The 52,333-nt window shown below is 73.4% G+C and carries 44 protein-coding genes; 28 read left to right on the top strand and 16 right to left on the bottom strand.

Annotated features, from left to right (window positions below):
- Positions 1-287 precede the first annotated feature (287 nt).
- Positions 288-1,181, top strand: coding sequence for a hypothetical protein (locus G1H19_RS01265; protein WP_152731727.1), 894 nt, complete (start codon positions 288-290; stop codon positions 1,179-1,181).
- Positions 1,182-1,822: 641 nt separating this feature from the next.
- Here the strand turns inward: G1H19_RS01265 and G1H19_RS01260 are convergent.
- Positions 1,823-2,233, bottom strand: coding sequence for a GtrA family protein (locus G1H19_RS01260; RefSeq protein ID WP_152731728.1), 411 nt, complete (start codon positions 2,231-2,233; stop codon positions 1,823-1,825).
- Positions 2,223-2,696 (bottom strand): gamma-glutamylcyclotransferase family protein, encoded by a 474-nt coding sequence (locus G1H19_RS01255; protein ID WP_152731729.1) that lies wholly within the window; start codon positions 2,694-2,696, stop codon positions 2,223-2,225. The genes G1H19_RS01260 and G1H19_RS01255 overlap by 11 nt, the downstream gene beginning before the upstream one ends.
- Before the next feature lie 138 nt (positions 2,697-2,834).
- On the opposite strand from G1H19_RS01255, the gene G1H19_RS01250 reads away from it, so the two are divergent.
- Together G1H19_RS01250 and G1H19_RS01245 are read left to right on the top strand one after the other, a co-directional pair.
- A complete protein-coding gene (locus G1H19_RS01250) occupies positions 2,835-4,241 on the top strand; it encodes an NAD(P)H-quinone dehydrogenase (protein ID WP_152731730.1) in 1,407 nt (468 codons plus the stop codon).
- A gap of 65 nt (positions 4,242-4,306) precedes the next feature.
- Entirely contained in the window at positions 4,307-6,406 is a 2,100-nt protein-coding gene (locus G1H19_RS01245) for a hypothetical protein (RefSeq protein WP_152731731.1), read from the top strand.
- A gap of 119 nt (positions 6,407-6,525) precedes the next feature.
- Here the strand turns inward: G1H19_RS01245 and G1H19_RS01240 are convergent, their stop codons facing one another.
- From G1H19_RS01240 to G1H19_RS01225, 4 genes are all read right to left on the bottom strand, one after another.
- The gene (locus tag G1H19_RS01240; protein ID WP_162393247.1) at positions 6,526-8,295 is read right to left on the bottom strand and encodes an acetyl/propionyl/methylcrotonyl-CoA carboxylase subunit alpha; all 1,770 of its coding nucleotides are present in this window, start codon (positions 8,293-8,295) and stop codon (positions 6,526-6,528) included.
- Positions 8,296-8,365: 70 nt separating this feature from the next.
- Positions 8,366-9,001, bottom strand: coding sequence for a Maf family protein (locus G1H19_RS01235; protein ID WP_235928203.1), 636 nt, complete (start codon positions 8,999-9,001; stop codon positions 8,366-8,368).
- A complete protein-coding gene (locus G1H19_RS01230) occupies positions 8,998-9,186 on the bottom strand; it encodes an acyl-CoA carboxylase epsilon subunit (RefSeq protein ID WP_235928204.1) in 189 nt (62 codons plus the stop codon). Before G1H19_RS01230 ends, G1H19_RS01235 begins: the two co-directional genes overlap by 4 nt.
- A gap of 116 nt (positions 9,187-9,302) precedes the next feature.
- A complete protein-coding gene (locus tag G1H19_RS01225; RefSeq protein ID WP_152731733.1) occupies positions 9,303-10,931 on the bottom strand; it encodes an acyl-CoA carboxylase subunit beta in 1,629 nt (542 codons plus the stop codon).
- A 67-nt stretch (positions 10,932-10,998) separates the two neighbouring features.
- On the opposite strand from G1H19_RS01225, the gene G1H19_RS01220 reads away from it, so the two are divergent.
- From G1H19_RS01220 to G1H19_RS01200, 5 genes are all read left to right on the top strand, one after another.
- Entirely contained in the window at positions 10,999-11,859 is an 861-nt protein-coding gene (locus tag G1H19_RS01220) for a biotin--[acetyl-CoA-carboxylase] ligase (RefSeq protein WP_162393248.1), read from the top strand.
- A gap of 32 nt (positions 11,860-11,891) precedes the next feature.
- Positions 11,892-12,503, top strand: a complete 612-nt coding sequence (locus tag G1H19_RS01215; protein ID WP_162393249.1) for a PH domain-containing protein — start codon at positions 11,892-11,894, stop codon at positions 12,501-12,503.
- A gap of 426 nt (positions 12,504-12,929) precedes the next feature.
- On the top strand, positions 12,930-14,312 hold the full coding sequence (locus tag G1H19_RS01210; protein WP_152731735.1) for an acyltransferase family protein: 1,383 nt from the start codon (positions 12,930-12,932) through the stop codon (positions 14,310-14,312).
- A gap of 119 nt (positions 14,313-14,431) precedes the next feature.
- Complete coding sequence (locus G1H19_RS01205) at positions 14,432-15,595, top strand: exonuclease SbcCD subunit D (RefSeq protein ID WP_152731736.1); 1,164 nt, start codon at positions 14,432-14,434, stop codon at positions 15,593-15,595.
- On the top strand, positions 15,592-18,552 hold the full coding sequence (locus G1H19_RS01200; protein WP_152731737.1) for an AAA family ATPase: 2,961 nt from the start codon (positions 15,592-15,594) through the stop codon (positions 18,550-18,552). The genes G1H19_RS01205 and G1H19_RS01200 overlap by 4 nt, the downstream gene beginning before the upstream one ends.
- Before the next feature lie 32 nt (positions 18,553-18,584).
- On the opposite strand, the gene G1H19_RS01195 is transcribed toward G1H19_RS01200, so the two are convergent.
- Positions 18,585-19,061 carry a GtrA family protein gene (locus G1H19_RS01195; RefSeq protein WP_235928205.1) on the bottom strand — a complete coding sequence of 159 codons (477 nt, stop codon included), beginning with the start codon at positions 19,059-19,061 and terminating at the stop codon, positions 18,585-18,587.
- A 408-nt stretch (positions 19,062-19,469) separates the two neighbouring features.
- Here G1H19_RS01195 and G1H19_RS01190 point away from each other — a divergent pair, with 408 nt between their 5' ends.
- The 4 genes from G1H19_RS01190 to G1H19_RS01175 all read left to right on the top strand — a co-directional run bounded on the left by G1H19_RS01190 (position 19,470) and on the right by G1H19_RS01175 (position 23,042).
- Complete coding sequence (locus G1H19_RS01190; protein WP_162393250.1) at positions 19,470-20,042, top strand: SGNH/GDSL hydrolase family protein; 573 nt, start codon at positions 19,470-19,472, stop codon at positions 20,040-20,042.
- Positions 20,039-21,277 carry a 5-(carboxyamino)imidazole ribonucleotide synthase gene (locus tag G1H19_RS01185; RefSeq protein ID WP_235928206.1) on the top strand — a complete coding sequence of 413 codons (1,239 nt, stop codon included), beginning with the start codon at positions 20,039-20,041 and terminating at the stop codon, positions 21,275-21,277. The genes G1H19_RS01190 and G1H19_RS01185 overlap by 4 nt, the downstream gene beginning before the upstream one ends.
- Before the next feature lie 75 nt (positions 21,278-21,352).
- Positions 21,353-21,865 carry a 5-(carboxyamino)imidazole ribonucleotide mutase gene (gene purE, locus G1H19_RS01180; RefSeq protein WP_152731740.1) on the top strand — a complete coding sequence of 171 codons (513 nt, stop codon included), beginning with the start codon at positions 21,353-21,355 and terminating at the stop codon, positions 21,863-21,865.
- A gap of 19 nt (positions 21,866-21,884) precedes the next feature.
- Complete coding sequence (locus G1H19_RS01175; protein ID WP_162393251.1) at positions 21,885-23,042, top strand: acyl-CoA dehydrogenase family protein; 1,158 nt, start codon at positions 21,885-21,887, stop codon at positions 23,040-23,042.
- 18 nt (positions 23,043-23,060) lie between these two features.
- On the opposite strand, the gene G1H19_RS01170 is transcribed toward G1H19_RS01175, so the two are convergent.
- From G1H19_RS01170 to G1H19_RS01155, 4 genes are all read right to left on the bottom strand, one after another.
- Positions 23,061-23,882: a DUF1028 domain-containing protein gene (locus G1H19_RS01170; protein ID WP_162393252.1), complete on the bottom strand. Its 822-nt coding sequence runs from the start codon at positions 23,880-23,882 to the stop codon at positions 23,061-23,063.
- A gap of 136 nt (positions 23,883-24,018) precedes the next feature.
- Complete coding sequence (locus G1H19_RS01165; protein WP_152731741.1) at positions 24,019-24,687, bottom strand: CoA transferase subunit B; 669 nt, start codon at positions 24,685-24,687, stop codon at positions 24,019-24,021.
- A gap of 2 nt (positions 24,688-24,689) precedes the next feature.
- Positions 24,690-25,460 carry a CoA transferase subunit A gene (locus G1H19_RS01160; protein ID WP_152731742.1) on the bottom strand — a complete coding sequence of 257 codons (771 nt, stop codon included), beginning with the start codon at positions 25,458-25,460 and terminating at the stop codon, positions 24,690-24,692.
- Between the two features lie 38 nt (positions 25,461-25,498).
- Complete coding sequence (locus tag G1H19_RS01155; RefSeq protein WP_235928207.1) at positions 25,499-26,299, bottom strand: TIGR03089 family protein; 801 nt, start codon at positions 26,297-26,299, stop codon at positions 25,499-25,501.
- A gap of 86 nt (positions 26,300-26,385) precedes the next feature.
- On the opposite strand from G1H19_RS01155, the gene G1H19_RS01150 reads away from it, so the two are divergent.
- Genes G1H19_RS01150 through G1H19_RS01135 form a run of 4 tightly spaced genes read left to right on the top strand, consistent with a single transcriptional unit; the run spans position 26,386 to position 30,074 of the window.
- Complete coding sequence (locus tag G1H19_RS01150) at positions 26,386-26,922, top strand: phosphatase PAP2 family protein (RefSeq protein WP_152731744.1); 537 nt, start codon at positions 26,386-26,388, stop codon at positions 26,920-26,922.
- An 11-nt stretch (positions 26,923-26,933) separates the two neighbouring features.
- Complete coding sequence (locus tag G1H19_RS01145) at positions 26,934-27,959, top strand: decaprenyl-phosphate phosphoribosyltransferase (protein ID WP_152731745.1); 1,026 nt, start codon at positions 26,934-26,936, stop codon at positions 27,957-27,959.
- Positions 27,952-29,322, top strand: a complete 1,371-nt coding sequence (locus tag G1H19_RS01140) for an FAD-binding oxidoreductase (RefSeq protein WP_162393253.1) — start codon at positions 27,952-27,954, stop codon at positions 29,320-29,322. The genes G1H19_RS01145 and G1H19_RS01140 overlap by 8 nt, the downstream gene beginning before the upstream one ends.
- Complete coding sequence (locus G1H19_RS01135) at positions 29,319-30,074, top strand: decaprenylphospho-beta-D-erythro-pentofuranosid-2-ulose 2-reductase (protein ID WP_162393254.1); 756 nt, start codon at positions 29,319-29,321, stop codon at positions 30,072-30,074. Before G1H19_RS01140 ends, G1H19_RS01135 begins: the two co-directional genes overlap by 4 nt.
- Before the next feature lie 47 nt (positions 30,075-30,121).
- Here G1H19_RS01135 and G1H19_RS01130 read toward each other — a convergent pair whose 3' ends face one another.
- Positions 30,122-31,531: an LCP family protein gene (locus tag G1H19_RS01130; protein WP_235928208.1), complete on the bottom strand. Its 1,410-nt coding sequence runs from the start codon at positions 31,529-31,531 to the stop codon at positions 30,122-30,124.
- A gap of 534 nt (positions 31,532-32,065) precedes the next feature.
- Between G1H19_RS01130 and G1H19_RS01125 the strand changes: the two genes are divergently transcribed.
- Both G1H19_RS01125 and G1H19_RS01120 read left to right on the top strand, forming a co-directional pair.
- Positions 32,066-34,129: an N-acetylmuramoyl-L-alanine amidase gene (locus G1H19_RS01125; RefSeq protein WP_235928209.1), complete on the top strand. Its 2,064-nt coding sequence runs from the start codon at positions 32,066-32,068 to the stop codon at positions 34,127-34,129.
- A 43-nt stretch (positions 34,130-34,172) separates the two neighbouring features.
- Complete coding sequence (locus G1H19_RS01120) at positions 34,173-36,026, top strand: SpoIID/LytB domain-containing protein (RefSeq protein ID WP_152731748.1); 1,854 nt, start codon at positions 34,173-34,175, stop codon at positions 36,024-36,026.
- 145 nt (positions 36,027-36,171) lie between these two features.
- Here the strand turns inward: G1H19_RS01120 and G1H19_RS01115 are convergent, their stop codons facing one another.
- Positions 36,172-38,196: a DUF6541 family protein gene (locus G1H19_RS01115; protein WP_152731749.1), complete on the bottom strand. Its 2,025-nt coding sequence runs from the start codon at positions 38,194-38,196 to the stop codon at positions 36,172-36,174.
- Positions 38,197-38,428: 232 nt separating this feature from the next.
- On the opposite strand from G1H19_RS01115, the gene wzm reads away from it, so the two are divergent.
- Genes wzm through glfT1 form a run of 3 tightly spaced genes read left to right on the top strand, consistent with a single transcriptional unit; the run spans position 38,429 to position 40,922 of the window.
- A complete protein-coding gene (gene wzm, locus G1H19_RS01110; RefSeq protein WP_162393255.1) occupies positions 38,429-39,268 on the top strand; it encodes a galactan export ABC transporter permease subunit Wzm/RfbD in 840 nt (279 codons plus the stop codon).
- Between the two features lie 2 nt (positions 39,269-39,270).
- Positions 39,271-40,032: a galactan export ABC transporter ATP-binding subunit Wzt/RfbE gene (gene wzt / locus G1H19_RS01105; RefSeq protein ID WP_235928210.1), complete on the top strand. Its 762-nt coding sequence runs from the start codon at positions 39,271-39,273 to the stop codon at positions 40,030-40,032.
- On the top strand, positions 40,029-40,922 hold the full coding sequence (gene glfT1 / locus G1H19_RS01100; RefSeq protein WP_162393256.1) for a galactofuranosyltransferase GlfT1: 894 nt from the start codon (positions 40,029-40,031) through the stop codon (positions 40,920-40,922). Before wzt ends, glfT1 begins: the two co-directional genes overlap by 4 nt.
- Before the next feature lie 78 nt (positions 40,923-41,000).
- Here the strand turns inward: glfT1 and G1H19_RS01095 are convergent, their stop codons facing one another.
- The 3 genes from G1H19_RS01095 to G1H19_RS01085 are packed head-to-tail and all read right to left on the bottom strand — an operon-like array spanning position 41,001 to position 45,794.
- On the bottom strand, positions 41,001-42,974 hold the full coding sequence (locus G1H19_RS01095; RefSeq protein ID WP_152731751.1) for a glycosyltransferase: 1,974 nt from the start codon (positions 42,972-42,974) through the stop codon (positions 41,001-41,003).
- A gap of 8 nt (positions 42,975-42,982) precedes the next feature.
- Positions 42,983-44,170, bottom strand: a complete 1,188-nt coding sequence (gene glf, locus G1H19_RS01090; RefSeq protein WP_162393257.1) for a UDP-galactopyranose mutase — start codon at positions 44,168-44,170, stop codon at positions 42,983-42,985.
- A 58-nt stretch (positions 44,171-44,228) separates the two neighbouring features.
- Positions 44,229-45,794: a hypothetical protein gene (locus tag G1H19_RS01085; RefSeq protein WP_152731752.1), complete on the bottom strand. Its 1,566-nt coding sequence runs from the start codon at positions 45,792-45,794 to the stop codon at positions 44,229-44,231.
- Positions 45,795-45,956: 162 nt separating this feature from the next.
- On the opposite strand from G1H19_RS01085, the gene G1H19_RS01080 reads away from it, so the two are divergent.
- The 7 genes from G1H19_RS01080 to G1H19_RS23740 form a co-directional block, all read left to right on the top strand.
- Complete coding sequence (locus G1H19_RS01080; RefSeq protein WP_322099370.1) at positions 45,957-46,916, top strand: glycosyltransferase family 2 protein; 960 nt, start codon at positions 45,957-45,959, stop codon at positions 46,914-46,916.
- A gap of 2 nt (positions 46,917-46,918) precedes the next feature.
- The gene (locus G1H19_RS01075; protein WP_152731753.1) at positions 46,919-48,019 is read left to right on the top strand and encodes a mannose-1-phosphate guanylyltransferase; all 1,101 of its coding nucleotides are present in this window, start codon (positions 46,919-46,921) and stop codon (positions 48,017-48,019) included.
- Between the two features lie 193 nt (positions 48,020-48,212).
- Complete coding sequence (locus G1H19_RS01070; protein WP_268895176.1) at positions 48,213-50,045, top strand: acyltransferase; 1,833 nt, start codon at positions 48,213-48,215, stop codon at positions 50,043-50,045.
- 95 nt (positions 50,046-50,140) lie between these two features.
- The gene (locus G1H19_RS01065; protein ID WP_202925957.1) at positions 50,141-50,869 is read left to right on the top strand and encodes a glycosyltransferase family 2 protein; all 729 of its coding nucleotides are present in this window, start codon (positions 50,141-50,143) and stop codon (positions 50,867-50,869) included.
- The gene (locus tag G1H19_RS01060) at positions 50,866-51,267 is read left to right on the top strand and encodes a DUF2304 domain-containing protein (protein ID WP_152731756.1); all 402 of its coding nucleotides are present in this window, start codon (positions 50,866-50,868) and stop codon (positions 51,265-51,267) included. The genes G1H19_RS01065 and G1H19_RS01060 overlap by 4 nt, the downstream gene beginning before the upstream one ends.
- A gap of 92 nt (positions 51,268-51,359) precedes the next feature.
- The gene (locus tag G1H19_RS23745; protein ID WP_162393260.1) at positions 51,360-51,851 is read left to right on the top strand and encodes a phosphotransferase; all 492 of its coding nucleotides are present in this window, start codon (positions 51,360-51,362) and stop codon (positions 51,849-51,851) included.
- Positions 51,743-52,333 (top strand): phosphotransferase (locus G1H19_RS23740; RefSeq protein ID WP_163638767.1); only part of this gene is annotated, 591 nt, incomplete at its 3' end. The genes G1H19_RS23745 and G1H19_RS23740, both read left to right, overlap by 109 nt.

Here is a 52,333-nt window from a genome sequence, read left to right as displayed (position 1 = left end):
AGCGGCAGGTGCTGGCCGGCGAGCTCACCCCCGCCCTGGCCGCCCGCCAACTGCTGCAGACCTTCCTCTCCACCCCCACCAGCTGACCCCGCCGCCCCGCCCCGCCGCCCGGGCCCTCCCCCCCCCCCGCTCGGGCCCGCACCGCGGTGATCATGGAGCTGCGTGAGCGACACGCCGGCGCGCCGCTCACGGCGGTCCATGATCCTCGGTCGTCCACAGGTGGGAGGGCTGTCCACAGATCGGGTGGGGCGGGGTGAGGCGGGTCTCGGGCGGGTGAGGGTCGGGGGGTGGACATCGCCCTCTACCGCGTCGTCGTTCGGCAGGGCGGGGTGTTCACGACCGCCCATGCGCGGGAGAGCCACTCGGACGTCGAGATCGCCCGCCTGGTGCGCACCGGCCGCTGGCGCCGGACGCGGTGGCGCGGCGTGCTCGTCGACGCCGAGCTGCCCGACACACCGGCGCTGCTCGTCCGGGCCGCCGCCCTGGTGGTCGGCGCGGACCTGGTGGCGTGCCACTCCACCGCCGCGCTGCTGCACGGCTTCGACGTCCTGGGTGGGCAGGTGCTGCACTTCCTCGGTCCGGCGTGCGTGCCGAACCGGAGCAGGCCCGGCATCCGGGTGCACCCGTCGTCGCTGGGCACCGACGACGCCGTGCTCGTCGACGGCGTCTGGTGCACCCCGCCGGCCCGGACCGCCTGCGACGTCGTCCGGCTGACCGCGCCGATCGACGGGCTCGCCACCCTGGACGCCGCACTGCGCTCGGGCTGGTGCACCCGCGACGACCTCGCTGCCGCCACCGAGGAGCACCGCGGACTGCGCCAGGTGACCCGGCTGCGCACGCTCGTGCCGCACGCCGACCCCGGGGCGGAGTCGCCGATGGAGTCACGCATGCGCTGGCGGTACCTCGAGGGCGGGCTGCCGGCACCGGAGACCCAGCTGCGGGTGGGGGACGGCGGGGAGTGGCGCGAGCTGGACGTCGGCTGGCGCGAGTACCGGGTGGGCTCGGAGTTCGACGGTCTGGAGGCGCACATGACCCGCCAGCAGCTGGCCGACGACCGGCACCGGCACAACTGGCTGACCGCCCGCGGCTGGACCCTGCTGCACGTCACCGCCGTCGACGTCTACCGCCACCCCGACCGCATGCTCGCCGACGCCACCCGGGCCATTGCGCTCTCCCGCTGACGATCACGGACCGCCGTGAGCGACACATCGGCGCGCCGCTCACGTAGCTCCATGATCGCGGGGAAGGGGGTGGGGGAGGGGGGCGGGAAGAGTCGGCGAGGCCGGCGTCCAGTCGGTGATCGCGTCGGACTGCCCGCTGCTCGGTCGCGGTCCAGTGTTGCGGCGTCCACGGGCCGGTACCGGGGGCCCGGCTGCCACCAGCGTTGCGGGTCGCGCGAGACCCCGCACCCGAGAAGCAGGGTGCTCCACTCGTCCCGGCCATACCGGCCGTCGTAGACCCACCGGTCCAGCGGCCCACCGAACTCCAGCAGCCGCCGGCAGGGGACCCCCGACCCGGCCGCGTCCGCCGCTCACGGCGAGGTGACCACCGCCTCGGCCGTCTTCTCCAGCGCCCCGACGAGGGCCAGCCAGGTCGACGACGAGGGCGGCGCGCACCATGTGGTCGTCGTAGGTCAGCCCCCGGTGCCGCCCACCGCGCGTGAGTGCCAGACCTGCCACCTGCGTCGTGACCGCCGCCCCAGCTCCGTCACCTGTCCGCCACCTCCCGCCGACGATCACGGACCTGCGTGAGCGACCCACCGGCGCGTCGCTCACGCAGCTCCATGATCACGCGGAGGGGGAGGCGGAGGGGGAGGCGGAGGTCAGGCGCGGAAGACGACGGTGCGCAGCAGGACGAAGTTGACGACGGTGCCGAAGCCCTGGCTCAGGGCCCAGGCCAGGGTCACCCGCCAGGAGCCGTCCGGCAGCAGCGCCAGGGCGGCGGCGTTGACGCCGAGGATGACGAAGAACGTCGTCCCGTAGAGGACGACGAAGCCCAGCGCCCGGCGCCGGCTGCCCTCCACGCGGAAGGCCCAGCGACGGTTCAGCACGTAGGCGGTGCTGGTGCCGCAGACGAAGCTGAGCGTCCGGGCGGCCGGCGTCCAGGCGCCCAGGTGCAGGGCCAAGGTGTAGACGGTCAGGTCGACGGCTGCGCTGAACAACCCGACCACGCCGAAGCGGAGCAGCTGCCCGAGCAGGGTCGGCCCGGGCCCGCCGGCGGCGTCAGAGGCCAACGGAGCGGCAGTCACGCGAGCGGAGGTCGGCCAGGTAGTCGTCCGGCGCACCGGCCGCCTCGGCGGCGTCGGCGATCGCACCCAGGTGGCGCGCCGAGGGCAGCCCACCCTCGAAGGCGTCCAGCGCGTACACGAACGCCACGACGTCGCCGGACAGCGTGTGCACCTGCAGCCGCAGCTTCCGGTACAGCCCGTGGTCGGCGCCCTCCCAGGCGTCCAGCGCGCGCTCGTCGGCGTCGGTGAGGTCGTAGAGCGCCACGAAGACGCCGGGCGCTGCCGCGGCGGGGGTGTCGCCGTCGACCGGCACCAGGGTGGCGAGCGCGCCGTCCCAGCCGAGCTCCTCGGCCCCGAAGGTGAGCCGCCAGTCCCGGATCCAGCCGGTGCCGGCGGTCGGTGAGGACGGGCAGCGCCGCAGCATCTGTGCCGGGTCCATGTTCGACCCGTAGGCGGCGTAGAGGCCCATCGCAGCGAGACTAACCAGCGCGGGCGCCCGGCGGCGCGGCAGACCGCCCGGACGTGACGCGGGTCGCCCTCGCGCCGATCCTGGCGAGCACGGGGGAGGATGGACCCAGACACCCCACAGTCAGCCCCGGAAGGACCCATGACCCGCATCGTCATCATCGGCGGCGGCCCGGCCGGCTACGAGGCCGCGCTGGTCGCCGCCGAGCTCGGCGCCCAGGTGACCATCGTCGAGCGCGACGGCATGGGCGGTGCCAGCGTGCTGTCCGACTGCGTGCCGTCCAAGGCCTTCATCGCCGCCGCCGGCACCATGACCACCGTCCGCGACTCGGTCCGCCTCGGCCTGCAGGGCACCGAGCTCAGCGCCGTCGGTCTTGACTTCGCGCACGTCAACGGACGGATCCGCGGCCTGGCGGTGGCCCAGTCGGCCGACGTGCACGCCCGGCTGGAGAACGAGGGCGTGGAGATCGTCTCCGGGCGGGCCCGGCTCTCCGACGTCATCCAGGGCCTGATCGAGCACACCGTGGAGGTGCTCGACGCCGACGGCGCGGTCACCCGCACGATCGTGGCCGACGCCGTGCTGATCGCCACCGGCGCCGACCCCCGGGTGCTGCCCGGTGCCGAGCCCGACGGCGAGCGGATCCTCACCTGGCGGGACGTCTACGACCTGGAGGAGCCGCCGGAGCACCTGGTGGTCGTCGGCTCGGGTGTCACCGGTGCCGAGTTCGCCTCCGGCTACCTGGAGGCCGGCGTGCCGGTGACCCTGGTGTCCTCCCGCGACCAGGTGCTGCCCGGCGAGGACTCCGACGCCGCCGAGGTGCTGGAGGAGGTGTTCCAGTCCCGCGGGGGCCGGATCGCCGAGCGCAGCCGGGCCGCCGCCGTCCGCCGCACCGAGAAGGGCGTCGTGGTGGAGCTCACCGACGGGCGCACCGTGGAGGGCTCGCACGCGCTGATGACCGTCGGCACCGTGCCGAACACCGGCGGGCTGAACCTGGAGGCCGTCGGCGTCGCGCTGTCGCCGTCCGGGCACGTGGTGGTCGACCGGGTCTCCCGCACGTCGGTGCCCGGCGTCTACGCCGCCGGCGACGTCACCGGGGTCTTCCAGCTGGCCTCGGTGGCGGCCATGCAGGGCCGGATCGCCATGTGGCACGCCCTCGGGGAGGCGGTCGCCCCGATCAGGCTGAAGACCGTGTCGGCCAACGTCTTCACCCACCCGGAGATCGCCACCGTCGGCGTGCAGCAGAAGACGATGCCCGAGGGCGAGGACGTCGACGTCGTCCGGCTGCCGCTGGCCACCAACGCCCGGGCCAAGATGAGCGACCTGCGGGACGGGTTCGTGAAGATCTTCGCCCGCCGCTCGACCGGCGTCGTCGTCGGCGGGGTGGTGGTGGCGCCGGGTGCCTCCGAGCTGATCCTGCCGATCGCGCTGGCCGTGACCAAGGGCCTCACCGTGGCCGACCTGGCCCAGACGTTCTCGATCTACCCGTCGCTGTCGGGCTCGATCACCGAGGCCGGACGCCGGCTGATGGGCACGGTCGACCGCAGCTGAGCCACCGGCACCACATGGTGCCGGGTTCGCCTGCACATCGACCGCCCGGACGCCGAAGGGAGAGCGTGATCGCGCCCTCGCTGCTGTCCCCCCGCCGCCCGAGGTCGGTCGTCGCGGTCGCCGTGGTCGGGGCCGTGCTCGCGCTCGGCACCGCCGGTGCCCGCGCCGACCTGCCGGCCGGGGCCGGCGCGACCGTCGTGGGCGAGCTGGTGCAGGTGCAGCCCGAGGACGACCCGGGGCACGCCGGGCACACCGACGGCGCCCCGCTCAGCTACGTCGAGACCGCCGACGGCGCGGTACGGGTGCCCACCGGGGACGTCGACGACCTGCCCGCCGGCTCCACCGTCCGGGTCACCCTGGGCGGCGAGGTCGCCGACGAGGCCTCGACCGAGGACGGCGTGGAGCCGGCCCGCGACGTGCTGTCGGCCGCGGTGGTCGCCGCGCCCCCGGCGGAGGTCCCCCTGGCGGCCGCCGCCGGTGGGGTGACCAACGCCGTCACCGTGGTGATGGTCACCCCGGCCGGTGTCGCGCAGGACGGCCGCACGCTGGACTCGATCGTGAACACCGTCAACGGCCCGGTGTCGCAGTTCTGGTCCGGGCAGAGCCGCGGCGCCGTCGTCATCGGCGTCACCGCGTCGGTGGGCTGGACGCCGCTGGCCACCAGCTGCAGCAACCCGCTGGGCATGTGGCAGGAGGCCGCGTCGAAGGTCGGCTGGACCGCAGGGCCCGGCAAGCACCTGCTGCTGTACGTCTCCGCGGCCGCCGAGAGCCAGCCGGGCTGCAGCTACGGCCTGGCCGAGGTCGCCCCCGGCATCGGGGCCGGTGGCCGCGCCTACGTGCGGGACATCGTGCCGACGCTGGTCGCGCACGAGCTGGGGCACAACTTCGGGCTGGGGCACTCCTCGGGACTGCAGTGCGACGCGGCGGTCGACACCGGCGCCTGCCAGGTCGCCGCCTACCGCGACCTGTACGACGTCATGGGCGTCTCCTGGGAGCGCACCGGCTCGCTGAACGCCGCGCAGGCGTCGCTGATCGGGCTGCTGCCGCCGTGGGAGACCGTGGCGCTGAGCGCCGGCAGCCCGGCCACCACCGTGTCCCTCGCCCCGCTGTCGGCGGCCTCGGGCGTCCGCGGGGTCCGGCTGGCCGCCGCCGACGGCCGGGTCTACTGGCTGGAGAACCGGGTGGCCGCCGGGCAGGACGCGTGGATCGGTGCCCCGGGCACGCGCTTCCCGCTGCAGACCGGGGTGCTGGTGCGCCGGCTCGGGGCGGGCTCGGACAGCTCGCTGCTGCTGGACGCCACCCCCTCCGGCCGCGCCGGCTGGGACGGCGACGTCGCCGCCGCGCTCCCGACCGGGGTCCCGGTGACCCTCGGCGGTTTCACCCTGACCGTGACCGCCGCCGGCCCGGGCGGTGCCACCGTCACGATCGCCCCGGCCGGCGGGGCCGCGGCACCCGTCGCCGGCTCCGGTGACATCGGGGGATCGGGCTCCGCCTACTTCCTCAACGACTCGTTCAGCGGCCGGGCCAACGTGGTGCTCAGCTACGGCGCCCCGGACGACATGGCCTACTCCGGCGACTGGGACGGCAACCGCTCCGACAGCCTGATGGTGCGCCGCGGGAACACCTTCTTCCCGCGCAACGTCAACAGCAGCGGCCCGGCGTCGCTGTCGTTCGTCTACGGCGACCCGGGCGACACCGTGCTGGTCGGCGACTGGGACGGCAACGGCACCGACACCCTGGCGGTGCGCCGCGGCAACCAGTACTTCGTGAAGAACAGCGTGACCAGTGGCTTCGCCGACGCGGTGGTCAGCTACGGCGACCCGGGTGACGCGGTGCTGGTGGGCGACTGGGACGGCAACGGCACCGACAGCCTGGCGGTGCGCCGCGGCAACCAGTACTTCGTGCGCAACACCATCACCAGTGGGTTCGCCGACAGCACCTTCACCTACGGCGACGTCGGTGACCGGGTGGTGGTCGGGCGCTGGTCGCCGGCGCAGCGTGGGGACACCCTGGCGGTGCGGCGGGACAACCAGTACTTCCTGCGCTTCAGCCTGACCGCGGGCTTCGCCGACCAGGTCGTGGCCTACGGCGACCCGGGCGACACGGCCTTCGCCGGCGACTGGGACGGCAACGGCCTGGACTCCCTCGGGGTGCGCCGCCCCTGAGCCGCACTGGGTCAGGCGGCCACTTCCGCGGGAAGGGCCGCCCCGGTCAGCCGGCCACTTCCTCGGGAAGTGGCCGCCCGGGGTCGGGCGGCCACTTCCTCGGGAAGGGCCGTCCGGGGTCAGCCGGCCGGGTCGGTGATCGTGCAGAGCAGCGCGCCGCTGGTGACCGCGGCCCCGACCTCGGCCGCGAGGCCGGAGACGGTGCCGGCCTTGTGCGCGGTGATCGGCTGCTCCATCTTCATGGCCTCCAGCACCACCACCAGGTCACCGGCGGCCACCGTGGCGCCGTCGGTGACGGCGACCTTGACGATGGTGCCCTGCATGGGCGAGGTCAAGGAGTCCCCGGACGCGGCCGAGCCGCCCCCGCCGCCGCTGCGCCGGCGCGGCTTGGCCGCCGCACCGGCAGGCGCGCCGGCCCCGCCCCCGCCACCGGCCGCGAGGCCCGCGGGCAGCGACACCTCGAGCCGGCGTCCACCCACCTCGACGACGACGGTCTGCCGCGGCTCGGGCTCCTCGCCGGGAGCGGCCGCGCCGTAGGCCGGGACCTGGTTGTCCCACTCGGTCTCGATCCAGCGGGTGTGCACCGAGAACGGCTCGCTGGTGAAGGCCTCGTCGCGCACCACGGCGCGGTGGAAGGGGATGACCGTCGCCATGCCCTCGACCACCAGCTCGTCCAGGGCGCGGCGGGAGCGGGCCAGCGCCTCCTCCCGGGTGGCGCCGGTGACGATCAGCTTGGCCAGCATCGAGTCGAACGCGCCGGCCACCTCGCCGCCGGCCTCTACGCCGGAGTCCCAGCGCACCCCGGGGCCCTGCGGCACCTGCAGCGCGGTGACCGGGCCGGGGGCGGGCAGGAAGCCGCGGCCGGCGTCCTCGGCGTTGATCCGGAACTCGAAGCTGTGGCCGCGCGGCGTCGGGTCCTCGGTGATCTCCAGCGGCAGACCCTGGGCGATCCGGAACTGCTGGAGCACCAGGTCGATGCCGGAGGTCTCCTCGCTGACCGGGTGCTCGACCTGCAGGCGGGTGTTCACCTCCAGGAAGGAGATCGACCCGTCCACGCCGACCAGGTACTCCACCGTGCCGGCGCCGACGTAGTCCGCGCCCTTGCAGATGGCCTTGGCCGAGCTGTGGATGCGCTCGCGCTGCTCGGCGGTGAGGAACGGCGCCGGGGCCTCCTCGACGAGCTTCTGGTTGCGCCGCTGCAGCGAGCAGTCCCGGGTGCCGACGACGACGACGGTGCCGTGCGTGTCGGCCAGCACCTGGGCCTCGACGTGCCGGGGCTTGTCCAGGAACCGCTCGACGAAGCACTCGCCCCGGCCGAACGCGGACACGGCCTCGCGGACGGCGGAGTCGAACAGCTCCGGGATCTCCTCCAGCGTGCGGGCGACCTTCAGCCCGCGGCCACCCCCGCCGAACGCGGCCTTGATCGCCACCGGCAGGCCGTGCTCCTCGGCGAACGCGACCACCTCGTCGGGACCGGAGACCGGGTCCTTGGTGCCGGGCACCAGCGGGGCGCCGGCGGCCATGGCGATGTGCCGGGCGGCGACCTTGTCCCCGAGGGCGACGATCGCGTCGGGGGAGGGGCCGATCCAGGTGAGCCCGGCGTCGATCACGGCCTGGGCGAAGGCGGCGTTCTCCGACAGGAACCCGTAGCCGGGGTGCACCGCGTCGGCACCGGACTGCCGGGCGGCGTCCAGGATCTTCTCGATGACGAGGTAGGACTCGCCCGGTGTGGTGCCGCCGAGGGCGAAGGCCTCGTCGGCCACCCGCACGTGCAGGGCGTCCCGGTCGGTGTCGGCGTACACGGCGACGCTGGTGAGCCCCGCGTCCTTGCACGCGCGTGCCACCCGGACGGCGATCTCGCCACGGTTGGCGATCAGGACCTTCTGCACCGACGTGCCTCCCTCGAAGTGGAACTGCGGTTGTCCGGCGCCCGGTCGACCGGGCCCCGGGTGGTGTGGGTCAGCGCCGCCACAGGTCGGTGACGGTCAGGCCGACCCGGGCCAGCTGGGTGCGCAGCAGCTGCAGCGACAGCCCCACGACGGCGGCCGGGTCGCCCTCGACGCGGCGGACGAACGACGCGCCCAGCCCGTCCAGGGTGAAGGCGCCGGCGACGGCCAGCGGCTCCCCGCTGGCCACGTAGGCGTCGATCTCCCGTTCGGTGGGCGTGGCGAAGTACACCTCGGTCGTGGAGACACCCACGGTGCGCACGGTGATCGCGCCGTCCTTGACCTCGAACAGGGCCTGGCCGGTGTGCAGCGTGCCGCTGTGCCCGGCCATCCGCTGCCAGCGCAGCCGGGCGTCGGCGGCGTCGGTGGGCTTGCCGTAGGGCCGGCCGCGGAACTCCAGCAGCGAGTCGCAACCGATCACCAGGGCGTCGGTCTCCCGCCGGGCCACCGCCGACGCCTTCGCGGAGGCCAGCAGCGCGACCAGCTCGGCGACCCGGGGTGCGGTGACCGCCTGCTCGTCCACGCCGCTGACGACGACCTCGGGGGCGAGCCCGGCCTGCCGGAGCAGGTTCAGCCGGGCCGGCGAGGCGGACGCGAGCACGAGCCGGCGGTCCCGGGCCCGCCCCGGCGGGACCACGACGTCGGTCACGAGAACCGTCCTGACGCACGCCAGCCGCCGGGGCCCGGGCTCAGGGGGGTGCGCACCAGGTCGGCGCGGGAGGCCCAGGCGCCCACCGGGGTGGGCCGGCGGCGCGGGCCGCCGGACTGCGCCAGGGCGGCGACGACCGCGGTGAGCGCCGCCAGCTCCTCGTCGGTGGGCTGCCCCCGGAGCACCGTCAGGAACGGTCGCGAGGAGTGCGGGCCCGCAGTGTCGCCGCGATCGAGCGACGGGCTCGCTCCTGCTGCTGGGGACGGCACCTGGTCGCGGTGCCGTCCGGAGGACGGCAGTGTCACAGCGGGATGTTCCCGTGCTTCTTCGGGGGCAGCGTCTGGCGCTTGTTGGCCAGCAGCCGCAGCGCCCGCACCACCTGGATGCGGGTGTGCGACGGCGGGATGACCGCGTCGACGTACCCGCGGTCGGCGGCGATGTAGGGGTTGGCGAGGGTGTCCTCGTACTCGGAGACCAGCTCGGCGCGGCGGGCGGCCGGGTCGTCGGCGGCGGCGAGCTCCTTGCGGTACAGGATCCCGACGGCCCCCTGCGCCCCGACGACGGCGATCTGGGCCGTCGGCCAGGCCAGGTTCACGTCGGCGCCCAGGTGCTTGGAGCCCATGACGTCGTACGCGCCGCCGTAGGCCTTGCGGGTGATCACGGTGACCAGCGGGACGGTGGCCTCGGCGTAGGCGTAGATGAGCTTCGCGCCGCGGCGGATGATGCCCTCCCACTCCTGGGAGGTGCCGGGCAGGAAGCCGGGGACGTCGACGAAGGTCAGCACCGGGACGTTGAAGGCGTCGCAGGTGCGCACGAAGCGGGCGGCCTTCTCGCTGGCGTCGATGTCCAGGGTGCCGGCGAACTGGGTGGGCTGGTTGGCCACGACGCCGACCGGGCGGCCCTCGACCCGGCCGTAGCCGATCAGGATGTTGGGCGCCCACAGCGCCTGCACCTCGAGGAACTCGCCGTCGTCGAGCACGTGCTCGATGACGGTGTGCATGTCGTAGGGCGTGTTGGTCGAGTCCGGGATGAAGGTGTCCAGCTCGAGGTCGGTGTCGGTCAGCGCCTCGGGCAGCGCGACGTCGACCGGTGCGACGTCGATCGCCGGCAGCGGGTCCAGGTTGTTGCTGGGCAGGTAGGACAGCAGCGCCTTGACGTAGTCCAGGGCGTCGGCCTCGTCCTCGGCCAGGTAGTGGGCGACGCCGGACTTCGTGTTGTGCGTCCGCGCCCCGCCCAGCTCCTCCAGCGTCACGTCCTCGCCGGTCACCGTCTTCACCACGTCGGGGCCGGTGATGAACATCTGGCTGGTCTCGTCGACCATCACGATGAAGTCGGTCAGCGCGGGGGAGTAGACGTGCCCACCGGCCGCGGCGCCCATGACCAGCGAGATCTGCGGGACGACGCCGGAGGCGTGCACGTTGCGCTGGAAGATCTCGCCGTAGAGGCCGAGGGAGACCACACCCTCCTGGATGCGGGCGCCCCCGCCCTCGTTGATGCCGATGACCGGGCAGCCGTTCCGGATCGCGAGGTCGAGCACCTTGACGATCTTCTCGCCGTACACCTCGCCGAGGCTGCCGCCGAAGACGGCGACGTCCTGGGAGAACACGCAGACCGGGCGGCCGTCGATGGTGCCGTACCCGGTGACCACGCCGTCGCCGAAGGGCCGCTTGGCGTCCATCCCGAAGTTGGTGGAGCGGTGCCGGGCGAACTCGTCGAGCTCGGTGAACGAGCCCGGGTCCAGCAGTGCCTCGATCCGCTCGCGGGCGGTCATCTTGCCGGCGGCGTGCTGCTTCTCCACCGCCTTCTCCGACCCGGCGTGCAGCGCCTCGTGGCGGCGGCGCTCGAAGTCGGCCAGACGACCTGCGGTGGTGTGGATGTCGATGTCGTCCGGGACGTGCTCCCCGGCGCTCTCGAGCTCTGTCGCCGTCATCTGAGCCCTGCCTTCCACTCGGCGCTCGTCGTGGGCGCCCCGGTCATCGGTCGGTAGCGTAAGGGAGGTGCCGGAGAGCCCCACATCACGTTGGTCCGATCTCGACCGCCCCACCCTGGACGCCGCTGCGCTGCAGGCCGTCCTGCGCCGGGACGGGTCGTTCTGGACAGGAGTCCAGGTGGTGGCCGAGATCGGCTCCACGAACGCCGCGCTGGTCGAGCAGGCGGCCGCGACGGGGCCGGACGGGGAGCCCCTCACCCCCGAGGGCACCGTGCTCGTCGCCGAGCACCAGGACGCCGGGCGCGGCCGGCTGGACCGCCGCTGGGCCTCCCCGCCGCGGGCCGGGATCACGGTGTCGGTGCTGCTGCGCCCCGACGTGCCGGCCGCGCGGCGCGGCTGGCTGCCGCTGCTCACCGGGGTGGCGCTGGCCGAGGCCGTCGCCGAGGTCGCCGACGTGCGCCCGTCGCTGAAGTGGCCCAACGACCTGCTGGCCCTGGACGGCGCCAAGCTGGCCGGCATCCTGGCCGAGGCGCACGGCGGGGCCGTGGTCGTCGGGGTCGGGCTCAACGTGTCCACCCGGGCCGACGAGCTGCCCGAGGGCGGCACCTCCCTGGCGCTGGTCGCCGGGCGCACGATCGACCGCGGGCCGGTGCTGCTGGGCCTGCTGCGCTCCTTCGAGCGGCGCTACCGCGACTGGGTGGCGTGCCTGGGCGACCCGGTCCGGTCCGGCCTCGCGGCCGACTACCTGGCCTGGTCCTCCACCGTCGGCACCACGGTCACCGTCACGCTGCCCGACGGCTCGGTGGTCGACGGGGTCGCCGAGGCGGTCGACTGGGATGGCCGCCTGGTGGTCCGCACCCCCGACGGCCTGCTGGAGCTGGCCTCCGGCGACGTCCGACACGTGCGCCGAGCCGCCGGGGGTGGGTGACGGCGGAGGAGGAGGTGGGTCATCCTGGCGCGGTGGCGTACCCGGACAGGATCCTCGGCCCCGACGAGCAGGTCGTCCGGCACCTGCACCCGCACTGGCTGACGCTCTTCCGGCCGGTCGTGCTGTTCCTGGTCCTCGTCGGCGGCGGCTCGTTCGGCGCGGCGCTGGTGCCCGAGGGCGACGACCAGGCCCTCGCCCGGCTCGTGATCGGCGCGGTCGCCGTCGTCCTCGGCCTGGTGTTCGTCGCCGTCCCGCTGCTGCGCTGGCGGACGACGCACTACGTGATCACCACGCACCGGCTGCTGTTCCGCACGGGCATCCTGTCCCGCACCGGCCGGGACATCGGGCTGTCCCGGATCACCGACGTCTCCTACCGGCAGTCGCTGTGGGACCGGGTCGTCAACTCCGGGACGCTGACCATCGAGTCGGCCGGGGACAACGGCGCCACCGTGCTGTCGGCGATCGGCCACAGCGAGGAGGTCCAGCAGCTGCTGAACCACATGATCGAGGAGGACGCCGACCGGCGGGCGCAGGAGAGCGCCGGCTACATCGGCGAGGCGTACCGCGACGACCCGTACGACGACGACCACCACCCGGACGACCGCTCCCGGGGCGACCGGCGGGACCGCCGCCGCACCCGCTGAACGACGCTCAGCGGGTCCGCCCGGTCCTGGAGCCGGTCACGCGCCGGGGTGTCCCTGCAGCCGGGACATCTGTCCGGCCGGACCCGGAGAACCGGTGCACCTCGGACCGTTCCGTCGTCATGCTCGCCGGTCTGCTGTCCCGACGGGTGGACACAGTCGGACGGCGGTCATCGGGGAGCGCCCACAGGCGCATCACCAGTCTCGTCGTGCTCGACTGTCCCCTAGGTCACTGGCGCGATGTCCTGTCACAAATAGTCATCTTCAGCTAACACTCCGCGTTTGCTTTGTGGCGGTTTCGACTTCAACCAGCACTGTCCCGCCGCCTACGGTCGACCCAGGCCGGTCCCCGAGGTCCGCGCGCACGAGCAGCTGCCACCCCGGGACGCCGCGCGATCCAGGAAACTGACGCACCACCGGGGGATCTCGATGACTGAAGCACCGTCCACGGACAGTCCGCTGCGCGGGGAGATCAAGGCGCTCACCGGCCTGCGCATCGTGGCCGCGGTGTGGGTCGTCGCCTTCCACTTCATGTTCACCCCGGGTGAGTCGTACCGTTTCGTGTGGGAGCCGTGGCGGCCGCTGCTCAACACCGGTGCGCTCGGGGTCGACCTGTTCTTCGTGCTCAGCGGGTTCGTCATCACGTTGTCCTACCTGGACAAGATGGGTGCCCGCCCGACCGTGCGCTCGTTCGTCGGGTTCTGCTGGGCCCGCATCTGCCGGGTGTGGCCGGTCTACGCACTCGTCACCACGTTGTTCGGCGGCTGGTTGGTCTACCGGGCCGGTCGTGTCGGGGAAGGCGCTGCCGCCTTCCAGGCCGTCCAACCCGTCGTGGACGTCGAGCACTACATCGAGCAGCTGCTCATGGTGCAGTTGTGGGACCAGTCGGCCTTCGACGGGTCCTCGTGGGTGGGACCGGGCTGGTCCATCAGCGCGGAGTGGGCGGCGTACGTCTGCTTCCCCCTCGTCGTGCTGGTCCTCTGGCGCCTGCGTCGACTCCCGGCGCCGGTGCTCATGACACTGGCCGTGCTCTGCCTGGCGCCGATCGCCTGGCGCTGCCTGACCGTGGGTGACCCGTACTACCCGTGGAGCTGGGCGGTGCGCATCGGCGGCGGGTTCGCCGCCGGGGCCCTGACGTGCCTGGCGGTCCGGCGCCTGAGGATCACCCCACGTGTCCAGCTCATCGGCTCCCGGGTGGCGATCGCTGCGCTGGCACAGATCCTGCTCGGCCTGTGGTGGGGTTTCCAGCGCGGCGGTGGTGAGAACAATTTCGGCGGGATCGTCGTCGTCCTGTTCCCGGTGCTCGTCGGGGCGCTCGCCATCTCCCGGGGTGGCCTCGCGCGGGCCCTCGGGACCGACGCGCTCGTGCACGGCGGCCGCATCTCGTTCAGCCTCTACCTGGTGCACATCCCGGTGTTCGAGGTCTTCCGCAGCGCCATGGAGTGGTACCCGACCGTCGCGCCCGGCACCCCGCTGCAGACACTGCTGGCGCCGCAGGTGTTCCTCGGGTCCTTCGTCCTGGCGCACCTCTGCTACCGGTTCGTCGAGGAGCCGTCGCGGCTCTGGCTGCGCGACCGCGGGCCCGGCCGTTGGGCCCGGAGTGCGCCCGCTGCCGACCTGGCCGTGGCGGCTCCTGCGCCCGCGCTCTCCGGCGAGCACGGACGCCGTGCAGGGACGCGGACGACGGTGCCGCCGACACTGCCCGGACCGCGCCGGCACCCGGACCTGGGTGAGCGCGTGGACGGCGACCGGGTCCTGACGTCCGCGTGGCGGGCCACGCAGGCGACCGGGTCGGACAGCTCGGCCGCCTGAGCGTCCGACGCCGCGGGCGTCTCCCGTCCGTCCGGACCCCTCGACCGCGCCGGGCTCGCGGGTCCGGTCCCCTCCGGGGGCGCCCGTTCCTGTCAGACCCACCACCTACCGTCGTGGTCATGCGGCTGCTGCACACCTCGGACTGGCACATCGGTCGCTCGCTGCACGGTTCCGACTTGCTCTGGGCGCAGGGCCAGGTGCTCGACTCGCTGGTCGACGTGGTCACTGCCGAGTCGGTCGACATCGTGCTCGTCGCGGGTGACGTCTACGACCGCGCGGTCCCCTCTGCAGATGCCACGATGCTGCTGGACCGGGTGCTCGTCCGTCTGCGGGCCGCCGGGGCCCAGGTGGTGCTCACGCCCGGCAACCACGACTCGGCTCGCCGGCTCGGCTTCGCAGCCGACCTGCTGTCCCGCAGCGGGGTGCACGTGCGCGCGGCCACCGCCTCGCTGGACGAGCCCGTCCTGTTCACCGACCGGCACGGTGAGGTCGCGATCTACGGCATCCCCTACCTGGAGCCGGTGGTCGCCCGGCACGAGCTGGGGCTCGGCGGCGGTCGGAGCGAGGGCCCGCTGAGCCACGAGGTCGTCCTCGGCGCGGCCATGGACCGTGTACGTGCTGACCTCTTCCTGCGACCCGGTGTGCGCTCGGTGGTGCTGGCGCACGCCTTCGTCGGCGGTGCACTGCCGAGCGACAGCGAGCGGGACATCTGCGTGGGCGGCGTCGACCTGGTGCCGGAGCGGGTCTTCGACGGCGTCGACTACGTCGCCCTGGGCCACCTGCACCGTCCCCAGAGCCTCACCCACCGCATGCGTTACAGCGGCTCCCCGCTGGCGTACTCCTTCGGGGAAGCCGGCCAGCAGAAGCAGGCGTGGCTCGTCGAGCTCGATGCCCACGGTCTGGCCGACGTGCAGCCCGTGCCGCTGCCCACACCGCGCCCGCTGACGATGCTCACCGGCGAGCTGGCGGACCTGCTCGCCGACCCCGACCTCCACCTCGCCGAGCAGCACTTCGTGTCCGCCCGGATCACCGATCCCGTCCGCCCGGCGGACCCGATGCGCAGGTTGCAGGGGAGGTTCCCGTTCGCCGTCCACATGGAGTGGGTGGGTGCTGGCCGCCCGGCCGACGCCCGCAGTTACACCGACCGGCTGCGGGGTCGCGGAGACCTCGAGGTCGTCGACGAGTTCGTCGCCCACGTGCGCGACCGGGAGATGTGTCCCGCTGAGCGCGAGCTCATCGGTCAGGGCCTGACCGCGGCCGCGCAGGACGAGCGGCTGTCATGAGGGTGCACCGCCTGGGTCTCACCGCGTTCGGCCCCTTCGCGGACAGCGAGGAGGTCGATCTGGACGACGTCGGCCGCGATGGCCTGTTCCTGCTCTGGGGCCCGACCGGTGCCGGCAAGACCACCCTGCTGGACGCGATCGTCTTCGCCTTGTACGGCACGGTGCCCGGTGCCCGGGGGGAGGAGAGGCGGCTGCGCAGCGACCATGCTGCCGATGCGGTCCGTACCGAGGTCCGGTGCGAGGTGACGCTCGCGGGTGAGCGTCTGCTGATCACCCGACGGCCGGAGCAGCAGCGACCCAAGAAGCGCGGCGTCGGCAGCACGACCGAGCAGGCGAGGCTGGTGCTGCAGCGCTGGTCGGCCGACGGCTGGGAACCGGTGAGCACGCGCATCGACGAGGGCTCCGAACACCTCCGTCGCCGGTTGGGTTTGACCGCCGAGCAGTTCTGCCAGGTCGTCCTGCTCCCGCAAGGGGACTTCGCCCGCTTCTTGCGGGCGGAACCGGAGGACCGGGCCCGGCTGTTGCGCACGCTGTTCGACGTGGATCGGTTCGCCCGGGTCGAGGAGTGGCTCGCGGAGCAGCGACGAGCCGCTGACGAGGGTCTCCGGCAGCTGCGCGGGGAACTGGGCACCCTGCTGACCCGGGTGGCCCAGACCGCCGACGTGGCGGTTCCCGAGCGGTTGGCGCCGGCCTTGGTCGGCGCCCCGTCCGCCGGACGTCTCGGCTCCTGGGTGACCGGCCTGCGCGCCGCAGCCCACGCCGGGCATCGAGCTGCCACCGTTGCGGCCGCCGTCGCGGCCGAACGGGTCGCCGAGCTCGAGCAGGTCCACGCACGAGCTCAGGACCTCGACCGCCGTCACCGCCGGCGGCAGCGGGCTCAGCAGGAACTGGATGCTCTCGTCGCGGCCGAGGCGGACGTGACGGCGGCCCGCACCGAGCTCGACGCCGGCCGTCGAGCGGAGGTCGTGCGGGACGCCCTGCAGGCCGCCGGCCGGACCGCGCTGGACGCCGAGCGGGCCGATGAGCTGCTCGAGGTCGCGCGGGGCCGGTGGGCAGCGGTCTCCGGAGGTCTGCCGGCCTCGGCCGATCGTGCCCGCGAACTACGGGACGAGCTGGCCGGGCTGCGGTCCCTGCTTCCCGAGGTGCAGCGGGCGGACCGACTCGCCGCACGGGTCGAGGACGACCGGCAGGCCGTGGCGGAGTTGTCGCACAGGTGCGCGAGCCTGACGGCGGCGGTCGCCTCGCTGCCAGCCGAGATCGTCGCCCTGCAGGAGTCCGTGCGGGCAGCCGAGGCGGACGCGGCACGACTGCCTGGCCTGACGGCCGCACGTGAGGCCCGCGAGGCGGCGGTGCACGCAGCGTCGGAGGCCGAGGAGCTCGCCCGCCGCGCCGAGATCTGCCGCCGCTCGGTGGAGTCGGCTCGCGAGGCGTGGCTGGACGCCCGCGAGCAGCGTGCCGACCTGCTGACACAGCGGTGGGCGGGCATGGCCGCAGAGCTCGCCACCCGGCTGACCGACGGTGTCGAGTGTTCGGTCTGCGGTTCCCCTGAGCACCCCCGCCCGGCCGTGCACGGGGACCGGGCGGTCACCGACGCCGCGGAGGAGGCGGCAGCGATCCGGGTCGAGGAGACCGAAGCCGCCCTCGAGGTCGTCCGTGGGGAGCTGCAGACGCTCTCCGAGCGGCTGGCCGCCCGCCGTGCCGGAGCGGGCGGCCGGTCACCGGACGAGCACCGAACGGCTCTGCGGGTCGAGTCGGCTGCCGAGCAGGCCGCGGCCGCCGCGGGTCGGGCGCTGCCCGCAGCCCAGGCGTCCCTGGCGGCTCTCGTCGCCACCCGGGACCGGACCGCGGCCGAGCTGGCTGCGGTGCGCGAGGAGCTCAGCCGTCGCGCCGCTGAGCAGGAGGCCACCGTCGAGGCGTTGCGTGATGTCACCGAGCGGCTGGATGCTTCGCGAGGAGACGCCCCGGATCTCGGTGCGCGGGTGCGCGAGTTGACCGATGTGGCCGACCGGTGTGACGAGCTCCTGGGAGCGGAGGCCGAGGTGGTCCGCGCCCGCAGCATGGCGGAGCGAGCCCGCGAGGCCGCGGAGACCCGGTCCGTCGAGTGCGGGTTCCGGGACGTCCTCGCCGCCGCAGAGGCACACCGGACGGCCGCGCGACTCCGCGAGCTCTCGGGGGTCGTCGACAGGTACGACGCTGCACTCCTGGCGGCCCGAGCGGTGCTCGCCGACCCGGAGTTGGTCGATCTCCCGCCCGCCCCCGATCTCACCGTGCTGCGGTCCGCCTGCGAGGAGGCGACGACGTCCCGTGAGACCGCTGTCGCGGAACTCGACCGCGCTGATCGGTGCACGGGCGGTCTGGACGCCTTGGCCGGTGACCTGATCGCGCTGGAGACGGTGCTCGACGAGCGCAGCCTCGCCGCCGAGCAGGTCATCGAGTTGGCCGACCTGGTCCAGGGGCGCGGAGCCAACACCCGCCGGATGCGGTTGCAGTCCTTCGTGCTGGCGGCACGCCTGGAGCAGGTGGCCGAGGTCGCCAGCCGCCGACTGCAGGACATGTCAGCCGGTCGCTACACGTTCCTGCACAGCGACGTACAGGGCCGTTACGGCGCCCGGGGCGGGCTGGGGCTCGACGTGTTCGACGAGCACACCGGCTGTCGCCGTCCCACCAAGACCCTGTCCGGCGGCGAGAGCTTCATGGCGTCCCTGGCCCTGGCCCTGGGCCTGGCCGACGTGGTGACCGCTGAGAGTGGTGGAGTCCAGATCGACACCCTCTTCGTCGACGAGGGCTTCGGGAGCCTGGACCCGCAGGCACTCGATGCCGTCATGACCGTGCTCGACGACCTGCGGCGTGGGGGGCGCACCGTGGGGGTGGTCAGTCACGTGGAGGAACTGCGCACCCGCATCCCGAGCCGGTTGGAGGTGGTGACGGCGCGGCACGGGTCTCGCCTGGCCGGCTGACGGAACGCTGCGCCAGGAGCGCGAGGACCGCGCTAACCGATCGATCGCGTCGTCTCGCCCCTCCCCTCCGCAGGAGGGAACACCCACACCTTGTAGGCGATGAACCGGAGCACCGTCCCGATGGCGATGGAGGCGAACTTCGCCCCGGTCAGCACCGCGGCGCTCTCCTGACCCAGCGGGTACCGCACGACGGCCACGACACCCAGACTGATCAGCAGCGTCGCCCCGTTGACCACGGCGAACAGCAGGTACTCACGCCGCACACCCGTGCGAGCACGGTGCGAGAACGACCAGTAGCGATGTCCGACGAAGGCGGCGGTCGTCGACACCAGCGTGGACAGGCCGGTGGAGGTGACAGCTCCCCAGCCGGCCACGGCGTAGAAGACCTGGAACATGCCGAGGTCGATCAGCAGGGCGACACCGCCGACGACGCCGAACGGTCCGATCTCGTTGAGGAGACGCTTCCAGGGACGTGAGCGGTGCTGAACGACGGCACCCGGAGAGGTCACGACTGCCGAGTCTAGGCGGGACAGGGAGTGTGGCGCGGTCATGCGCCCAGGAGTGGGCGCCGTCCCGGCCGGGTCGGCACGGACCGCCGGCCGGATCGGCCACGTCGCGGGTCTCCGTGCCGCGAGCCCCGTCCGCTGAGGGAGGATGGGCCGGTGCGACGGGATGGCGTGATGACCAAGGGCGTGGGCAGGAGGCGTCGACCGGTCTGGGCACTGCTGGTCCTGGTCGCGCTGCTGACCACGCCGGGGTGTGCGTCGTCCTGGGCGGGCCCTCCCGGCCCTGGCGACGCGTCGGCGGAGGTCGCCCCGGCATCCCCTTCCCCCTCCGCCGCGACGGAGGGGTCGGTCACGCCGATGCCGTCCTCCTCCGGGTCCCCAGCCGCCTCCAGGTCACCGGAAGTCCCACCCATGCCCCAGGATCCCGGCCAGACCGACCGGTCCACCAGGGACTTCGCCGCCGTCGGCGACTCGATCACCGCCGGCGTGGTCGCCATGACGGGCGACGGCGAGCCCTCGGTCGGCTCGTGGGTCCAGTCGGCCGCCTCGCTCCCACTGACCTTCGCGGGCGGATGGGCCGTTCCGGGTGCCACGACGGCTGACATGCTCCAGGGCGTGCAACCCGTGGACGCCGACTCGTTGGTCCTGCTCGGTGGCACGAACGACATCGTCCAGGGGATCGACCCCGCCGACACGCTCGTCCACCTCACCTCGATCGCCCGCACGGTCGGCATCGAGGATGTGCTCCTGGTGGCCGTGCCACCGCTGGACAGCGATCCCGAGGGCAGCGTGCGCCTCGACGAGCAGCTGCAGACGCTGGCGGACCAGGAGGGCTGGCAGTACCTGGACCCGTGGGAGGGGATCGGCGCCGGAGGCGTCTACCTGCCCGGCGCCAGCTCCGACGGTGTGCACCCGGTGCCCGAGGCCGCCGACCTGGTCGGCACCCGCATCCGGTCCGCCCTGCTCTACGGGGCCGGCGCGTGACCGGCACCCCGGCGGCCCCGTCGCCCGACCGCGCCGCCCCGCTGCACCCCGCCACCGGCCTTCCGGTGGTGGCGATGGTCGGTGGTGGGCAGCTGTCCCGGATGACCCACCAGGCGGCCGTCGCGCTGGGCCAGTCGCTGCGGGTGCTGGCCACCGGGAGCACCGAGTCGGCTGCCCTGGTCGCCGCCGACGTGCAGCTCGGTGACCACCGGGACCTCGACGCCCTGCTGCGCCTCGCCGAGGGCGCCACGGTGCTGACCTTCGACCACGAGCACGTGCCGACCGGGCACCTGCAGACCCTGGTGGACGCCGGCCACCGGGTCGCGCCCGGCCCCGGCGCGCTGGTGCACGCGCAGGACAAGCTGGTGCTGCGCCGCGCGCTGGCCGCCGCGGGGGAGCCGCAGCCGGCCTGGGCCGAGGTGGCCGACGCCGACGCGGTCGCGGCGTTCGCCGGCCGCACCGGCTGGCCGGTGGTGCTCAAGACCCCGCGCGGCGGCTACGACGGCCGGGGCGTGTTCGTCGTGCACGACCGCGAGCAGGCCGAGGCGCTCGTCGGGCAGCACGGCACGCTGCTCGCCGAGGAGCGGGTGGCGATGGTGCGCGAGCTGGCCGTGCAGGTCGCCCGGTCGCCGTTCGGGCAGGTGGCGCTCTGGCCGGTGGTGCAGACCGTGCAGCGCGACGGCGTCTGCAACGAGGTGCTGGTGCCCGCCCCGGACTTGGACGAGGACCTGTCCGCCGCCGCGCAGGAACTGGCGATCCGGATCGCCGACCGGCTCGGCGTCGTCGGCCTGCTGGCGGTGGAGCTGTTCCAGACCGAGCAGGGCGTGCTGGTCAACGAGCTCGCCATGCGGCCGCACAACTCCGGGCACTGGAGCATCGAGGGCGCCCGCACCAGCCAGTTCGAGCAGCACCTGCGCGCGGTGCTCGACTACCCGCTGGGGTCCACGGCGATGACCGCCCCGGTCGTGGTCATGGCCAACGTGCTCGGTGGGGACGCCGCCGAGGACGACTGGGCCGGCCCGGTGCTCGACGAGCGGGTGCACCACTTCATGGCGCACTGGCCCGACGTCAAGCTGCACTGGTACGGCAAGGGCCAGCGCCGCGGCCGCAAGCTGGGCCACGTCACCGCCCTGGGCACCGACCTGGCCGAGGTGCGTGCCCGGGCCGTCGCCGCCGCCCGCTACCTCGCCGACGGCGTCGTCGACCCCGCCTTCGCCTTCCCCGACGGCCACTGAGCCGCGACCCCCGCTCGACGACCCCCGCTCGACGACCCCCGCTCGACGACCACCGGAACAGGGAGCAGCCAGCAGATGAGCGAGCCGATCGTCGGCATCGTGATGGGCAGCGACTCCGACTGGCCGATGATGGAGCCCGCCGCGGCCGCCCTCACCGAGTTCGGCGTCCCGTTCGAGGCGCACGTGGTCTCCGCGCACCGCACCCCGCGGCGGATGCTGGACTACGCCGAGTCGGCCGAGGCCCGCGGCCTGCGCGTGGTGATCGCCGGGGCCGGGGGAGCCGCGCACCTGCCCGGCATGGTCGCCGCGGCCACCCCGCTGCCGGTGATCGGCGTCCCGCGGCCGCTGGACCGGCTCGACGGCATGGACAGCCTGCTCTCGATCGTGCAGATGCCGGCCGGCGTGCCGGTGGCCACGGTCGGCATCGGTGGCGGCCGCAACGCCGGGCTGCTGGCGGTGCGCATCCTCGCCGTCGCCGACGACGCGCTGCGCGCCGCGGTCGGCCGGTTCCAGGCAGAGCTGGCCGACTCCGTCCTCGCCCGGGACGCCGCCCTCCAGGAGCGCGTGGCGGGCCGTCGTGCGCCCTGAGCAGGCCTAGCATGGCGGGGTGGCGAGCAACGCCGGCGGGCCGTACGCACTGACCGAGGAGCACGACGCGATCCGCGAGGCGGTCCGCGAGATCGCCGAGCGGGAGATCGCCCCCTTCGCCGCCGAGGTCGACGCCGAGTCCCGCTTCCCGGCCGAGGCGCAGAAGGCACTGACGGCCGCGGGCTTCCACGCCACCCACATCGGCGAGGCCTACGGCGGTGAGGGTGCCGACGCCATCGCCACCTGCATCGTGATCGAGGAGGTCGCCCGGGTCGACGTCAGCGCCTCGCTCATCCCCGCGGTCAACAAGCTCGGCTCGGTGCCGATCATCCTGTCCGCGTCGGAGGAGCTGAAGCAGCGCGTGCTGCCGTCGATCGCCAGCGGCGCGGCGATGATCAGCTACGGCCTGAGCGAGCGCGAGGCCGGCTCGGACGCCGCCGCGATGCGCACCCGGGCCCGGCGGGACGGCGACACCTGGGTGCTGGACGGCACCAAGGCCTGGATCACCAACGCCGGGGTGTCCAGCTGGTACACCGTCATGGCCGTCACCGACCCCGAGCGCGGCGCCCGCGGCATCTCCGCGTTCGTGGTGCACGCCGACGACCCCGGCTTCGACGTCGGCCCGGCGGAACGCAAGATGGGCATCAAGGGCTCGCCCACCCGGGAGCTGTACTTCGACGGGTGCACCATCCCCGCCGACCGGGTCATCGGCGAGCCGGGCACCGGCTTCGGGACGGCGCTGCGCGCCCTGGACGTCACCCGCCCCACGATCGGCGCGCAGGCGGTCGGCGTCGCGCAGGGCGCGCTGGACGCCGCGGTGGCCTACACCAAGGACCGCAAGCAGTTCGGGTCCAGCGTCTCGGAGTTCCAGGGCGTGCAGTGGATGCTCGCCGACATGGACATGAAGATCCAGGCCGCCCGGCACCTGGTCTACGCGGCGGCCGCCGCCGGCGACCGCGGTGCCCCCGACGTCACCCGCACCGCCGCCGCGGCCAAGGCCTTCGCCTCCGACGTCGCCATGCAGGTGACCACCGACGCCGTCCAGCTGTTCGGTGGGGCCGGGTACACGCAGGACTTCCCGGTCGAGCGGATGATGCGGGACGCGAAGATCACCCAGATCTACGAGGGCACCAACCAGATCCAGCGGATGGTGATCGCCCGATCGCTGCTGAGGTAGCGCGCGCCTGCGCGGGGCCTAGTCGAGCAGTTGCGACACCCCGGACAGCCGGGAGTCACCGGACATCGAGGCCAGCCACGTCGACCAGCCCGGCCGAGAGCGCACCGCCTCCAGGGCCGCGCGGGCGGCCACCCGGTCGCCCCGCCGGGACGCGGCCAGCGCGGCGTACAGGTCGCGGGCGCCCTCGGGGGCGAACACCGCGAGGGTCTCGTAGTCGCGCTCGTCGTAGGCCCGCTGCAGGTTGCGCAGCATCCTCAGCTGGGCGACCGGGTCACCGGAGTCGTCCACCCGCAGGTCCATCCGGACGCCGTCGTCCTCGTCGGTGGCCGGGCTGCCGCTCACCACCAGCAGGGCCGCCGACTGCCGGCCGCGAAGGTCGCCGCCGGCGTCCTGGCCCGCGGTCAGCGCCGCCAGCAGGCCGTCGGCCAGGTCCCCGCCGGTGGCGCTGAACGCCTGGGACATCGCCGGCAGGACGTCGGCCGACGCCAGCATGTTGCCCTGCACGCTGAACCCCTCGCCGGTCAGGTGCCCGCTGACCGGGAACGAGCCCGGCCCGGTGTCCGCGGCCACGGCGCCCGAGGCGTCCAGCACGGCGATCTGCCGGTCGACGTCCTCGGCGGCGTGCGCGGCCCGGCGCACCAGGTCGGCCGGTGTGGTGCCGTCGGCCAGCCCGGCCAGCAGCGCCGCGCCCAGGCCCCGGCGGCTGCGCGCCTGCACCGCCACCACGCCCACCCCGGGCACGGCCGCGGGCACCGCCCGGCCGACGGCCAGGATGCAGGAGGAGACCCCGATCCCGAGCTGTCCGGTGACCGGGTCCCGCGCCACGACCGAGAACGTCACCGGACCTCGTCCCGATGCCGTGCCCGGCCCCCCTGCAGGGGCCCGCGCAGGCCCCGTTCCGAGGCTCGCCCGAGCGTGCGAGGGATGAGGAGGGCGGGGTCCTCCCTGGAGGCGTGGGGAGCAGGGGGTGCCTTCCTCACACGGTGGCCGGCAACGCCATCGTCGGCACCTCGGCGGGCACGTGCAGCGGGGCGCCGGTGGCCGCGACGACCTCGTCGACGCTCACGCCGGGCGCCACCTCGCGCAGCACCAGGCCCTCGCCGGTCACGTCGACGACGGCGAGGTCGGTGATCACCCGGTCGACGCAGGCCTTGCCGGTGAGCGGCAGGGAGCACTCCTCGACGATCTTCGGCGACCCGTCCCGGGCCACGTGCTCCATCATGATCACCACGCGGCGGGCGCCGTGGACCAGGTCCATCGCCCCGCCCATGCCGTTGACCATCTTCCCGGGGATCAGCCAGTTGGCCAGGTCACCGCGGGTGTTGACCTGCATGGCACCCAGGACGGCGACGTCGATGTGCCGGCCGCGGATCATCCCGAACGACAGCGAGGAGTCGAAGAAGCTGGCCCCCGGCAGCAGGGTGACCGTCTCCTTGCCCGCGTTGATCAGGTCGGGGTCCTCGTCGCCCTCGAAGGGGTACGGGCCGACGCCGAGGATGCCGTTCTCGCTCTGCAGCACCACGTGCACACCGTCCGGGACGAAGTTCGGCACCAGGGTCGGCATGCCGATGCCCAGGTTGACGTACTGGCCGTCGGTCAGGTCCAGGGCGACGCGGGCGGCGAGCTGGTCACGGGTGAGCGCCATCGTCAGGCCTCCTGGGTCGTGGCGGGACGGGGCCGGGTGGTGCGCTTCTCGATCTTCTTGCCCTCGGTGCCCACCTCGACGACCCGCTGGACGAAGACGCCGGGCAGGTGCACCGCCTCGGGCAGGATCTCGCCCGGCTCGACCAGCCGCTCGACCTCGGCGATCGTGGTGGTGGCGGCCATGGCGCACAGCGGGTTGAAGTTGCGCGCCGACTCGTGGAACACCAGGTTGCCGTGCCGGTCGCCCAGCGCGGCGCGCACCAGTCCGAAGTCGGCGGTCAGCGCGGTCTCCAGCACGAAGTCCTGGTCCCCGAAGCGGCGCACCTCCTTGGGCTCGCTCACCACCGAGACCGCACCGTCGGGACCGTACTGCTGGGGGATGCCGCCGTCGGCGACCATCGTGCCCACGCCGGTGGGCGTGTAGAACGCCGGGATGCCGGTGCCGCCGGCGCGCAGCCGCTCGGCCAGCGTGCCCTGCGGGGTCAGCTCGATGGTCAGCTCGCCGGCGAGGTACAACCGGGTCAGCTCCTTGTTGCCGCCGACGAAGGAGCTGATCGTGCGGGTGATCCGCCCGGCGTAGAGCAGCACCCCGAGCGCCTGGTCGTCCACCCCGCAGTTGTTGGAGATGGTGGTGAGCCGGTCCGCGCCCTGCGCCAGCAGCGCCTCGATGAGCACGTGCGGCACCCCGCAGAGCCCGAACCCGCCGACGGACAGCACCGCTCCCGCGGGGATGTCGGCGACCGCCTCCTGTGCCGAGGCCACGACCTTGTCCATCCGGCGACCACCATCTCCCGACGCGCCGGGGGCAGCCCTCAGCTGGGCCTGCCGAGTTCCCGGACTCCCTCGACCTGGAGGCCGAGCGTAGCGGTGACCCGTTCCTGGGCGGCCCGGGCCGCGAGGCGCTCCGGGAAGGGGTGCCGGCACAGCACGACCGAGGCGCCGGCGGCCAGCGGGGCCAGCAGCCACGCCACCGGTCCGGCGTGCGCGGCGGTGTCGGCGTCGACCAGCAGCCGGTCGCCGGCCACCAGGCCGAGCCGTCCTGCCAGCTCGGCCGCGGTCTCGGCCAGCCCGCCGAGGGTCAGCTCCAGCCCGCCGAGCAGCAGGCCCGGCCCGGCCGGGTCGACCGGCTGGTACGGCTGGAAGTGGTCACCGTGCACCCGCACCTCCAGGGCGTAGTCGCGGGCCTCGCCGACGTAGTTGCGCATGCCCAGCCCCAGCGGGTGCAGCGAGAGCCCCATCAGCTCGCCCGCCCCGGCCTCCTCGAGCGCCTCGACCCGGTCCTGGGTGGTGAGCGCGACGTCGGCGCGGGCCAGCCGGTCGTCGTCCTCGGCGGCGGTGTCCAGCACCGCGGCACCGCAGCTCCACGCGCCGAGCAGCACCGCGGCCGTCTGCCAGTGCACCGGCAGGGCCACCGCCACGGTGCTGCCCGGGCCGACGTCGTACTCGTCCTGCAGCAGGTTCGCGGTCTTGGCCACCCAGTTGGCCAGCGTGGTCGCCGACAGCTCGGTGCGCTCGCCGGTCGCGTCGTCGTAGTGGGTCACCAGCGGCGCGGCCGGCTCGCGGCGGACGGCGTCGGCGAGCAGGGCGGCAGGGGAGGGTGGGGAGCTCGGCACGAGACCAGCGTGACAGGGTGACGCGGCACGCATCCGGGTGACATCGCCCGACGGGACGGCCCCGTCCCGGTTAGAGTCGACCCTCGATGACCTCTGCACCGAGCGCCGCCCTGACACGCATCGACGTCGAGGTCCTCCGCCGCACCCGACGCCTCCTCGGCGGCACCCCCGCGGTCCCGGTGGCCCGGAGCATGAGCCACTTCGGGGAGCACGCACTGGGCTGGATGGCCCTCGGCGCGGCCGGCTGGCTGTCCGGCCGGCGCCGCGACGAGTGGCTCGCCGGGGTCGTCGGCGTCGTCGGCGGGCACGCCGCCGGTGTCGTGGTCAAGCGGGTGGTCCGCCGTCCGCGGCCCACCCTGCCCGACGTCCCGCCGCTGGTGGGCACCCCGAGCAGGCTGTCGTTCCCCAGCGCGCACAGCTGTTCGACCGCTGCGGCGGCGGTGGGCTTCGCGCCCATGCTGGGCGCGCCGCTCATGGCCGGTACCACCGTCGCGATGGGACTCTCGCGGGTGCTGCTCGGCGTCCACTACCCGACCGACGTCCTGTGCGGCGCCGCGCTCGGCTCCGGCGTCGCCCTCGTCGTGCGGCGCCGCCTCCTCCCCGGCCTCAGCCGGACGACGTGAAGGCCGAAGACATGACCGTCCGCCCCGAGCACCCCACCGCGGTGCCCTCCACCCCGCCCCTGCACCCGGCGGAGCCGGTGCGCACCGTCGCGCCCGCCCCCTCGGCCACCGTGCAGCCCACCCCGGCCGCCGGCGGGCTGCCGCCCCGCCCCGAGGGCTTCCGCGGCAGCCTGGCCTGGGGCGTCGTCCGGGCGGTGCGCCCCAAGCAGTGGGTCAAGAACGTGCTCGTGCTCGCCGCGCCGCTGGCCGCCGGCCGGGTGTTCGAGGCCGAGGTGGCCGGCCCCACCGCCGTCGCGTTCGCGCTGTTCTGCATGAGCTCGGCGGCGGTCTACCTCGTCAACGACACGATCGACGTCGAGGAGGACCGCCGGCACCCGAAGAAGCGCTTCCGGCCGATCGCGGCGGGCATCGTGCCCCGCCCGCTGGCCCTCGCACTGGCGGCGGTGCTGTTCACCGCCGCGCTGGTCACCGCCGCCCTGGTCACCCGGCCGGCGCTGGCCGGGGTGCTGGCCAGCTACGTGGTCATCCAGCTGGCCTACTGCCTGTTCCTCAAGAACCAGCCGGTGATCGACCTGGCCGTGGTGGCCTCGGGCTTCCTGCTGCGCGGCATCGCCGGCGGTGTGGCCGCCGGGATCGTGCTGTCCCAGTGGTTCCTGCTGGTGGCCGCGTTCGGCTCGCTGTTCATGGTCGCCGGCAAGCGCTACTCGGAGTTCGTGCTGGTCGGCGACGAGGCAGCCACCCGCAAGACCCTGCAGGAGTACTCCGCGAGCTACCTGCGCTTCGTCTGGAGCCTGTCGGCCGGCGTCACCTGCACCGCCTACAGCCTCTGGGCCTTCGAGATGGTCGAGACCCAGGACGGCATCCCCTGGGCCACCATCTCGATCGCCCCGTTCGTCCTCGCGATCCTCCGCTACGCGATGGACGTCGACAAGGGCGCCGCCGGCGCCCCGGAGGAGATCGTCCTGCACGACCGTGTCCTGCTCGCCCTCGGCCTCCTGTGGGCCGCACTCGTCGGCATCGGAGTCTTCAGTGCCTGAAGCAACACTCGACCGGGCGGCCACCGTGCCGCTCACCGGCTGGGGTCGCACCGCCCCCACCCCGGCCCTGCTCACCCCGGTGCACGACGACGACGCCGTGCGCACGGCGTTGGCGGAGAGCACCGGCCGTGGCGTGCTGGCCCGCGGGCTGGCCCGCAGCTACGGCGACGCCGCGCAGAACGCCGGCGGCCACGTGCTGGACATGACCACCTACCGCGGCGTGCTGGCCGCGGACCTGACCACCGGCCTGGTCGACGTCGAGGCGGGCATCTCCCTCGACGAGTTGATGACCCGGTTCGTGCCGCAGGGCTTCTTCGTGCCGGTCACCGCCGGCACCCGGTACGTGACGGTCGGGGGCGCCATCGCCGCCGACATCCACGGCAAGAACCACCACGTCGCCGGCAGCTTCTCCCAGCACGTGCGCTGGCTGGACCTGCTCACCGCCGACGGCCAGGTGCACCGGGTCTCACCGGACTCCGACGCCGACCTGTTCTGGGCGACCGCCGGCGGCATGGGCCTGACCGGGGTGATCCTGCGGGCCCAGGTGCAGATGAAGCCGATCGAGAGCTCGCGGATCGTGGTCGACACCGACCGCACGCCCGACCTCGACGCCCTGATGACGCTGCTCACCGAGACCGACCACCTCTACGAGTACTCGGTGGCCTGGATCGACTGCGTGACCAAGGGCCGCCGGATGGGCCGCTCGGTGCTCACCCGCGGCCGCTTCGCCCGCCGCGACGAGCTGCCCGCCAAGCGGCAGGCCGACCCGCTGGCCTACTCCAGCTCGGTGAAGCTCTCGGTGCCGAACGTGTTCCCGCCCGGGATGCTCAACCTGGCCACGGTGTCGGCGTTCAACGAGCTCTGGTACCGCAAGGCACCCACCCGCAAGCGGGACCAGCTGCAGAGCATCCCGGCCTTCTTCCACCCGCTGGACGGCGTGGGCGCGTGGAACCGCATCTACGGCCCGCGCGGCTTCGTGCAGTACCAGTTCACCGTGCCGTTCGGGCAGGAGGAGGCCATGCGCGAGGCGATGGTGCGGATCGCCTCCAGCGGGACGGCGTCCTTCCTCGCCGTCCTCAAGCGGTTCGGGCCGGGCAACCCGGGCATGCTGTCCTACCCGTCGCCGGGCTGGACGCTGGCGCTGGACATCCCGGTCGTGCGCGGCCTGGCCACCCTGCTGGACCAGCTCGACGAGCTGGTGCTCGCCGCCGGCGGCCGCATCTACCTGGCCAAGGACAGCCGCGTCCGCGCGGAGACCTTCGCCCAGATGTACGAGCGGATCGACGACTTCCGCGCCGTGCGCGCCCGGGTCGACCCCGACGGCGTGTTCACCTCCGACCTGGCCCGGAGGCTGGAGCTGTGATCGACGCACTGGGGTCGGTGGGCTCGCTGCTGCTCGTCGGCGGCACCTCCGACATCGCGGCCGCCACCGCGCACCGCTACCTGGCCGAGCGGCCGCTGCGTGTCGTCGTCGCCGCCCGGGACACCCCGCGGCGCGCCGCGGTCGCCGCGGAGCTGGCCGCGGCCGGCGCCACCGTGCAGGTGGTCGACTTCGACGCCGACGACCCGGCGTCCCCGGCCCGGATGGTGGCCGAGGCCGCCGCGGGCGGGGACGTCGACGTCGCGGTGGTGGCCTTCGGTCAGCTGGGGGACCAGCAGCAGCTGGCCGCGGACCCGGACGCCGTCGCCGCGCTGGCGCGGGTCAACTACGTGGCCCCCGCGGTCGTCGGCACCGTGCTGGCCCAGCACATGCGCGCCCAGGGCCACGGCGTGATCGTGGCGCTGTCCTCGGTCGCGGGGGAGCGGCCCCGGGCGTCGAACTTCGTGTACGGCTCCACCAAGGCCGGCATCGACGCCTTCTACAGCGGTCTCGGTGACTCGCTGGCCGGCACGGGTGTCTCGGTGCTCGTCGTCCGGCCGGGGTTCGTGCGGTCCAAGATGACCGAGGGCCTGGACGACGCCCCGCTGGCCACCACCCCGCAGGCCGTCGCCGAGGCGATCGTGGCCGGTGTGCGCTCGGGCCGGCACACCGTCTGGGTGCCCGGCGCGATGCGGGTGGTCATGAGCGGCCTGCGGCACGTGCCCCGCGCCCTGTTCCGTCGCCTGCCCATCTGAGGGCCACGACCCCCCGGCCATCAGTGCGGTGATGGCCGGGACAGCGGTCAGTTGATGCAGGTGGTGTCGGCGGCGGTGCGGGCATCCTCACCGGCGACGACGGCGGCAGGTTCCGCGGCGGCGGTGACCGGCCGGCCGACGCCGTTGAAGTCGGTGCCCAGCACGAGCTGCACCGTGCCCGGCGTCGCGTCCTCGCTCACCACCGCGACCGAGCCCGGCACGGTGGCCGCCACGGCCGCGGCGGCCTGCTCGTCACCGGCGGCGTGCAGCACCTGGGTCACCGGGTGCGGGCCGGCGTCGGCGTTGCCGGTGGTCAGGACGACGAACCCGCCGGCGGTCAGGTCGGTCCCGGCGCGGGCCGCGACACCGGAGACCCCCGAGCCGTTGTAGACCCCCACCCGCACCTGGGACGGCGACAGCGGGGCCGGCGGCTGCTCCACGGTCGTCGTCACGGTGCCGCTGGTGGTGCTGCTGGTGGCACCGTCGGCGCTCAGCTCCGCGAAGAAGGCGTGCAGTGCGGGCACCTCCTCCAGCTGCAGGATGTACCGGCCGTCCTCGTCCTCGGCGTCGCCGACGAAGGGCACCGTCTGGAAGTCGATGGTGCCGGGGGTGACGTCCTGCATCTGCTCGGCCAGACCGATCAGGTCCATGCCCTGGTCGATGGTGAGGGAGTCGGCGGCCGCGGCGACCAGCTCGGACTGCTTGCCGGGGTCGAGGAGCACGTCCTCGGACAGCATCTTGCGCAGCACCCCGGCGATGAACACCTGCTGGCGGATGATCCGGTCGAAGTCGCCGCGGGGCAGCTCGTGGCGCTGGCGGACGAACTTCAGCGCGTCGGCGCCGCCGATGGTCTGCGGGCCGGCGGGGAACACCGCGCCGGAGTAGTAGGAGTCGTCGACCGCGGCGCAGAGGTTGACGTCGACGCCGCCCACCACCGAGGTCAGGTCGAAGAAGCCGAGCAGGTCGACCTCGGCGTAGTGGTCGATCTGCAGGCCGGTGAGCTGGCTGATGGTGCGCACCAGCAGCTGGGCGCCGCCGGCCATCCGCTGCTCCTCGGGCGCGGTGGACGGCACGCCGGCGTAGCCGTAGGCGTAGGCCGCGTTGAGCTTGTCCTCGCCGTACCCGGGGATCTCGACGTAGGAGTCGCGCGGGAAGGAGACGAACGACGCGCCGGACCCGTCGGCGGGCACGTGCACCAGGATGATCGTGTCGGTGTTCATCCCGGCGTCCTCGCCGGCGTTGAGCTCGGCCAGCTGGGCGTCGGTCAGGTCGGCACGCGAGTCGTTGCCCACCAGCAGCAGGTTCATCGCCGCGCCTGCGCGCCGGGCCTCGGTGGACTCCACGTTCCCGCTCGTGGGGATGGCATCGGTGCGGCTGACGCTGGCCTGGGCGACCTCTCCGAGGTACCAGCCCCAGCCGCCGGTGCTCAGCACCACCAGGGACAGCAGCCCGGCCACGACCCGTGCGACGACGGCCGTCCGCCCGGTGCGTGGCGCAGCGGATCGGGGCGGACGCGGTGCAGCGCGGCCCAACCTGGGGTCCAGGCGAGGAGGCAGTGGGCGTACGGCGTCCGCGGGCGCGTCTGCCCGGTCCTGCGGCTGGTCCCAGCTGGAGTTGCTCACGTCTGTCCTCACGTCGGGGCGCCCGGCTATGGCTGATGCCAGGAAATGGCGCGTCATCCAGCGGCGTGTCATGACGGAATGTATGCAGAACCGTCGATCTACAGCACTCGCCACACCCACTCGGCGGCTGCTCGGTGAACATGTCCGTCTCGACCGACCCCGTGGTCCCATCAGCAGCAGCGAGCACATGGGGACAGCGCGCCGGAACGCTCCGTCACACGCGCCCCGCGTTGCACCTCGGTCACGACTCGCCCGACTCCGGTACGGATGACTCAAGGAATTGCCGATGGGTGACGAATACTCCTCCGGAACGTGCATTGCTCACTACCGTGGGTGATGCGCCAGCTCGCTCAACCGGAGGCTTCTGTCGTGCGCCGCATCATCGGGGGCTTGCTCGCCTTCCTCGTCCTCACCGGGACACTGCTCGTCCTGCCCGTCTACGCAGCACCCGCACCGTCGGCCGAGCCGGTCGCCCCGTCGATCGACGCGGTCGACCTGGGCTCGGTCGCGGAGCCCGAGGGTGCCGCGGTCGTGACCGAGGACGGCACCGTGGTGGACGCCGGGCCGGAGACCGACGTGGTGCTGGGCACGACCGCCGACCCGTCGGCCACCCCGACGCCGAGCACCAGCGCCTCGCCGACCACGAGCTCGCCGCCGACCACCGCGCCGCCCACCGCCCCGACGGCCGGTACCGGCACCGACCCGGTCGCCGCCTCCGGGCGCGAGATCGACGGCGTCGAGGCGCTCACCGTCTCCCAGCCCGACACCGACCGCTTCGAGTCCGTCGGCGTCACCTGGGCCCAGGACGAGTCGGTGACCGGCGTGACCGTGCAGATCCGCACCAAGAAGTCCTCCGGCCGGTGGACGCCGTGGACCACCGTCGAGCAGGACGACGTCGACCCCAGCGAGGGCAGCGACGCCGGCGTGCGCGGCGGCACGTCCCCCTACTGGACCGGCGCCGCGAAGGGCATCGAGGTGGTCGTGCAGGCTGCCGACGGCTCCACGCCCGAGGACGTGCAGGTGCAGCTCATCGACCCGGGCAACAGCGCCGCCGACGTGACCCCCGGCGCCCCGGCGATCACCGACACCGCGCACGCCGCCACCGCGATGCCGGCGATCTACTCGCGCGCCCAGTGGGGTGCCGACGAGAAGCTGATGACCTGGGAGCCGGAGTACGCGCCGACCGTCAAGGCCACGACCATCCACCACACGGCCGACAGCAACAACTACTCGGCCGCCGACGTGCCGGCGATCATGCGCTCGATCTACGCCTACCACGCGGTCAGCCGTGGCTGGGGCGACATCGGCTACAACGTCATCGTCGACAAGTACGGCAGGGCCTGGGAGGGTCGCTCCGGCGGTCTGGCCAGCTCGGTCGTCGGCGCGCACGCCGGGGGCTTCAACACCTCGACGTTCGGCGTCTCGATGCTCGGCAACTACGACGTCGTCGACACCCCGCCGGCGCTGCTCGAGACGGTGGCCTCGGTCATCGCCTGGAAGTTCGCGCTGTACGCGATCCCCGCCTCGGGCACCGTGAGCCTGGTGTCCTCGGGTGGCGGGACCTCCCGGTACGCCGCCGGCACCCCGGTCACGCTGCCGACGATCTTCGGTCACCGCGACGTCGGTGCCACCACCTGCCCGGGCCGCTACGGCTACAGCCACCTGGGCGAGATCCGGGGCATGGTCGCCCAGAAGATCGCCGCCGGCGGGCCGGCGGTGTCCGCCACCCCGTCGATGGCCGACTCGTCCCCGCAGGTGCTGCTGCGCAATGCGCGCGGTGGCGGCATGGCCGAGTGGACGACCCGGCGCGGCGACCCCGGGGACCTGCCGCTCACCTGTGACTGGGACGGGAACGGCACCGAGACCATCGCCGTCTTCCGCGACGGGCGCTTCTTCCTCTTCGACTCCAACGGCAGCACCGCTGCCGCGACTTCCGACTTCCGGTTCGGCGACCGGGGCGACACCCCGCTCTGCGGGGACTGGGACGGTGACGGCAAGGACACCGTGGGCATCTGGCGGAACGGCTGGTTCTTCCTGCGCAACAGCAACACCTCCGGGGTCGCCGACGGCTACTTCCCGTTCGGGAACACCGACGCCCAGCCGGCCATCGGCGACTGGAACGGCGACGGGTACGACACGGTCGCCGTCTACCAGGACGCCACCTTCTACTTCGCCAACAGCAACCTGCGGCCGCTGGCCGACGGGCGGCTGGCCTACGGCGACCGCGGCGACCGGGTCGTGGTCGGCGACTGGACGGGAGCCCGCCGGGACTCCATGGGCGTCTTCCGCGCCGGGACCTTCTACCTCACCACTTCGCTCAGTCGTTCCGTCGCGGACCTGACCGTGGGCTTCGGTGCCCCCTCGGACCGCCCTCTGGTCGGGGACTGGGACGGCAACCGCACCGTCACCATGGGGGTCCAACGTGGGTACTGATCTTCTCCGTCGGCGGCTGCGTCGAGTCCTCGTCGCCGGACTGGTGAGCGCAGGACTGGCCGCCACCACGGTCCTGGTCGCACAACCTGCGCAGGCGGTGGTCACCGGGGACGTGCAGTTCACCGGGCACGGTTGGGGGCACGGCCGCGGTCTGGGTCAATGGGGCTCGTACGGCTACGCGATCAACGCAGGGTGGTCGTACCAGCAGATCCTCACCCACTACTACGGCGGCACGTCGCAGTCCCAGCAGGCCAACGGCCCGATCACCGTCTCGCTGACCGGCCAGGACAACCAGGACCTCCTCGTCACCTCCGGCCGGGACTTCATCGCGGGTGGCATCCGGGTGACGGCCGGGTCCGCCGCTCGCATCCAGGCGCGTCCGGACGGCAGTTTCCAGCTCCAGACCAGCTACGGCTGTGGCAGCCCCGTGGTGTGGACGACGACGATCCCGAACTCCCGCGTCGAGCCGACCACGGCGCCGGGGAACGACCTGCAGGCGATGTTGACCCTGTGCGCCGCCTCGAGCACCAAGCAGTACCGGGGTGAGCTCTCGGTGGTGTCCACCGCGGCCGGCCAGCGCACCGTGAACACGGTCTGGATGGAGGACTACCTCCGAGGCGTCGTGCCCCGGGAGTCACCGGCCAGCTGGGGGGACGGGGGCGGCGGCAAGGGCATCGAGGCGCTCAAGGCCCAGTCGGTGGCCGCCCGCTCCTACGCCTGGGCCGAGAACCGGTCGGCCATCGCCAAGACCTGCGACACCACCGCCTGCCAGGTGTACCTCGGCGCTGGCACCAACCACCAGGCGCTCGAGGACCGTCGCACGGACGCCGCGATCGCCGCGACCTCCGGCGTGGTCCTGCGCAACGGCTCCGGCGGCATCGTCCGGGCGGAGTTCAGCTCCTCCACCGGCGGCTACAGCGCCGGCGGGGCCTTCCCGGCGGTCGTGGACGACGGGGATGCGATCTCCCCGCACCACAACTGGTCGCAGGCGGTCCCCGCCACGACGATCGCCCGCGCCTTCGGGGTCGGTGAGCTGATGGACCTGCGGGTCACCGGCCGCAACGGCAAGGGCGCGGACGGCGGCCGGGTGACCACCGTGGAGGTGGTGGGCACCGCCAAGACCGTCTCGGTGAGCGGCAGCGCCGTCCGCACCCAGCTGGGCCTGAAGTCCGACTGGTTCGTCGTCAACGGTGCGCCGGTGGCGGCTCCGCCGGCGGCGGGGCCGATCGCGCTGCCCGCCGTGTTCCAGTCCGGCTCCCCGGTCACCGCGGTGCCCTTCGGTGACCGCGGTGACGTCCCCCTCACCTGCGACTGGGACGGCGACGGCGTGGACACGGTGGCGGTCTTCCGCGGTGGCGCGTGGTTCGTCTCGACGAGGCCCGGTGGCCGCGCGGACGTGGTGATCGGCTTCGGCCAGGGCGGTGACCAGCCCGTCTGCGGGGACTGGGACGGGGACGGCCGGGACAGTGTCGGGGTGTTCCGGGACGGGGTGGTCTTCCTGCGCAACAGCCTCACCACGGGTGTGGCTGACGGCCTGTTCGCCTTCGGTGCGCCTGGTGACTCCCTGGTCGCCGGTGACTGGAACGGCGACGGCTTCACCACCGTCGGGGTCTGGCGTGGTGGCGCCTTCTACCTGACCCAGAGCAACCTGGTGCCCACCACGGATGCCGTCACCTTCTACGGCGTGCCCACCGATCTGCCCGTGGTGGGTGACTGGGACGGCAACCGCACCGACACCATCGGCGTCCAGCGGGGGAACCAGTTCTTCCTCCGCAACCGCAACGACTCCGGTGTCGCCGACGTCACCGTGGCCTTCGGTGATGCCGGGGACACCCCGGTCGCCGGTACCTGGCGAGCAGGGGCCCGGGACACCGTGGGGATCAGCCGGGGGTACTGACCCCATCGCAGCACAGCAGAGCCCCGCCCGTGATGTCGGGCGGGGCTCTGTCACGTCCGGGCTCACCGGGCACGCTGCGGGGGCTCCGTCCCACGGGCGCTGCGGGACCGGTCCACCCCGGGGAGGTGCCGGAGGCGCGAGGGGGTCACCCCGGGGAGGTCCCGGATGCAGGAGGGCAACCGTCCAGGGGGCGCTCGGCGACCGGCTGCAGGTCCACCTCGTAGATCTGGACGCCGCCCTGGTCGTACACCTGCCGGAGCGAGGCCGACGCCTCCACGCCCTGCAGCCCCTGGATCCTGTTGACGTTCTTGCGCACGTACCCGGTGCTGAGGAAGACGTAGCGGATGTCGAGGCTCTCGACGGCCTGACGCACCTCGGGGTCGGTGTCCAGGCAGCGGAAGCGGTCGAACAGCGCGCGCTGCGTGGGGCCCAGGGACGAGTAGCTGGCCTGGGGCACCTGATGCCCGAACAGGGGTCGGACGCCGTCCAGCGCGGACATGTAGGCCGATCCGTCGCCCGGGTCGTTCATCACCGTCTCGCCGGGCTGTACGCGCTCGCCGAGCCAGGCCATGGCAGCCACCTCGGCACCGTTGAGGTAGCGCTCCGTCTGGTAGGCCGTGGCGACGCGCTTGCTGTTGGGCTGGACGTAGAGGCCGCCGGAGAGCACGAGGACCGCCGTGAGGACGGCCATGGCGCAGACGGCCTGCACCAGCGCCGGACGCCGGCCGGCGGTGAGTCGGCGGGTCTTCCCGGCCAGGTGGGCCAGGCCGAGCGAGAGGCGCCAGAGCCCGTGCCCGGCCAGCGGGGCCAGCCCGAGGACGGCGAGGGCAGCGAAGCGGTAGCGGTCGTTCCACCACGGGCCGGTGACGGCCTGGGTGAAGTCGTCGTCCAGTGACGCGGCGAGCACGAAGAGCAGCCCGGCCACACCGGCGCCTGTCAGCCACCACCACATGTACGCGGCCGAGGCCAGGCTGAAGAGCCCGACGATGACCAGCAGGGCGAGCGTCAGCTGTGGCACCCGCCTGTTGTGGTCCAGGAACAGCAGGTCGCCGACCGCCTGGCCGGGGGTCTGCACGGCCGGCCAGTCGACCTGCGCCGCCGCCTGACTGCCCCCGGTGGAGATGGCACCGAGCACGTCGGGCAGGGCCAGGACGAGCGTGAACGCCCCGGCCGCGAGGAGCATCAGCAGCTCCCGGGACGGCACGCCGCGCCGGACGACCCAGCGGAAGCCGACGAACAGGAGAGCCAGGAAAGCGCCGGACAGGGCGGTGGCCGGTTGGAGGCCGAGCAGGCCGGCGCCGCCGAGTGAGGCCAGTGCGGCGCGGCCGAAGCCCGGGCGGTCGCAGACCGCCCAGACCAGCAGCAGGAACGCCGGCGTGAGCGACAACCCCGTGGCGTACGGCAGCAGCGGGCCGCGCCAGATGGTGTCGTAGGGGAAGCTGGTGAACCCGGCCAGCAGCAGCGGCGTCACGGCGACCACGACCGTGGGCGCGCGCATCTCCCGCAGCAGTACGGCCAGACCCAGACCGGTGATGCCGGCCAGCAGCAGCGTCTGGGCGTTGAGGACCTCGAACACCGAGGCGCCGGTGGCATCCCGGACCACTGCGGCGATCGCGTGGTAGGCGTTCGGGTAGAAGTAGGTGTCGGACTCCCAGTCGTTGACCGCCCGCAGTGCCGCCGGCGCGACGTCGCCGGTGTCGGCGATCAACCGGGTGGCGTTGGCGTGGAAGGTGTAGTCCCAGTCCTGGTTCGGACGGCCGAGCCCGGCGAACCCGCGGTCGATCACGAACGCGGAGAGCAGCGCGCCCGCCGCCACCCCGCCGCCGACCAGCAGGTCGGTGGGAGCGAGCCCGCCCCGACGGGCCACCGTCCGTCCCCGCTCGTCATCAGCGTGCCGTTCGCGGTGACGGGCGCGGCCGGTGCGCCGGGTGCGGACGAGCAGCACGATCCCGGCCAGCGCGACGGCCTCCACGGCGAGCAGCAGCGGGCCCCACGTCAGGTCGACGTAGCCGGCGACGGTGCCCGTGGCGGTGGCGAACCCGTAGGTGAGCAGCGGGGCGACGGCGATGGCCACCGGCCAGCGGAGGCCGGCAGCTGCCGCCACGGCACCACCCGGCAGGAACAGCACCAGGAGGTAGACGGCGAGCAGGCCGATCGCTTCACCAGGCAAGGCAGGTCCTGTCTCAACTCGGTCGGTGCGGTGCGGTGCGGTGCGGTGCGGTGCGGTGCGGTGCGGGCAGCAGCGGCACCGAGGCCCCGTCCCGCCAGGTTAACCGCCGCATCCTCGCAAGGCGTCCACGGTCGCGCACCCATGGTCACTTCCTGCTCGACCAGCACGTCGGCCACTCCTGCCCGACCACGACCCGGTGGGCTCGCAGACGGGGCGGGTAGCCTCGGACCTCGTGTCCAACGCCCTGAGCCCGTCGCCGTCCCGGTCGTGGGCGCGCGCCTTCGGCGACCTGCGGGCCGGCTACCAGCAGCGCGAGCTGTGGGCACACCTGGGCTGGCAGGACATCAAGCAGCGCTACCGCCGCTCGGTGCTGGGGCCGATCTGGATCACCATCAGCATGGCGGTGACCGCGATCGCGCTGGGCATCCTGTACGCCGGGTTGTTCGGCAACGAGCTGGAGGTGCAGCTGCCCAACATCCTGGTCGGCTTCATCGTCTGGGCGTTCATCAGCGGCTGCGTGCTCGAGGGCGCCGACGTGTTCATCGCCAACGAGGGGCTGATCAAGCAGCTGCCGGCCCCGCTGAGCGTGCACGTGTACCGGCTGGTGTGGCGGCAGACCCTGCTGTTCGCCCACAACCTGATCGTCTACGCGATCATGCTGGTGGTGTTCCCGCAGGACCTGCACTGGACCGACCTCACCGCGATCCCGGCGTTCCTGCTGCTGGCGGTGAACGGTGCGTGGGTCGCGCTGCTGCTGGGCATCATCACCACGCGCTACCGCGACCTGACGCCGATCACGCAGAGCGTCGTCCAGCTGATGTTCTTCCTCACGCCCATCGTGTGGATCTACGACGACATCCTGAGGAACCCCGACCCGGCGATCGCGGAGCGTGCCCGGCTGGCCGAGTTCAACCCGTTCCTGCACTTCGTGGAGATCATCCGGACACCGATGCTGGGCCAGGACCAGCACCTGCGGTACTGGGTCGTCGTCCTCGTCATCACCGTCGTCGGCTGGACGCTCGCGCTGGTCGCGCTGCGCCTCTTCCGGTCCCGCGTCTCCTACTGGGTGTGAGTGTGTCCACAGCGATCCGTCCGGTCAGCATCAGCACCAAGGACGCCTGCGTCGAGTTCCCGATCTTCGACGCCAAGAGCCGCTCGCTCAAGAAGACCGTGATGGGCCTGGTCGGCGGCAACATCGGCGGCGAGGGCAAGGTGCCGATCATCGAGGCGCTGCGCGACATCAGCGTCGACCTCGGCCACGGCGCGCGCGTCGGCCTGGTGGGCCACAACGGCGCGGGCAAGTCGACACTGCTGCGACTGATGAGCGGCATCTACGAACCCACCCGCGGGACGGCGGAGATCAACGGCCGGGTGGCCCCGGTGTTCGACCTCGGCGTCGGCATGGACCCGGAGATCAGCGGCCTGGAGAACATCATGGTCCGCGGCCTGTTCCTGGGCATGACCCGCAAGCAGATGGAGGAGCGGGTCGACGACATCGCCGACTTCACCGAGCTCGGTGACTTCCTGCGGATGCCGCTGCGCACCTACTCGACCGGCATGCGGGTGCGCCTGGCCCTCGGCGTGGTCACCAGCATCGACCCGGAGATCCTGATCCTGGACGAGGGCATCGGCGCCGTCGACGCCGCGTTCCTGGAGAAGTCCAAGCTGCGGCTCAAGGAGCTTGTCGAGCGCTCCGGCCTGCTGGTGTTCGCCTCGCACTCCGACGAGTTCCTGCGCGAGCTGTGCGACACCGCGATCTGGATGGAGCACGGGCAGATCAAGGCGCACGGCGAGATCGAGGAGGTCCTGCGGGCCTACAAGGGCACCCCGGCGTGAGCTCTCCCGAGCGGATCGTGGCCGTCATCGTCACCCGGCACCGGCCCGAGCTGCTGGCGCAGAGCCTGGCGGCCATCGCGTCGCAGACCCGCCCGGTCGACCACGTCGTGGTGGTGGACAACGGCGCCGACCAGCCCGCCGAGATCGTCGTCCGGGGGAGTGGGCTGCCGGTCACCTACCTGCCCAGCGAGCGCAACCTCGGCGGCGCCGGCGGGTTCGCGCTGGGCATGCTGCACGCGCTGTCGCTGGGGGCCGACTGGGTCTGGTGCGCCGACGACGACGGCCGCCCCGCCGACGACACCGTGCTCGCCACCCTGCTGGCCGCCGCCCACCGGCACGGGCTCGCCGAGGTGTCGCCGCTGGTCACCGACCTGGCCGACCCCGAGCGGCTGGCCTTCCCGCTGCGCCGCGGGCTGCGCTGGCGCCGGCGCCGCAGCGACTTCGCGTCCATCGACCTGCTGCCCGGCTACGCCTCGCTGTTCAACGGCGCCCTGTTCAGCGCCGCGGCCCTCGACGTCGTCGGGGTGCCGGACTACCGGCTGTTCTTCCGCGGCGACGAGACCGAGGTGCACCGCCGGCTGGTGCGCTCCGGCCTGCCCTTCGGCACCTGCACGCAGGCCGCGTACCTGCACCCGGAGGGCACCTCGGAGTTCGAGCCGATCCTGGGTGGCCGGCTGTCGGCGCAGTACCCCGGCAACGAGGTCAAGCGGTTCTTCACCTACCGCAACCGCGGGTACCTGATGGCCCAGCCCGGCATGCGCTGGCTGCTCCCGCTGGAACTCGTGCGGTTCAGCTGGTTCTTCCTGGTCACCCGCCGCGACCGCGCCGGCTGGCGGGAGTGGCTGCGCCTCACCCGCGCCGGCCGCCGCGAGCACTTCACCCGCTCCTGACGGCGGCGGCAGACGGACGCCGAGCGCTGCGCCGTCCCGGGCTGCGGCCCAGGACGGCGCACCGAGGTGCCGGGCGGCTCAGACCCGGGTCGATCCCCAGGTGCGGAAGGCGTCGCCCCACCGTTCGACGGAGGTCAGGTCCGCTGCGGCGGCCCGATAGCGGCGCTGCAGGTCCGGCCACTCCTGGTACATCCGGCGCAGCAGCTGGGCCGAGCCGGTCGAGAGCTCCCGGAACGTCTTCGGGTCGCGCTGCCGGAAGGTGACGCCGCGGCCGTCGGCCGTTCCCACGGTGGCGCTGTCCAGTCGGGCCAGCAGGAACCACTGTGCGTCCTGGAACGCCAGGTTGAGCTGCGGTGCCTCGCGGTGCGACGGGTCGACCGGGACGACGTTGTGCGCGATGGCCTTCAGCAGCGTCGAACCGATCTCGGTCGGCTTGACCGGGATGCGCCGGAACTTGATCGCCTCGGCCGTGCTCATCGACGGGAGCGGCAGCTCCGCCGAGGACTGGAGGACCCGGCCGTCCGGGTGGGTGGCCCGCTTCGCGCGGGCCTGTCCGACGGAGCCCGCCATGCCCTCGAAGAGCTGGTCGGGTCCGGCCAGGAAGTCCCGGTAGGCCATGTGGTGCAGCTCGACCGTCGAGTACTGCAGGTTGATCAGGAACCGCAGGTCCGCCTTGATCATCTCGGCGAACAGCCGGCCGCCGTGCTTGTGCGGGGAGTGCAGGGCCGCGGCGATCAGCCGGTTGCGGATGTGGAAGTAGGCCTGCCAGTCACTGGCGTCGTCCTTGTCTCCCCAGGACAGGTGCCAGATGGCCGTGCCGGGCAGGGAGACCGTGGGGAAGCCGGCGGCGAAGGCGCGCAGGCCGTACTCGGCGTCGTCCCACTTGATGAACACCGGCAGGGGCATGCCGATCTGCTCGAACACGACCCGCGGGATCAGGCACATCCACCAGCCGTTGTAGTCGACGTCGATCCGGCGGTGCAGGTCGGGTGAGCGGCGCAGGCTCCGCTCGCCGAAGTCGTGGAAGTACTCGGTGTTCGGGGCGTTGCGCCAGAAGAAGTTCGACCGGTCGACGATCTCACCCATGGTGTGCAGCACGGAGCGGTCCTGCAGGGCGAGCATCTGCCCGCCGACCAGCATGGGCTTCTGCGCGTAGGCAGCGAACGCACGCGCGCGGAGGATGCTGTCCGGCTCGAGCTGGATGTCGTCGTCGAGCAGGATGTGGTGGGTCGCATCGGACTGGGTGAACGACTCGTGCATCGTGCGGGCGAAACCGCCGCTGCCACCGAGGTTCGGCTGCTGGATGATCCGCAACCGGCTCCCCAGCGCCTCTGCGACGGGCGGGTAGTGGGCCGCGTCGCGCACGTGGTTGCTGCCCTGGTCGGCGACCACCACGACGTGCAGGGCGTCCCGCACCGTCGGGTCCTCGACCAGGGCCGTCAGTGCGGCGACGGCGTCCACCGGGCGGTTGAAGGTGCAGATGCCGATGCCGAGCTTGGGCTGCTCGACCGGGGCCTGCGGGGCGTACCACCCCGCCTGCCGGATCGTGGTCTCGTCTTCGGTCGTGACGTCGAACCAGTACCAGCCGCCGTCGTTGAACGGTCCCAGGTCGAGCTCGAACTCGAACGTCTGCTCGTCCGGGCCCTCGTGGGTCGCACCGGTGATGTGCATCGACTCGCCGTCGGCCTTGGAGCGGTACACGTCCACCCGGCAGGTCCCGGCCACGGTCACCTGCAGCACGACCGTCGTGAGCACGCTCCACCTGCGCCAGTAGCTGGCCGGGAAGGCGTTGAAGTAGGTGGCGAAGGACAGCTCGCTCCCGGCGGGGACCTGTGCGCTGTACCGGTCGCGTGCGCGGACGCGGACGGTGGAGTTGACCTCGTCCAGGTACAGGCTGCGGACCTTGGTCTGGTCCGCAGGCCGAGGCATCAGCACGCGCTGCAGCAGCTCGACGGCCTTGCCGGGCAGGAGATCCTCGGCGGCAGGCTCGCTGACGACCTCCTGGGAGACCGGGGCGTCGTGCTCGGGCAGCGTCGTGTTCGGGATGGTCATGAGGTGCGTCAGTCCTCCAGGCGGCCGTCGAGCGGGCCGCCGGTGTCGAAGAAGGGTCGGATGCGGTTGTCGAACATGCTCAAGCCCGACCCGATGGCCATGTGCATGTCCAGGTACTTGTACGTGCCGAGCCGCCCGCCGAAGAGGACGCGCTTCTGGTCGGCCTCGGCGGCGGCCAGCGTGCGGTAGTGCTCGAGCTTGGCCCGGTCCTCGGGCGTGTTGATCGGGTAGTAGGGCTCGTCGCCGGCCTCGGCCGAGCGCGAGAACTCCCGCACCACCACGGTCTTGTCGGTGGGGTAGTCCCGCTCCGGGTGGAAGTGCCGGAACTCGTGGATGCGCGTGAAGGGCACGTCCTCGTCGGCGTAGTTCATGACCGAGGTGCCCTGGAAGTCCCCGATGGGCAGCACCTCGGTCTCGAAGTCGAGGGTGCGCCAGCCCAGCTCACCGGCGGAGTAGTCGAAGTACTTGTCGATCGGGCCGGTGAACACCGTGGGCACGCCGGTCGGCAGTGTGTGCCGGACGTCGAAGTAGTCGGTCGACAGCTGCACCTCGATGTTCGGGTGGTCGGCCATCCGCGTCAGCCACGCGGTGTAGCCGTCCTTCGGCAGGCCCTCGTGGGTGTCGTTGAAGTACCGGTTGTCGAAGGTGTAGCGCACCGGCAGCCGGGCGATGACCGCGGCGGGCAGCTCGGTGGGGTCGGTCTGCCACTGCTTCTTCGTGTACCCGCGGATGAACGCCTCGTACAGCGGGCGGCCGATCAGCGAGACGGCCTTCTCCTCGAGGTTCGAGGCCTGCGCGGTGTCGATCTCGCCGGCCTGCTGGGCGACCAGCTCGCGGGCCTCGCTGGGGGAGAAGCTGCGCCCGAAGAACTGGGACAGCGTCGCCAGGTTCATCGGCAGCGAGTACGTCTGCCCGTTGTAGATGGAGTAGACCTTGTGCTGGTAGTTGGTGAACTCGGTGAACCGGTTCACGTACTCCCAGACGCGCTCGTTGGACGTGTGGAACAGGTGCGCGCCGTAGCGGTGGACCTCGATGCCGGTCTCCGGCTCCGGCTCGGAGTAGGCGTTGCCGCCGATGTGGTCGCGGCGGTCGATGACCAGCACGCGCTTGTCCAGTTGGCTGGCCACCTGCTCGGCGACGGTGAGGCCGAAGAAGCCGGAACCGACGACGACGAGGTCTGCAGGGCGGGAACTCACACCTCCGACGCTACCTGGGCACACCCCGTGACCGCCGACCGGCGGGCACCTGCGCGACTCATGAGGCGGGTGTGGTGAGTTCGAGTGCGCCTGGCCCCAGCCACGAGGAGTGCACCGGCCAGGTGCCGCTCGCGTCGGGTCCGCCCCGGTAGGTGAGTGCCCGGGTGGGGGTGGCGGCCTCGATGTCGGTGTCCAGGTGGGCGAAGTTCAGGTCGAGGAACGCCCGCATCAGCGGCCCGGCGTCCTCCCGGCCCTGCTCGATCGCGGGCAGCAGTGCCCCGCGGTCGGAGAACGAGTCGACGATGTCGCAGCGGCAGTGGTAGGCGAGGTTGCCGATCTCGCCGGGACTGGCGATGACCTCACCGGCGGCCTGGGTGCGCAGCTGCTCGCCGACGGCTGCGTACTCCGCGGCGGTGGCCCAGTTGGTGGTGATCGGGACCTGCTCCCATGGGACGCCGCGACCGAACACGAACGCGACGTCGGTGACCAGCAGCGCGGCCGCGACCAGCCCGACCGCCACCCGGGGTGCGACCCCGGGCCGGGTGTCCGCCGCGCGGGCGCGCAGCAGCGCCCCACCCAGGCCGAGCGCCCCGACGATGGTCAGCGAGGCGGCCGACGGCGCGTAGTACCAGTGGTACGGCGGCGGGGAGAGCAGCGAGTAGGCGGCGTAGTGCCCGACACCGCCGAGGCCGAGGGCGGCCAGCGGGCCCAGACCCGCACCGACCGGCCGGCGCCAGGCGCGAGTGGCCACCCACAGCACCAGGGCCAGGCCGCCGACGCCGGCGGCCAGCGTGGTGATCAGCATGGCCGCCGGGTAGGCGCGCCAGTAGAGCAGCGGGCCGTTGAGGAACTCCCAGGGACCCCACGACGACCCGGTGATGGTCTTGAGCACCAGGGTGTCCGGCACCAGGGCACCGAGGTGGAACCAGCTGAACAGGTACCAGGGCAGCGCCGCGACGGCGGCCACCGCGACGGCCACCGGTGCCCGCCGGAGCATCGGCCGGCTGGTGAGCAGGAAGACCAGCGGGAAGATGCCGAGGTCGACGCGGGTGAGCACCAGCGCAGCGGTCATCAACCCGAAGAGCACGGGGCGCCGCTCGACGGCGGCGACGGTGAGCCAGACCAGCAGCGTGACGCCGAGGGTCATCTCCATGCCGACGATGGACAGCATCAGCGGCGACAGCAGCACCAGGGCGAACGCCGCGGCCGCGGCGGCGGCGGGCAGCCGCAGGTCGCGGGCCAGCCGGGACAGGCCCCAGGCCTGGGCGGCGCCGAGCAGCACGAACACCAGCCCGAGGCCCCAGACGCCGTCCCGGGTGACGAACGCGCCCGCCGCCAGGACGACGACGTTCAGCGGCGAGGTGGCGGTGTTCGCCGTCCGGAACTCGGTGAGGCCCCAGTGCCAGTGCTCGGCGAGGTTCCGGGCGTAGGAGAGCGTGATGTAGGCGTCGTCGATCAGGCTGCCGCGCACCAGCAGGAAGACCAGAGCGGAGGCGAGCGCCGCGCCGGCGGCGAGCACCAGGTCCTGCCGGCGGCCGGGGCCCCCGGCGGGCGTCGCGTCCACCGCGGGCCCCGGGCCGGCGTGGTCACGGTCCGGCGCTGCGGTGGTGGCGGTGGACGACATTCTCCCGATGATCCAGGCCCCGGGGCTCCGAGACCAGTCGGCTCGCCCGTCCGTGCGGGCCCGGCGCCGCACCGAACGCCCAGGACACGGGGCTCGCGGGGGTCGCACTATGGTCGTGCGGTGCCAGAGGTCTCACCGGGAACACCGCTCCGGGTCGTCGCGGTGACCTTCTCACCCGGCGACACCCTCGACGGGTTCCTCGACTCGCTGGCCGCCGCCACCTCCCTCCCGGTCGAGGTCGTGCTGGCCGACAACGGCTCCACCGACGGCGTCCCGGAGCGTGCCGTGGCCGAGCGTCCCGAGGTGACACTGCTGCGCACCGGCGGCAACGTGGGCTACGGCGCGGCTGCGAACGCGGGACTGGCCGGGCGCACCTCGGGCTTCGCGCTGGTGGCCAATCCCGACGTCCGCTTCGAGCCGGGGTCGGTGGACGCGCTGCTGGACGTGGCCGCGCGCTGGCCGCGGGCGGCGACCGTCGGCCCGGCGATCCTGACGCCCACCGGTGAGCTGTACCCCTCGGCGCGGGACCTGCCGCGGCTCTCGACCGGCATCGGGCACGCGCTGCTGGGCTGGGTGTGGCCGGCCAACCCGTGGACGGCGCGCTACCGCCGGGAGGACGAGGCGCCCCGCGAGCGCCCCGCCGGGTGGCTGTCCGGCTCCTGCTTCCTGGTCGACCTGGAGGCGTTCTGGTCCGTCGGCGGCTTCGACCCGGGCTACTTCATGTACTTCGAGGACGTCGACCTGGCCGAGCGGCTGGGCCGCCACGGGTGGCTGCACGTCTACGCGCCGAGCGCGGTGGTGGTGCACGAGGGCGGGCACTCCACCCGCCGCGAACCGCACCGCATGGCCCGGGTGCACCACACCAGCGCGCTGCGGTTCCTCTCCGGCCAGCACCCGCGCCGGCGCGACGCCCCGCTGCGGACGGTGCTGCGCGCCGGGCTGGGCGCCCGGATGCTCACCTCCTACGTCAGCGGCCGGGTGGCCGCCGGCGCCCGCTTCCAGCGTCCCGCCGCCGACCTGCCCGCCACCCCGGCCGGCCACGACGGCCATCATGGCCGGGTCGGGAGTGTCGGCCCTGGTGGGCCCGCGGGGCTCCCGGACCACGACGACGGCGGGAGCTGAGCATGCGGCACGCGGTGATCATGGCGGGTGGTTCCGGGACACGGCTGTGGCCGCTGTCCCGGGCGGCGCGGCCCAAGCAGCTGCTCGACGTCGTCGCCGAGCCCGGCGGGGGAGCGCACAGCCTGCTGGCCGAGGCGTTCACCCGGCTGCGGTCGGTGCTGCCGGCCGAGCAGATCTGGGTGTGCACCGCGGCGCGCTACGGCGAGCAGGTGCTCAGCTGCCTGCCGGAGCTGGGCGCCGACCGGCTGATCCTGGAGCCGGTGGCGCGGGACACCGCGAACGCGGTGGGCCTGGCCGCCGCGCTGGTGGCCGACGTCGACCCGGACGCCGAGCTGGCGGTGGTGAGCGCCGACCACGTGATCCGGCCGGTCGAGGCGTTCGCCGCGGCACTGGAGACGGCGTACGCGGTGCTGGCTGCCCGCCCGCGCGCCCTGGTGACGCTGGGCATCACGCCGACGTCGCCGGCGACCGGGTTCGGGTACGTGCAGAAGGGCGGGCCGACCGAGGTGCCGGGCGCGGCCGAGGCGGCGTCGTTCCGGGAGAAGCCGGACCTGGCCACCGCGCAGGGGTACCTGGCGTCGGGCCAGTACCTCTGGAACTCGGGCATGTTCGTGTGGCGGGCGCGCACCGTGCTCGACGCCCTCGCCGAGCACCTGCCGGAGTCCGCCGCGGTGCTGGAGCAGGTCGTGGCCGCACCCGCCGGGCCCGAGCGGGATGCCGTGCTGGCCGAGGTGTTCCCGTCCTGCCCCAAGATCAGCGTCGACTACGCCGTGCTCGAGCCGGCCGCCGCGGAGCCCGGCCGGGTGGTCGTGGTCGACCTGGACGTCGACTGGCTGGACGTCGGCTCCTGGCCCGCGCTGGCCGGCACCCTGGACACCGACGACGCCGGCAACGCCGTCCGGGGGCTGGCCGTGCTGCTGGACAGCTCCGGGAACGTGGTGTTCAGCGACGACCCGGAGCACCTCCTCGCCCTGGTCGGCGTGCGGGACAGCATCGTGGTGCACACTGCCGACGTCACGATGGTGGCGCCGGTGAGCGAGGCCGAGCGGGTGAAGGCCCTGCTGGCCGAGGTGGGCACCCGCCATCGCGACACCTTCTCCTGACACTTCTCACTCGGAACACTTCTCGCCCGGAGCAGGGCCGGCCCGCCGGCTGTGACGGCTGGGACGCGGGTGCGCTGCTGGGTCGTGATCCTCCCGCGGGCCCGGAGTGTCGGGGCGAGTTGGCCCGCTGGCACGGGATGGTCGTCAGGTGTTGTCAGTGACGAGTGCCGAGCGGGCTGCCCGAGTCGCCCCGATGCCCTCCCGGGCCGGTTCTGCTGGCGATGGGCGACGAGGAGCCCGGCTGACCTCTCTCGACGGCTTGCGTGGCGTCGCCGCCCTCGTCGTCGTGGTGCACAGCACGGCACTCGCGCTGCCGTCGCTGGCCGGGCAGCAGCTGAGTCCGGACCGCTCGTCCCCCGCCTGGTGGCTGACCTACACCCCGCTGCACCTGCTGTGGGCCGGCGGCGAGGCCGTGCTGGTGTTCTTCGTGCTGAGCGGGCTGGTGCTCGCGCTGCCGCACATGCGCGGCTCCCGGCCCGGCACCTGGGCGCCCTACTACCGCAAGCGGCTGGTCCGGCTGTACGTGCCGGTCGTGGTCGCCGTCGCGCTGACCGGGCTGATCGTCACGCTGGTGCCGCGGGTCGTCGACCCGGCTGCCAGCTGGTGGACCAACGCGCATGCCGGGCCGGCCACGCTGTCGGTGCTGGTGCACGACGCCGGGCTGCTCTGGGGCACCGGTTGGCTCAACTCGCCGCTGTGGTCGCTGCGCTACGAGGTCTTCTTCTCCCTGTTCCTGCCGGTGTTCGTCGTGCTGGTGCGCCAGCTGACCGCGCCGCTGTGGCTGTCGGTGCCGGCGTCGCTGTGGATGACCGCCTGGGCCGCGTCCGCCGGGCACCAGCTGATCAGCTTCATGTTCGTCTTCGCCGTCGGCGTGCTGCTCGCCCAGCAGCTGGCCACCCTCGCCGCCTGGGGAACGCGGGTCAACGCTTCCCGTTCGGCCGGCCTGCTCTGGACGGCGCTCACCGCCGGCGGCTTGCTGGCGCTGCTCACCGAGTGGTGGGTGAAGGCGCTGGTCGCCGACGGGACGCTGTGGGTGCCGCTCGGCCGGCCCGGCGGGGTGCTGGGGACCGCCGTCCTGGTGTTCGTGGTGCTGCACTGCCCGGCCGTGCGCCGCGCGTTCGACAGGCGCCCGGTGCAGTGGCTGGGCACCATCTCTTTCTCCCTGTTCCTGGTGCACGAGCCGATCGTGGTGTCGGTCGCGACGTTCACCCCGGCCACTCCGAGCGGGCTGCTGGTCAGCCTGGCCGTGGGGCTGCCGCTGAGCCTGCTGGCCGCCGTCGTCTTCTGGTGGCTGGTCGAGCGGCCGAGCCTGGACCTCGCCGGCCGGGTCGGCCGGTCGGGCCGCGGTCCCGCCGCCCCGACCGTGGCCGACCAGGCTGTGGCGCTCGTGCCCGACCGGGTCGTGCCGGACGGCGCCGACCTGCCCACCGAGACGCTGCCCGCCGCCGTGCTCCCCGACGCCGAGCCGGCCGGCACCGGCTCGGTCGCGGGCTGGTCGGGGATCGAGGAGCCGGACGTCGAGCAGCTGGTCACCACGGCCCCGGCCGCCCAGGAGCCTGCGGACGAGGAGTCCGCCGCCCAACTGGCCCAGGAGGTGCTCGCCGAGGAGCTGCTGGCCGAGGAGCTGCCCACCGCCGGCCGGTCGGCGCCGGACGACGGCGTGACCGGTTCCCGGTCGATGCCGAGCACCCGCGGGGTGCGCGCCTCGGACGCCGGCACGCTGATCGCGATGGCCCGCCAGCTGGGTGACACGGTGACCATGCCGCCGCTGGTCACCTCCCGGCCGCAGCGGCGCAGCGCGCCGTCCCCGGTTCCCCGGCGCCGGGCGGCGGACCGGGCAGAGGACGCGGAGCGGGCCGCCGGGCAGCAGAGCACCGCCGCGCCTGCGCTGCGACCGGCGACCGCTGCGCTCGCGCTGGCCGCTGCCCCCCGGTCCACCGGCTCCACCGCGTCCTCGCGGTCGGGTCGCCACGCGGACCGCACGCCGGTCCCCGCCACGGACGTCCGAGAGGGTGCACTGCGATGACCGCTGCCAACCGGACCGTCGACGTGGCCCGGAACCGGGCCCGGACCCGTCTAGCATCGGTGCCCGTGAACGGCGGGGGTGAGCACACGGCACGGGTGCCCGTCCCCGCCCTCACCGCGCCCCCTGGACCGTGGGACGACACCGTCGTCGTGGTCCGGGTGTACAACGAGGCCCCGGTGGTCGGTGGCGTGATCGCCGAGCTGGTGGCCGCGGGTCTGACGGTCATCGCCGTGGACGACGCGAGCACCGACGCCTCGGCGACGGAGATCGACAAGGCCGGCGCGTTCCGGGTCAGCCACCCGATCAACCTCGGTGCCGGCGGCGCGCTGCAGACCGGCTTCGAGGCCGCGCTCACGCTCACCGACGCGCGCTACATCGCCTGCTTCGATGCCGACGGCCAGCACCAGCTGCACGACCTGATCGGCATGATCGGCAAGATCCGCGAGGGCTACGACGTCGTCCTGGGGTCGCGCTTCCTGGAGGGCGACGGCCCGACGGAGATGAGCGTGCTGCGGCGGGTCATCCTGCGTACGGCGGCGAAGCTGCTCAACCGCGGTGGCGGGGTGCGGCTCACCGATGCGCACAACGGGTTGCGGATCATCGACCGGCACGTGGCCGCCGAGGTGCGGCTGTCCTATGCCGGGATGGCGTACGCCTCGCAGCTCGAGGCGTACCTGACCCGGCCGGAGTACAAGATCGTGGAGTACCCGGTGCACATCCTGTACACCGACTACTCGAAGTCCAAGGGCCAGCCGCTGCTGAACAGCGTCAACATCCTGGCCGAGGTGGCAGCCCACCGCGTGACGCACTGGGGGCGTACATGATCATCCAGATCGTCCTGATCCCGGCGCTCGTGCTGGCGGTGCTGCTGTCGCTGCGCTCGCGCGCGTCGCTGCGCGGCCAGGCCCGCCGCAAGATCTTCGCCGGCGTGACCGTCGTCGCCGGGGTGATCGCGGTGATGGTGCCCTCGACGCTGCAGGCGCTGGCCGACCTCGTCGGCATCACCCGGGGTACCGACCTGCTGGTCTACGGGCTGGCGCTGGTGATCATCTACCTGGTGGGCAGCACCAGCGCGCGCTTCCGGGAGCAGGAGGCGCGCATCGTGCTGCTCGCCCGCCAGGTCGCGCTGTCCGACGCGACGGTGCGGCACGCCGACCTGGTGGCCGAGCGCGAGCACCAGCGTGCCGCCGGGCTGCGCGCCGTGGGCGACGCCGACCGCTGACCGGTCCCCTCGCCCGGCCCGCGCTGGCCCGGTACGACCTGCGGCCGCGCCGGGTGACCCGCGCGGCTGAGTCGTTCACCAGCGTCCACCGGGTGGACACCGGGCGTGCGGTGTACGCGCTGCGGATCGGCGCGGCCCTGCAGATCCACGCTCCCGGCACCCTGGACGCCGAGGCCGCGTGGCTGCACCGACCGAGGGACGGCGGCCTGCCGGTGCCCGGCGTGATGCCCGCCCGGGACGGCGAGCTGGGCGCCCGGGTGACCGACGACGCGGGCCGGCCCCGCGAGTGCGCGGTGTTCGACTGGGTGCCGGGCCGCTCGCTGCGCAGCCGGCTCACCGAGCCCATCGCCGCTGCCCTGGGTCGGCTGGCGGCCCGGTTGCACGCGGACGCGCAGGCGTGGCGGGCTCCGCCGGACGTGGTGGTCGCCGACCGGTGCTGTAGTGGCGGCTGCCCGCACGACTGGTGGAGCCGGACGTGCCCGGGGCGGCGGTGCTCGCCGAGGCGCTCGACCGGGCGCAGGCCGCACTGGACGAGCTGTGGCACACGGCGCCGGAGCCGCCGCACCTGCTGCACGGTGACCTGACCCCGGCGAACACCTTGGTCGAACCCGGCGGGACGCTGGTGCCGATCGACGTCCAGGACCTGGTGCTGGGTTTCGGCGTGCAGGACCTGTCGTCCAGCGTGCTGTCGCTGCGGCGGTGCCCGGCGGGGCCGAGGCTGGTGGACGCGTTCCGCGCCGGTTACACCGAGGTGCGGCCGTGGCCGCAGGCGCCCGTTGGCCTGGTGGGGGCACTGACGGCCGCGCGGTTGCTGAACAGGGTGAACCTGCGGCTGGCCGTGGACGACCCGGACGGTCTGCCCGGGTACCTGGCGGACCGCACCGGTCAGCTGGCCGCGTGGCTGCGGACTCCGGGAGGACGTGCGTCGTGGACGGAGGTGACTCGTGGTCCTGCGCACGTGCTGTTCCTGGGAGCGAACGCTCTCACCAGGCTGTGGCAGCGAAGACCAGGCGGAACAGCAGCTCGAAGGCCTGATCGGAACTCAGGGGAGCCGCCCGGGGCATCC

Source organism: Goekera deserti (assembly GCF_010685995.1).
In the GTDB taxonomy this organism is placed as follows: domain Bacteria; phylum Actinomycetota; class Actinomycetes; order Mycobacteriales; family Geodermatophilaceae; genus Goekera; species Goekera deserti.
The sequence above is the reverse complement of the archived record's forward strand: the minus strand, read 5'-3'. Positions and strand labels throughout refer to the sequence as shown.

Bases quoted from the DNA above. Each gene is read 5' to 3' on its own strand.
- purE (WP_152731740.1), top strand. From the start codon at position 21,353: ATGAGCGAGCCGATCGTCGGCATCGTGATGGGCAGCGACTCCGACTGG.
- G1H19_RS01095 (WP_152731751.1), bottom strand. From the start codon at position 42,974: ATGACCATCCCGAACACGACGCTGCCCGAGCACGACGCCCCGGTCTCC.
- G1H19_RS01225 (WP_152731733.1), bottom strand. From the start codon at position 10,931: ATGACGGCGACAGAGCTCGAGAGCGCCGGGGAGCACGTCCCGGACGAC.
- G1H19_RS01160 (WP_152731742.1), bottom strand. From the start codon at position 25,460: ATGGACAAGGTCGTGGCCTCGGCACAGGAGGCGGTCGCCGACATCCCC.
- G1H19_RS01190 (WP_162393250.1), top strand. From the start codon at position 19,470: ATGCCCCAGGATCCCGGCCAGACCGACCGGTCCACCAGGGACTTCGCC.
- G1H19_RS01200 (WP_152731737.1), top strand. From the start codon at position 15,592: ATGAGGGTGCACCGCCTGGGTCTCACCGCGTTCGGCCCCTTCGCGGAC.
- G1H19_RS01075 (WP_152731753.1), top strand. From the start codon at position 46,919: ATGCGGCACGCGGTGATCATGGCGGGTGGTTCCGGGACACGGCTGTGG.
- G1H19_RS01085 (WP_152731752.1), bottom strand. From the start codon at position 45,794: ATGTCGTCCACCGCCACCACCGCAGCGCCGGACCGTGACCACGCCGGC.
- G1H19_RS01165 (WP_152731741.1), bottom strand. From the start codon at position 24,687: ATGGCGCTCACCCGTGACCAGCTCGCCGCCCGCGTCGCCCTGGACCTG.
- G1H19_RS01205 (WP_152731736.1), top strand. From the start codon at position 14,432: ATGCGGCTGCTGCACACCTCGGACTGGCACATCGGTCGCTCGCTGCAC.
- G1H19_RS01255 (WP_152731729.1), bottom strand. From the start codon at position 2,696: ATGGGCCTCTACGCCGCCTACGGGTCGAACATGGACCCGGCACAGATG.
- G1H19_RS01150 (WP_152731744.1), top strand. From the start codon at position 26,386: ATGACCTCTGCACCGAGCGCCGCCCTGACACGCATCGACGTCGAGGTC.
- G1H19_RS01210 (WP_152731735.1), top strand. From the start codon at position 12,930: ATGACTGAAGCACCGTCCACGGACAGTCCGCTGCGCGGGGAGATCAAG.
- G1H19_RS01060 (WP_152731756.1), top strand. From the start codon at position 50,866: ATGATCATCCAGATCGTCCTGATCCCGGCGCTCGTGCTGGCGGTGCTG.
- G1H19_RS01070 (WP_268895176.1), top strand. From the start codon at position 48,213: ATGCCCTCCCGGGCCGGTTCTGCTGGCGATGGGCGACGAGGAGCCCGG.
- G1H19_RS01145 (WP_152731745.1), top strand. From the start codon at position 26,934: ATGACCGTCCGCCCCGAGCACCCCACCGCGGTGCCCTCCACCCCGCCC.
- G1H19_RS01250 (WP_152731730.1), top strand. From the start codon at position 2,835: ATGACCCGCATCGTCATCATCGGCGGCGGCCCGGCCGGCTACGAGGCC.